At 58.3% G+C, this 57671-nt stretch carries 45 protein-coding genes and 1 tRNA gene (2 of these 46 running past the window's edge); 25 read left to right on the forward strand and 21 right to left on the reverse strand.

All coding sequences use genetic code 11. The features are described 5' to 3' along the window. On the reverse strand, nt 1-1258 hold the 5' portion of the coding sequence (locus tag KF733_02835; GenBank protein ID QYK56419.1) for a heme o synthase. 671 nt of this gene lie to the left of the window's left edge; 1258 of the gene's 1929 nt are visible here — the first part of the coding sequence; the start codon lies at nt 1256-1258; the stop codon falls past the left edge of the window. A gap of 319 nt (nt 1259-1577) precedes the next feature. Here KF733_02835 and KF733_02840 point away from each other — a divergent pair, with 319 nt between their 5' ends. Both KF733_02840 and KF733_02845 read left to right on the forward strand, forming a co-directional pair. After that, complete coding sequence (locus KF733_02840; GenBank protein QYK56420.1) at nt 1578-2315, forward strand: glycosyltransferase family 2 protein; 738 nt, start codon at nt 1578-1580, stop codon at nt 2313-2315. Further along, the gene (locus KF733_02845) at nt 2305-3039 is read left to right on the forward strand and encodes a methyltransferase domain-containing protein (GenBank protein QYK56421.1); all 735 of its coding nucleotides are present in this window, start codon (nt 2305-2307) and stop codon (nt 3037-3039) included. The genes KF733_02840 and KF733_02845 overlap by 11 nt, the downstream gene beginning before the upstream one ends. Nucleotides 3040-3260: 221 nt before the next feature. Here the strand turns inward: KF733_02845 and KF733_02850 are convergent, their stop codons facing one another. After that, the gene (locus tag KF733_02850) at nt 3261-3878 is read right to left on the reverse strand and encodes a GNAT family N-acetyltransferase (GenBank protein QYK56422.1); all 618 of its coding nucleotides are present in this window, start codon (nt 3876-3878) and stop codon (nt 3261-3263) included. Between the two features lie 44 nt (nt 3879-3922). Between KF733_02850 and KF733_02855 the strand changes: the two genes are divergently transcribed. From KF733_02855 to KF733_02910, 12 genes are all read left to right on the forward strand, one after another. Then, a complete protein-coding gene (locus KF733_02855) occupies nt 3923-6658 on the forward strand; it encodes a hypothetical protein (GenBank protein QYK56423.1) in 2736 nt (911 codons plus the stop codon). 185 nt (nt 6659-6843) lie between these two features. Further along, entirely contained in the window at nt 6844-7635 is a 792-nt protein-coding gene (locus tag KF733_02860) for a menaquinone biosynthesis protein (GenBank protein QYK56424.1), read from the forward strand. Nucleotides 7636-7692: 57 nt separating this feature from the next. Then, on the forward strand, nt 7693-8931 hold the full coding sequence (locus KF733_02865) for an MFS transporter (GenBank protein ID QYK56425.1): 1239 nt from the start codon (nt 7693-7695) through the stop codon (nt 8929-8931). Between the two features lie 29 nt (nt 8932-8960). After that, nucleotides 8961-9036: transfer RNA gene (locus tag KF733_02870), tRNA-Ala, on the forward strand. Nucleotides 9037-9704: 668 nt separating this feature from the next. Next, the gene (locus KF733_02875; protein QYK56426.1) at nt 9705-11390 is read left to right on the forward strand and encodes a hypothetical protein; all 1686 of its coding nucleotides are present in this window, start codon (nt 9705-9707) and stop codon (nt 11388-11390) included. Between the two features lie 152 nt (nt 11391-11542). Next, complete coding sequence (locus KF733_02880) at nt 11543-12355, forward strand: DUF2231 domain-containing protein (protein QYK56427.1); 813 nt, start codon at nt 11543-11545, stop codon at nt 12353-12355. A gap of 14 nt (nt 12356-12369) precedes the next feature. Then, nucleotides 12370-12879, forward strand: coding sequence for a hypothetical protein (locus tag KF733_02885; GenBank protein QYK56428.1), 510 nt, complete (start codon nt 12370-12372; stop codon nt 12877-12879). 184 nt (nt 12880-13063) lie between these two features. After that, nucleotides 13064-13348: a cupredoxin domain-containing protein gene (locus KF733_02890; GenBank protein QYK56429.1), complete on the forward strand. Its 285-nt coding sequence runs from the start codon at nt 13064-13066 to the stop codon at nt 13346-13348. A 20-nt stretch (nt 13349-13368) separates the two neighbouring features. Next, on the forward strand, nt 13369-13854 hold the full coding sequence (locus KF733_02895; protein QYK56430.1) for a hypothetical protein: 486 nt from the start codon (nt 13369-13371) through the stop codon (nt 13852-13854). 74 nt (nt 13855-13928) lie between these two features. Next, the gene (locus KF733_02900; protein QYK56431.1) at nt 13929-15497 is read left to right on the forward strand and encodes a hypothetical protein; all 1569 of its coding nucleotides are present in this window, start codon (nt 13929-13931) and stop codon (nt 15495-15497) included. A gap of 32 nt (nt 15498-15529) precedes the next feature. Continuing rightward, nucleotides 15530-16267 (forward strand): hypothetical protein, encoded by a 738-nt coding sequence (locus tag KF733_02905; GenBank protein ID QYK56432.1) that lies wholly within the window; start codon nt 15530-15532, stop codon nt 16265-16267. A gap of 8 nt (nt 16268-16275) precedes the next feature. Then, nucleotides 16276-18681: a heavy metal translocating P-type ATPase gene (locus KF733_02910; protein ID QYK56433.1), complete on the forward strand. Its 2406-nt coding sequence runs from the start codon at nt 16276-16278 to the stop codon at nt 18679-18681. 188 nt (nt 18682-18869) lie between these two features. Here KF733_02910 and cadA read toward each other — a convergent pair whose 3' ends face one another. The 5 genes from cadA to KF733_02935 form a co-directional block, all read right to left on the reverse strand. Continuing rightward, the gene (cadA, locus tag KF733_02915; GenBank protein ID QYK56434.1) at nt 18870-20993 is read right to left on the reverse strand and encodes a cadmium-translocating P-type ATPase; all 2124 of its coding nucleotides are present in this window, start codon (nt 20991-20993) and stop codon (nt 18870-18872) included. Beyond that, nucleotides 20990-24088, reverse strand: coding sequence for an efflux RND transporter permease subunit (locus KF733_02920; GenBank protein QYK56435.1), 3099 nt, complete (start codon nt 24086-24088; stop codon nt 20990-20992). Before KF733_02920 ends, cadA begins: the two co-directional genes overlap by 4 nt. A gap of 120 nt (nt 24089-24208) precedes the next feature. Beyond that, nucleotides 24209-24523: an antibiotic biosynthesis monooxygenase gene (locus KF733_02925; protein ID QYK56436.1), complete on the reverse strand. Its 315-nt coding sequence runs from the start codon at nt 24521-24523 to the stop codon at nt 24209-24211. A gap of 59 nt (nt 24524-24582) precedes the next feature. Continuing rightward, on the reverse strand, nt 24583-26175 hold the full coding sequence (locus KF733_02930) for an efflux RND transporter periplasmic adaptor subunit (protein ID QYK56437.1): 1593 nt from the start codon (nt 26173-26175) through the stop codon (nt 24583-24585). After that, nucleotides 26172-27269: a TolC family protein gene (locus KF733_02935; GenBank protein QYK56438.1), complete on the reverse strand. Its 1098-nt coding sequence runs from the start codon at nt 27267-27269 to the stop codon at nt 26172-26174. Before KF733_02935 ends, KF733_02930 begins: the two co-directional genes overlap by 4 nt. 831 nt (nt 27270-28100) lie before the next feature. Between KF733_02935 and KF733_02940 the strand changes: the two genes are divergently transcribed. Next, nucleotides 28101-29318: a tyrosine-type recombinase/integrase gene (locus KF733_02940; protein QYK56439.1), complete on the forward strand. Its 1218-nt coding sequence runs from the start codon at nt 28101-28103 to the stop codon at nt 29316-29318. On the opposite strand, the gene KF733_02945 is transcribed toward KF733_02940, so the two are convergent. Genes KF733_02945 through KF733_02960 form a run of 4 tightly spaced genes read right to left on the reverse strand, consistent with a single transcriptional unit; the run spans nt 29315 to nt 31900 of the window. After that, nucleotides 29315-29536 carry a helix-turn-helix domain-containing protein gene (locus KF733_02945; GenBank protein QYK56440.1) on the reverse strand — a complete coding sequence of 74 codons (222 nt, stop codon included), beginning with the start codon at nt 29534-29536 and terminating at the stop codon, nt 29315-29317. The genes KF733_02940 and KF733_02945 overlap by 4 nt on opposite strands. A gap of 44 nt (nt 29537-29580) precedes the next feature. Further along, the gene (locus KF733_02950; protein ID QYK56441.1) at nt 29581-29949 is read right to left on the reverse strand and encodes a hypothetical protein; all 369 of its coding nucleotides are present in this window, start codon (nt 29947-29949) and stop codon (nt 29581-29583) included. A gap of 5 nt (nt 29950-29954) precedes the next feature. Then, a complete protein-coding gene (locus KF733_02955) occupies nt 29955-30632 on the reverse strand; it encodes a replication-relaxation family protein (GenBank protein QYK56442.1) in 678 nt (225 codons plus the stop codon). Next, nucleotides 30629-31900 carry a DUF853 family protein gene (locus KF733_02960; GenBank protein ID QYK56443.1) on the reverse strand — a complete coding sequence of 424 codons (1272 nt, stop codon included), beginning with the start codon at nt 31898-31900 and terminating at the stop codon, nt 30629-30631. Before KF733_02960 ends, KF733_02955 begins: the two co-directional genes overlap by 4 nt. A gap of 485 nt (nt 31901-32385) precedes the next feature. Here KF733_02960 and KF733_02965 point away from each other — a divergent pair, with 485 nt between their 5' ends. After that, nucleotides 32386-33843 (forward strand): helix-turn-helix domain-containing protein, encoded by a 1458-nt coding sequence (locus KF733_02965; protein QYK56444.1) that lies wholly within the window; start codon nt 32386-32388, stop codon nt 33841-33843. A gap of 135 nt (nt 33844-33978) precedes the next feature. Here KF733_02965 and KF733_02970 read toward each other — a convergent pair whose 3' ends face one another. After that, nucleotides 33979-34434, reverse strand: a complete 456-nt coding sequence (locus KF733_02970) for a hypothetical protein (protein ID QYK56445.1) — start codon at nt 34432-34434, stop codon at nt 33979-33981. 161 nt (nt 34435-34595) lie between these two features. Between KF733_02970 and KF733_02975 the strand changes: the two genes are divergently transcribed. The 3 genes from KF733_02975 (at nt 34596) to KF733_02985 (ending at nt 38049) form a co-directional block, all read left to right on the forward strand. Continuing rightward, nucleotides 34596-34859: a hypothetical protein gene (locus KF733_02975; GenBank protein QYK56446.1), complete on the forward strand. Its 264-nt coding sequence runs from the start codon at nt 34596-34598 to the stop codon at nt 34857-34859. A gap of 1131 nt (nt 34860-35990) precedes the next feature. Beyond that, nucleotides 35991-37022, forward strand: coding sequence for a trypsin-like peptidase domain-containing protein (locus KF733_02980; GenBank protein ID QYK56447.1), 1032 nt, complete (start codon nt 35991-35993; stop codon nt 37020-37022). Nucleotides 37023-37122: 100 nt separating this feature from the next. After that, nucleotides 37123-38049 carry a DUF1738 domain-containing protein gene (locus KF733_02985; GenBank protein QYK56448.1) on the forward strand — a complete coding sequence of 309 codons (927 nt, stop codon included), beginning with the start codon at nt 37123-37125 and terminating at the stop codon, nt 38047-38049. Nucleotides 38050-38089: 40 nt separating this feature from the next. On the opposite strand, the gene KF733_02990 is transcribed toward KF733_02985, so the two are convergent. From KF733_02990 to KF733_03015, 6 genes are all read right to left on the reverse strand, one after another. Further along, complete coding sequence (locus tag KF733_02990; GenBank protein ID QYK56449.1) at nt 38090-39691, reverse strand: recombinase family protein; 1602 nt, start codon at nt 39689-39691, stop codon at nt 38090-38092. A gap of 141 nt (nt 39692-39832) precedes the next feature. Next, the gene (locus tag KF733_02995; protein ID QYK56450.1) at nt 39833-40270 is read right to left on the reverse strand and encodes a replication protein; all 438 of its coding nucleotides are present in this window, start codon (nt 40268-40270) and stop codon (nt 39833-39835) included. Then, complete coding sequence (locus tag KF733_03000) at nt 40263-40553, reverse strand: hypothetical protein (GenBank protein ID QYK56451.1); 291 nt, start codon at nt 40551-40553, stop codon at nt 40263-40265. The genes KF733_02995 and KF733_03000 overlap by 8 nt, the downstream gene beginning before the upstream one ends. After that, entirely contained in the window at nt 40550-41179 is a 630-nt protein-coding gene (locus tag KF733_03005; GenBank protein ID QYK56452.1) for a restriction endonuclease, read from the reverse strand. Before KF733_03005 ends, KF733_03000 begins: the two co-directional genes overlap by 4 nt. Beyond that, on the reverse strand, nt 41176-41643 hold the full coding sequence (locus KF733_03010) for a hypothetical protein (GenBank protein ID QYK56453.1): 468 nt from the start codon (nt 41641-41643) through the stop codon (nt 41176-41178). The genes KF733_03005 and KF733_03010 overlap by 4 nt, the downstream gene beginning before the upstream one ends. Before the next feature lie 685 nt (nt 41644-42328). Next, complete coding sequence (locus tag KF733_03015) at nt 42329-42856, reverse strand: hypothetical protein (GenBank protein QYK56454.1); 528 nt, start codon at nt 42854-42856, stop codon at nt 42329-42331. Nucleotides 42857-42987: 131 nt separating this feature from the next. Between KF733_03015 and KF733_03020 the strand changes: the two genes are divergently transcribed. Continuing rightward, the gene (locus KF733_03020; GenBank protein QYK56455.1) at nt 42988-45870 is read left to right on the forward strand and encodes a DEAD/DEAH box helicase; all 2883 of its coding nucleotides are present in this window, start codon (nt 42988-42990) and stop codon (nt 45868-45870) included. A 5-nt stretch (nt 45871-45875) separates the two neighbouring features. Here KF733_03020 and KF733_03025 read toward each other — a convergent pair whose 3' ends face one another. Together KF733_03025 and KF733_03030 are read right to left on the reverse strand one after the other, a co-directional pair. Beyond that, a complete protein-coding gene (locus KF733_03025; protein QYK56456.1) occupies nt 45876-46961 on the reverse strand; it encodes a helix-turn-helix domain-containing protein in 1086 nt (361 codons plus the stop codon). A 29-nt stretch (nt 46962-46990) separates the two neighbouring features. Beyond that, a complete protein-coding gene (locus tag KF733_03030; protein ID QYK56457.1) occupies nt 46991-47317 on the reverse strand; it encodes a type II toxin-antitoxin system RelE/ParE family toxin in 327 nt (108 codons plus the stop codon). Between the two features lie 179 nt (nt 47318-47496). On the opposite strand from KF733_03030, the gene KF733_03035 reads away from it, so the two are divergent. The 5 genes from KF733_03035 to KF733_03055 all read left to right on the forward strand — a co-directional run bounded on the left by KF733_03035 (nt 47497) and on the right by KF733_03055 (nt 57050). Continuing rightward, the gene (locus tag KF733_03035) at nt 47497-49467 is read left to right on the forward strand and encodes a site-specific DNA-methyltransferase (GenBank protein ID QYK56458.1); all 1971 of its coding nucleotides are present in this window, start codon (nt 47497-47499) and stop codon (nt 49465-49467) included. Next, entirely contained in the window at nt 49467-50333 is an 867-nt protein-coding gene (locus KF733_03040) for a KilA-N domain-containing protein (protein QYK56459.1), read from the forward strand. The genes KF733_03035 and KF733_03040 overlap by 1 nt, the downstream gene beginning before the upstream one ends. Then, nucleotides 50330-53329, forward strand: a complete 3000-nt coding sequence (locus KF733_03045) for a DEAD/DEAH box helicase family protein (GenBank protein QYK56460.1) — start codon at nt 50330-50332, stop codon at nt 53327-53329. Before KF733_03040 ends, KF733_03045 begins: the two co-directional genes overlap by 4 nt. Nucleotides 53330-53582: 253 nt before the next feature. Continuing rightward, entirely contained in the window at nt 53583-53726 is a 144-nt protein-coding gene (locus KF733_03050) for a hypothetical protein (GenBank protein ID QYK56461.1), read from the forward strand. 84 nt (nt 53727-53810) lie between these two features. Further along, nucleotides 53811-57050 (forward strand): DEAD/DEAH box helicase family protein, encoded by a 3240-nt coding sequence (locus KF733_03055; GenBank protein ID QYK56462.1) that lies wholly within the window; start codon nt 53811-53813, stop codon nt 57048-57050. Between the two features lie 137 nt (nt 57051-57187). On the opposite strand, the gene KF733_03060 is transcribed toward KF733_03055, so the two are convergent. Further along, nucleotides 57188-57671 carry the 3' portion of a recombinase family protein gene (locus KF733_03060; GenBank protein ID QYK56463.1) on the reverse strand. 1070 nt of this gene lie beyond the right edge of the window, so 484 of the gene's 1554 nt are visible here — the last part of the coding sequence; its start codon lies beyond the right edge, outside the window; the stop codon is at nt 57188-57190.

Genomic DNA, 57671 nt, shown 5'->3' on the forward strand with positions numbered 1-57671 from the left:
GGTCGAGGTCTTCCTCGACGGACATGTTGAAGGCGTTCGCGGCCCCTGCCATCAGGTAGCCGCCGATCGAGACCGCCAGGATGAGCCAGCCGCCGGGCCAGCCACGCGCGGCGACGATCATCGCGGCGACGGTCGTAAAGAGCAGAAGGCTCACGACGCGCGGCTTCGTCAACGCGACATAGTCTTTCGCCAGGGCCATGTAGCCCCCTCCGCCCGCCGCGACGGCAGGGGCCTCGGCGCGAAGGCTGCTGGCCTCGCCCACCTGCGCCGCAGGCACGAGCGCGTGGGCGGCGAGCATCGTCAAAGTGAGCCAGTTCCCGATCGCCAGGGCCAAGTGGGCCAGCTGCATCCCGACCGGAGCGCTCATCAAGAGGTTGGCCAGCCCGAAGACGAACTGGAAGAGGAAAAGGCCGACCGTCGCCCTCGCCCAGAACCGCACCTCGGGCCGCGGGCGCTGCTCCACGACAAGGCCGCACGCCCAAACAATGAGCAGGCCCACCGAGGTGGCGATCAGCGGGTGGACGACGCCGCCCCGCAGCAGCGGGTGGGCGCCTTCGCCAACGTGCAGCATCAGGCGCTGCACGAGCGTGCTCGCCCCTTTCAATTCGTGCTCGAAGGCGGTTCGGCCCATGGCGGAGATCGCCCCCGTCATGCCCAGCGCGACCATCCCGCCCGCGGCCCAGCGCAAGGCGCCTGCGACCTGGCCCTGCCCCTTCCAAGCCCACTTCTGCCCGCCCGCGCTCCAATAGGCGCAGAGCGCGAGGGCAGCGAACAGCACGAGGTTGTTCACGAGGTGCAGCGGCATCGTCACCGCGCGCCCCGCCGAGGCGTCGTTCGTCACCCAGCGGAAGAGCACGAGCAGTGCGCCGATCAGCGCCGAGACGAACGAGGTGCCCAAAGCGACGCCCGCCGCCTTCCAAACGTGGCCATCGGAGCGGAACGCCCGGTAAGCCCAGACCGTCAGTCCGGCCAGGCCGAGGATAAGCAGGCCGCTCGAGACGCGGTGGGTGAACTCGACCGCCATCTTCGCTGTCGGCGCCAACGGCAAAACCTGCCCGTCGCAAAGCGGCCAGCTCGCGCCGCACCCGTCGCCGGAAAGCGAGGCCCGCACGAACGCGCCGAAGACGGCCACGGCGGCCGAATAGGCGAGAAGGATCCAAGCGGCGAGCGTGAACGGACGGCTAGACGCGCGTGAAGAAGGCGCAGTATCGGACGGGGGAGTCACCGCCACCCCTCTGTGGCCGCCGTCGCTAGTCATCGGACGCATCAGAATAGCCGGATGGTCCGCGCCAATGTCAACTCTACAAGGCCCCGGCAGCGACAAACAGTAGGAAAGTCCTCATTCCTTATACGCTTTGTTATGCCACAGAAGAGAAACGAAAATGAGTAAAGATCGGCGCCACGTCGTGCCCAGAACAGCCTGGTTTTCGTGCTGATTGTCCTTTCAGTAATGAATGAAACTTCCCTCTTTCGCGCACGGCCGACCAAGGCCAGGGCCCGGAAAGATCGAGTTTGAAACTTAGTGGTTTCCGAGTTCCGGGCATAGGTCGGACGGCAGTGTTGGTAGACTTTACCGCTTGGCCCCCGTCGAACTGAGCGTGGTGATACCGGCCTATAACGAGGAAGCCCGGATCAGCCCGACCCTTGCGCGCACGTACGAGTACCTGCAGGGTCTGGACGTGCCGTTCGAGGTCATCGTCGTGAGCGACGGGAGCACCGACGGCACCGCGGCCGCAGTGGAGGAGTTCGCGCGCGACCATGCGGAAGTCCGCCTCCATGCCTACCTGCCCAACCGGGGGAAGGGGTTCGCCGTGCGCTCGGGGATCCTGCTTTCGGAGGGGGCCCTGATCCTCTTCACCGACGCCGACCTCGCCACCCCGATCGAGGAGTACGAGAAGCTGCACGCGGAGATCGGCGGCGCGGACATCGCCATCGGTAGCCGCCCCCTGCGCGAGAGCAACCTGGAGATCCGCCAACCTTGGTACAGGGAAATGCTCGGACGCGCGTTCAACGTCGCCGTCCAGCTCTTGGCCGTGAAGGGGATCAAGGACACCCAGTGCGGGTTCAAGCTCTTCCGCCGGGACGTGGCCCGGGACGTCTTCTCCCGTTGCGAGATCGATGGGTTCGGGTTCGACTTCGAAGCCCTCGTGATCGCCCACGACCTCGGGTACCGGATCGCCGAGGTGCCGATCCGCTGGCGGCACCAAGAAGGGTCGAAGGTCGTCCTCATGCGGGACGGCCCCAAGATGCTGGGCGAGCTCGTCCGGCTCCGCATGGCCGGGAAAAAAAGACGGTTGGCGCTGCGTGCAGAGTGAGGAGTACGACAAGCTCTTCCGGTTAGAGGAAGGCTATTGGTGGTTCGTCGGGCGCCGCCGCCTTGCCCGCCGCCTCTTGCACGCCGCGAACCCACGGCCCGACCGGGTGCTCGACCTCGGTTGCGGGACGGGGGCTGGCTTGGCCGAGCTTTCCGAAAGCGTCGTCTCGGTCGGGCTGGACCCCTGGCCACCGGCCCTGGGCTACTGCCGACGGCGCGGGCTCTCCCGCCTCGTGCGCGGCGACGGTTCCGCCCTGCCCTTCGCCTCCGGCTCCTTCGACGGGGTCGTCGCCCTGGACGTCTACGAGCACATTCGCGACGACCGGGCCGCCCTTGCCGAGACGTGGCGTGTCTTGCGCCCCGGCGGGGTCGTCGTCCTGTCCGTGCCGGCCTTCCGGTTCCTGTGGGGGCCGCACGACGTCGCCCTGCACCACTTTCGCCGGTACCGCGCGTCCGAGGTGCGGGCGCGGCTGGAGGGCGCGGGCTTCCAGGTGGAACGCCTCTCCTATGCCGTCTTCTTCCTCTTTCCGTTGGTGCTGGCGTCCCGCGTCCTCGAACGGTTCCGCCCCGGCCCTCCGCGGGCCTCGCTCCCGCCCGTCCCGAAGGCGCTGAACCGCGTGCTCGCCCGACACTTAGAGTACGAGGCCAGGCTGACGGTGGAGAAGGGATTGCGCCTGCCCTGGGGCAGCAGCGTCGTCGCGGTGGGACGAAAACCCTCGGCCTGAACCCCCGCCGGGCGTTCTAGACCAATAAGGATGCAAGACCCCAACAACCCCAGTCCCGCCCGCCCGGAACCCAATCCGGACCCCACCGCTCCCGGCGCCCCGACCCCGCAGCCCCATCCGGGGCCGCCCCATGAGCCGCCGCCGAGCGTCCCGGAGATTCCGGCGGAACCAAACCCCCAGCCTAAACCGGATCCGAACCCGGACCCCACGAGGCCGGGCGGCTAGCGGCGCTTCCGGTAAAGGAGCGTCTCGACCCCGTAGTACTTCTGCGTGGTGCCGAGGCACTCCATGCCGAGCCGTTCCATCACGCGGACGGAGCGCTCGTTGTCCAGTTTCGTCACGGCATAGACCTCGGCCAGGGCGGGCTGGGTCGCGAAGGCGTGCTCCAGCAGGGCTTGGGAGGCCTCCGTTGCGAACCCCTGGCCCCAGAACTCCTGGGCGAAGTGCCAACCGATCTCGTAGTCGCCCGTGCCGTTATCCTCCCCGTCCGGCAGTTCGCGGAAGATGACCGCGCCGATCACTCTGCCGTCCGAGAGCCGTTCGACGGCCAGGTAGCAGCTCCCGTCCCGGAGCCCCGCGTTCACAGCCGATCGCGCCTCCAGCACCTCCCGTTGTTCCTCGCGCGAGCCGATCACCCGGCGCCCGTCGCCGAGCCATCGCATCACCTCGGGGTCTGAATAGATCGCGAAGGCTGCTTCCACGTCCTCTCTCTCGCGGGGACGCCACTCTCGCAGTCGCAGACGGCTCGTCTCGGGCCAGGCCACCGCCGCAATGTACCGCGTGCTCGGAGCCTTGCGGAATTGCCGGGTTTCCAGCCTTGAACTGCGATAGGGCGGCATTCTTGCGTCAGACTGGGACTGAGCGCCTGCGCTCGAGCTTGGTTATGCGCTTACTCCCCCTCCTCGCTTTGGTCTTCTCGACGACCTTCGCCTTTGGTGACTGGCACCACGCGGTCGCCCACACCCTCGCCACCGACCGGCAGCCGACCCTCAGCAAGGAGCGGAGCGCCGTCTTGGCCGTCGCCCAGAGGAGCATCGCCCGCCTGAGCGAAGGGGGGACGGTGCCGGAGAACGCCCTCGCCAGGGCCCTGGAACAGAAGCAGGCCCTCATGGAGGCGCAAGGGAACACCATCGCGCTCAGCCCCGCAACCTGGGCCTACTTCGGCCCCGGCAACATCGGCGGCCGCATCCGTGCGATCATCGTCCACCCGACGAACACCAACGTCATGTGGCTGGGTTCGGTCGGAGGCGGCATCTGGAAGACCACGAACTCGGGCGGCACCTGGCGGGCCATCGACGACTTCCTTCCCGCGCTCGGCATCGGGTGCATGGCGATCGACCCGCTGAACCCGGACGTCCTCTACGCGGGCACCGGCGAAGGGTTCTTTGAAACGGAAGACGGCTCCTCGAACACGGCCGCGCTCCGCGGCGCCGGGATCTATAAGAGCGTGGACGCAGGCGAGACTTGGCAACAGCTCACCTCCACCATCGGCCCGGACTTTTACAACGTCACCCGCCTCGCCGTCGACCCCGCGCAGACGAGCGTCATCGTCGCCGCCACAACGAGCGGCATCTATCGGTCCACCGATGCGGGCTCGACCTGGTCGAAGAGGCTCGACGGACACGTCTACGACGTCAAGGCGAACCCGAACAACCGGGACGAAATGGTCGCGGGCGTGCACGACAGCCCGGGGGTGTTCTGGTCGAACGACGGCGGCGCCACCTGGACGGCGGCCACCGGCATCAGCGGCTTCCACCGGTGCGAAGTCGCCTGGTCGAAGAGCTCTCCCGGCACGGTCTATGCCGGTGCCAGCACGACCGGGGAGCGGATCCTGGTCTATCGCTCCACCAATTCCGGCCGGACCTGGACGCGCCAAACCTCGGGCAACGGCATCAGCACCTATGAAGCCTACAACTCCGTGATCTGGGTCGACCCCACCAACGCCAACAACCTCGTGGTCGGGGGCGTCTATGTCTACCGCAGCACGAACGCGGGCGTCACCCTCACCCAGGCGTTCAACAACATGCACCCGGACTTCCACGTCCTCACCCAAGACCCGAACTTCGACGGGGTCAACAACCGCCGCCTCTACTTCGGCCACGACGGCGGCATCTCCGTCGCCACCAACTACGCGGGCACGGCTTACACCGACCTCAACAACAACCTCGGCATCACCCAGTTCTATGGCGTGGCCGTCAACGACGCCTCCGGCGTCATCGTCGCCGGCGCCCAGGACAACGGCACCCAACGCTACACCGGCAACATCAATGGTTGGAGCGACAGGATCGGCGGAGACGGCATCTTTTGCGCCAGCGACCCGACCGACCCGAACACGTTCTACGGCGGCTACTACTACAACCGCATCTTCCGCTCCAGCAACGCTGGTTCCAGCTTCAGCGACATCAGTTCCGGCATTACCGACCGTGACGCGGCGACGAACTCGAACTTCATCGCCTATTTCACGCTCGACCCGAACAACCCGAACCGGATGCTGGCCTGCGGCCGCAGCCTCTGGCGTTCGAACAGCGTCAAAGGCACCCCGAACTGGGCCGCCATCAAGGCGCCGATCGCGGCAGGCCCCGAACCCGTCTTCAGGGACAGGGCCAACGCCCACATGAACCCGAACCCGCCTTATCTCATCTCCACCTGCACCATCGCCAAGGGCAATTCGGACGTGGTCTGGGTCGGGCACAACAACGGCCAGCTCTACAAGACCACCAACGGCACCCAGACTAGCCCGACTTGGACGCGGATGGACACGAACGGCACTCTGCCCGGCCGCTGGGTCGGCCGCATCGTCATCGACCCCAACGACGTGAACCGCGTCTATGTCGCCTACATGGGCTGGGAGGCCGACAACGTGTGGAAGACCCTCGACGGGGGCCAGACCTGGACTCCCGCGGTGGGGACCGGCGCCCGCCGCCTGCCGTCCGCGCCGGTCTCGGCCTTCGCGGTCGACCCGTTGCGGGCTGGACGCCTCTTCGCCGGCACCGACATCGGCGTCTTCACGAGCTGGGACGACGGCCAGACCTGGTCGGTCTCGACCCAAGGGCCGGGCACCGTCGCGATCGACGAACTTGTCTGGCGAAACAGCACCACCCTGATGGCCGCCACCCACGGGCGCGGCATCTGGCAGGCCGTCGTGACCCCCTCGGTCACCCAGGCGACGCCGGCAAGCTTCAACTTGGTCCGCGGCTTCCTGCTCGGCGGGGGCCTGGCCGAGCTCGGCGCGAGCGACGACACCTATCTGACCGTCCGCAGAGGGATCGTGGTCAACCAGAACGAGTCGCCGATCAACGTCGAGTTCGCCGCGACCGCGCCGCAGACCGTGGCCCAGTCGATCGAAGTGACGGTGGAGGCAGCGGTCTCGACCAACGGCCTCCGCCAGACCATCCAGGCGTTCGACTTCGACGCCAGCGCGTGGGTGGACGTCGATTCGCGCAACGCCTCGACCACCGACCTCGTGACCACGGTTCAGCTGCCGGGTTCGGTCTCCCGCTTCATCGGGCCGAACGACCGCGCGGTCAGGCTCAGGGTGGCCTTCAAGCAGAACGGCCCCGTCGCGCAGGCGAACTGGCAGGCCCGGTTCGACCTCGTGCGCTGGGCCGTCAGCGAATAGCTCACTGCCCTGGTGACGAGGGCGTTGGCACGGCTGTGGCACGGCTGTGGCACGGCTACGGCACGGGTGGAGCCCTGCCAAGCCCGGCCCTTGGCAGGGGCCGGGCGGGCGAAGGGTGCCCACCAGCCGTGCCCTCGCATAGGGCTGGCGGTGCCTTGCCCGTCCCTCTCTCGTATGTAACGGACGTGGCCTACCGCGTCGGCTCCGTGCCGTTCCTCAATGCCCGACCGCTTGTTTGGGGGCTGGAAGGGGTGGAGGTCGTCTATCGGGTGCCTTCCGCCCTGCCTCCGCTGCTGGATTCGGGCGAGGCGCAGGCGATCTTGGTGTCTTCGGTCGACGCCCTGGTCAAGCCGGACCGCCAGTTTGTGGAAGGCGCGTCGATCTCGACCCACGGCGAGGTGCGCAGCGTGGTCCTCTTCAGCAACGTCCCGTTCGACCGGATCGGGCGCCTGGCCCTCGACGCAAGTTCCATGACGAGCAACCTGCTGGCGAGGCTCGTCCTCCTGGAGCAGTTCGGGTGCGAGCCAGGGATCGAGCCGATGGAGCCCGACGGCGACGCCATGCTCGCGGCGGCGGACGCCTGCGTCCTCATAGGCGACAAGGGCCTGACCTATCCCCGCGACGGGCGCTACTCGCTTGACCTTGGCCGGGCTTGGTCGGACGCCACCGGCCTGCCCTTTGTGTGGGCGTTCTGGGTCGGGGGCGGCGCCTTGGAGAGCGGCCTTGCGGAGCGGCTGGTCGCGGCGGCGCGCGCCGGTGCGGCGGATCCTGCGGCGGTGGTCTCCGCTGCGCCCTTGCCCCCCGGGGTGGACGACCGCCTCGCCCATCGTTACCTCGGCGAGACCTTCGACTATGGATGGAGCCCGGCCCACGACCGGGCTTTGGCCGAGTTCGGCGCACGGCTCGCCAAGCACGGGCTCGTCGAGCACGTCCACGCCCCCGCCGCGGTCCGCCCGGAACTCACCCTCGCCACCTGAAAACCCGTGGCTTGACCGTAGCCGGTCCAGCTACGATCTGGGTACCGTACAGAGTTCATGCGCAGAGCGGGAAGCGGGCAAGGAAGCCCGGCGCTGGCCCTGGTCGCCGCTGCCCTCGGCTACTTCGTCGACGTCTACGACATTTGGCTTTACAGCGTCCTGCGCGTGCCGAGCCTCAAAGGGCTGGGGTTCACCGACCCCGACCAGATCAAATCGATCGGCGAAATGCTGCTCAACTGGCAGATGGCGGGGTTCATCCTTGGGGCGGTCGGCTTCGGGATCCTGAGCGACAAGCGGGGCCGGCTCACGGTGCTCTTCGGCTCGATCCTCGTCTATTCGCTCGCCAACATCGCCAATGGCTTCGTCCACGACGTGCCCCTCTATGCGGTCTGCCGCTTCTTCGCCGGCTTCGGTCTGGCGGGGGAACTGGGTGCGGGCATCGCCTTGGTGAGCGAGCTCGTCCACAAGACCGCGCGGGGATGGGCGACGACCATGGTCGCGACGATGGGCGTGGCCGGCTCTGTCGCGGCGGCTCTGTTCGCTTCGGCGTTCGACTGGCGGGTCGGCTACTTCGTCGGCGGCGGGATGGGGCTGGGGCTGCTCCTCCTGCGCCTCAGCGTGTTCGAATCGGGCATGTTCGAGAAGGTCGCCGCCGACCCCACCGTGCGGCGCGGGGACTTCGGGGCGCTCTTCCGGAGCCGCGAGGCGTTCTCGCGCTACCTGGCCACGATCCTGAGCGGGGCGCCCGTGTGGTTCTTCGCGGGGCTCTTCATGACCTTCAGCCCCGAGCTCCAGAAGGGCCTCGGCATCGCCGATCCGCACACCGCGGCGGAAGTGATCATGATCAGCGCCATCGGCCTGACCCTGGGCGACGTGTTCTTCGGCAGCCTCAGCCAGATCTGGCGTAGCCGTAAGAAGGCGTTCTATGCCGCCTTTGTCGTCATGACCCTGGCCATCGCCGCGATCTTCCTGGTCGCCCGCGACCGCCAGACATTCTTCTGGCTCATGTTCGTCGCGGGGCTCGGGGCGGGCTATTGGGCCGTCTTCGTCACCACGTCCGGCGAGACGTTCGGCACAAACCTGCGGGGGACGGTGGCGGTCACCGCGCCCAGCTTCGTCCGGGGCTTGGTCATCCCGCTGACTCTGGGGCGCAACGCGCTCGTCGGCTCGCTCGGCCTGCTGGGGGCGACGGCGGCCACGGGGCTGCTCGTGCTCGGGCTCGCGGTCTGGGCGGTGGCCCGGCTCCCGGAGACCTATGCCCGAGAGCTCGACTTTGTCGAGCAACCCAGCGCATAACCCCCGCTTGGGTACCATAAACGCTCTTTGGGGATGTAGCTCAGCTGGGAGAGCGCTGCAATCGCACTGCAGAGGTCGTGGGTTCGAATCCCATCATCTCCACCAAGTTCAATCGAATCTAAGTTGGTTCCTACGATTGGTTCCTAAAACAAACTCGGCCAGTTTCCAGTTCTATCTCGGGCGAGGGATTCCAGCCCGGAACGGGAAGGCATCTACGGACGTTATAATTAGCGTGATGCGAACGCATAGGACCTGGATAAATATGGTCTCAATGCTCGCGCTGCTGATGGGCTTAGTTCCCACGAGCGCGATAGCTTCGCTGTTCGCTTCAAGTTGCAGCATGACCTGTTGCGTCGGGAAGCAGACGCATATAATGGCCGATCCGGTCTGCCTCAAGGTGTGCGAGGCGGAGATGGGACACAAGTCAAAACCGGCGGCTTCGATTCAAGACAAGCAGTCCGACGACTGCAAGTGCAGCTTGAGTTCGGCCCCGACCACGCCACGACCTGACGAGGCAGCTCCAGCAGCTTCTGGCCTTCAGATTCATCAGATGGTTGCGGATATTCCTGCTGAAAAGAAAGTCGTAGTGGTTGCATCCGAGCCAGAATCACCAGGAATCTTCGGCACGGATTCAGGTCCGCCAGCTTCCAGGCCCAACTACGTCTCCCTTGGCCGCGCTCCTCCTGTGCTCCTTGCTTAACAGCCTGCCTGCCCGATCGGTATGCAGGGTTCGTCGTTGACGCAAGTCCCCAATTCACAGCACAGGAAATTCAATGTTAAACACGATCATCGCCCTCGCGGCGGTGGCACTCGGTCAAGGCTCGGCACTCAAATGCCCGGTCATGGGCAGTGCCGTCGCGGCCAACTCGCCCGTTGTCGAATACAACGGCTCACGCTATCAGTTCTGCTGCGCAGGCTGTGACGCGAACTTCGCCAAGTCCCCGGAAGCGTTTCTGAAGACTCAGCGTTCCGCCAAGAACACGGTTGGAGTCTTTCTCTTTGACCCAGTCAGCCGTCTGCGACTCGATATGGACAAAGCCAAGGCAACGGCAGACTTTGATTCGGTCCGCTATCCCTTCCAATCGGAAGAGAACAAAACGGCATTCTTGGCAAACCCCAAGAAGTTCGCAACCGTACCGGCCAAGGAAGCGCTGTATTGCCCGGTTGGTAAGGAGGCCGTACCTTCCTATTCCAAGTCAAGCGACTACGTTGACCACAACGGCGTGCGTTGGTACATGTGTTGCGCCGGATGCGGCGGGCCTTTCGAGAAGGATCCGAAGAAGTATCTCTTCGCGGGAATCGAAAAGAACGTTCAAGTCGCCAAAGCGATCAAGCAAGACGCTTCGCATCATCCTGCGACCTCCGACGTCAAGGTTGTGACCAAGGTGAAGTTCGGCAAATACGAGGCTGTGCTTCGTGTTCCCGAGGAAGGGCTATTCGCCCAAGAGGAAGTCGATGTGGAGTTCCGCGTGGTCGATACAACCGCCAAGGACCCAGTGGAAGAAGGGTTCAAGGGAGTGGGGGCGATCGAAGCGACCGCCGTCATGACCATGCCGAGCATGGCGGGGATGCCAGAAGCCAAGCCCGAAGTGCACCGCGAAGGCGTGCCCGGCGACTACGGGGTCGTCCTTTTCTTTCCGCATGGTGGCGACTACAAGATCGCCCTGACGCTCAACATTCCGGGCCAGGGAAAGCACGATATCGCGTTCTTAGTGGACGTGAAAGACGAGCGCCCGGCCAGCTTGTCAAAGCCGCAGCCATACCAACTCAAAGTTGTCGATGGGCCCGTTCATGCAATGGCCGGCCAACCGAGCAACCTGAAGTTGCAGGTCGTCGACACGAAGACCGGAAAGGTTCAGAGCGCCTTCGACGTCGCTCATGAGAAGCAGTTCCACCTGCTGCTTGCCAGCAAGGACCTTAACTGGTTCCTTCACGAGCACCCAGAGATGGCAAAGGACGGCACGTGGTCGATTCCGATTACGTTTCCCGCCGGAGGGGATTACTGGGTGTATGGCGATGTGGCTCCGAGCGGCAAGGGATCGCGAGTGCTTATCGCGAAGGTCAGCGTCCACGGCGACAAGCCGACGTGGGATACCAAATTGAACCTCACGACCACGGCCGTGGACGGAGGTCTTAAGGGCGAGCTTGTGACTCGCAATATACAGGTCGGTCGCAAGACCACCTTGATGGTCAAGCTCACCGACGAGAAGACCGGCCAAGCAGCCGGAGATACCGTCAAGTGGCTTGGAGCGGCAGGTCACATGATGATCTTCCATCAAGACGGTCAGACGGTCGTCCATAGCCACCCGGCCGAGGACGAAGAAAATGAAGCGCAGGTGAACCAGGGCATGATCCACTTTACGGGCCGGTTCCCCAAGCCTGGACTCTACAAGGTCTATGCCCAGTTCGATTGGCGCGGCGCGGTTCGAACGCTCGGCTTCGCCATCGAGGTGAAGTAAGTGGCCGTCGCCGGAACCGTGTTGCTCGTCGCGGCAGCCGTTGGCCTCTACGCGTGGTTGATCTTGCGCCGTCTGGGCGTAGGCCAGCCTGGCGGCAAGCCCGATTGCGGATGCGGTTCTGGCAAAGCCTGCAAGACCAAGAAGGTGCACCCGTGAGAGCGATTTCTGTCCTGGTTGCTGGGTTGTTTGCCGCAGCCGCGATCGCTACTCCCGAACAAATGGAAGCCTTCCACACGGCTTTGCGGTTGAAAGAATCCTTCAGGCTTTACAAGGCTGAGTGCATGTCATGCCATACCAAACCGCCCGAGCACAACGCCTTTGGAAAGGATGTTAAGTCAGCCCTCAAAGCTGGTGGAAAGGATCTCGTCACGCTTGAATTGATCCGGTCGTTGGATGCCAAGGATTCGGATGGAGATGGATGGCCCAACGGAGAGGAAATCAAGCAAGACTTCCTTCCGGGCGATCCCAAGAGCCACCCCGCCGGAATGCCTCCGAAGGCCACCAATCACGAGGGGATGATGGGCGCGAACATGGACAATCCATCAGGCAAGGAGCAGAGCCTGCTCGACCGATACGTCCCCAAACACTCCTTCCATCCGCTGATCATCCACTTCCCAATTGCCCTCTTCCTCTTTGGGGCAGGGCTGGAGGTCTTTGGGTGGCGGCGCAAAGATCCAACGATGCGAAAGGCGGGTTGGTGGGCGCTTCTCTTCGGCGCGCTTAGTACCGCCATTGCCATACCCACCGGCCTGATGGTGTTTCTCCGTAGCGGGTTCCAGTGGCAAGGAACCGCGCTCATTCACTCCATTCTCGCCGTCACTGCGACTCTTCTCATGGCTGCAACCGTGATTTGGAGACGCAAGGGGGCGCACGAATCCCTGTCCTACTTCACGCTTCTGGGCTTGGCCGCAATTGCCGTCGGGGCGGCCGGTCACTTTGGAGCACTGCTCGTCTACGGACCATAACCAAGGAAACAACTATGACCATCAAACTGCTCGAAACCCTGGCCTTCGCGACCATTGTTGGCTTCGCCCTAATCGGGTGCTCATCCAAAACAGACGCGGCAGCTAGCCAGGACACTTCCAAAACTACCGTCGCTACGACTATGCCCGAATATAAGGAGGCCGCAGAAGTCTGGGGCAGAGTCCTTGCCTGCAAAGCCAACTTCGACCACATTGTCGAGGAGAAGAACTGGAAGTCGGTCCATGAAGCTGCGTTCGCCATTCGCGACGAGGTGTTACTTCTGCCCGATGCCTCCAAGCCTCTGGGAGATCACCTCGTTAAGGTGAAGGAGCAGGTCAAGCAAGTCGGATCGCTCGCCGAGCAGCTTGACGCGGCGGGCGACGCGGGCAATGGCCCTAAGGTCGAATCGCTTGCCAAAGAAATGACTGAAACGCTTAACGGCATCGCCGCGCACTTCCCCGAAGGCGCACTCCCCAAAGAGGCCAGTCGAAAAGCAAACCTGCCCGCTGGCGATCACGACCACTAGGAATCGCAAACATGAAAACACAAATATCGATCCTGATCACGCTTCGGACTCTTTGCATTCCAATCAAGGTGAAGGAATGAGCATGAGACTATGCGTTTTCGTCGTAATCGCCACCATCCTCGGAATCGCCGCCAATGGTTGCTCAACCAAGGCCGAAACATCCCAGACGGAGAACCCAAAACCAATGACAAACACAACTGAAGAAATTCAAAAAGCCACCGTCACCATCGATGGAGGCAAATACACGCCGAACGTCATCACCGTCGACCGTGGCAAGCCCGTGGAGTTGACCTTCAAAGGCGGCCAGGAACTCGGCTGCGGAGGCACGGTCGTCTTCAAGTCCCTCAACCAATCCAAGGAGGTCGAATCCGGCAAGTCCGTGACGTTCGCCTTCACCCCGGACCAAGCCGGAGAGATCCCTTTCACCTGCGGCATGGAGATGTACGACGGCAAGGTTGTCGTCAAGTGAATACTCAAGGAAACAGAACTATGAACATCATCAACAGAATCTCGAAATCCCTCGCCCTGTTCGCCGTTATCGGCGCACTCGGCCTCTCTACGATCGCTTCGGCGCACGAAGGCGATTGCCCTTACTGCAAGATGAAGCTGGTCCAAAACACCAAAGAACAGGACAACGAAGTCGTCTTGAAAACGGGCAACAAGCGCATCGAATATCGGTGCATGTATTGCGTCATCAAGGATCAGGGCCGATACCAAAGCGACCTCATCGTTTACGCTCCCAGCGAGAAGGTCGGCGAGCCGGTCGTCCTCAAGCGCACGGGAGGAAAGTGGACCGCACCCGAAGGCACGGTCTTCCTCAACACCTTCAAGAAGCACGCCGATTGCGCCGCGTTGTCACGAGCGTTTAGCTCTAAGGCTGCCTTTGATGCCTATGTTGCGAAGCATAAAGTCGAAGGCGCAAAGGCGCTTACGCTCGCCGAGTTCATTGCAGCTGTCGCAAAACCTGCGAACTAGCTCTCCGTAACGTCCCGAGCATTGATTGCTCGGGACCCTACTCTAAACGTAACAAAACTATAGGAACGAAAACCATGAAAGCGAAGACAATACTTGGCTTAGCGCTTCTATTCGCCGTCTCGCTCGCGCAGGAAATGCCGGGCCACGATATGGCGGGGATGAAGAAGCAGACCGAGCTCCCGACAATGCCCGAGGACATGCCCGGATGGATAGGTTCTCCCGGAGCAGACCACCTCTTTTACAAAGCAGCCCCCTACAACTGGTCAATCAACCGTATCCCGAAGTTCGCGAAGGACATGTATGCGACCGGAGTGGGTCACGCTATGGCCTACGAAGCCCTGGTGCGGGGCGAAGCTCCAACGCTCGAAACCAAGACCTTCGACACGATCAACTGGGTGCTAAACAACCCGCCGCGAATTCCCGTGGACGAAGGCGCGATCTCACCAACATTCATGCGCCGCTACGGCTATTTGGAGAAGGTCTTCGACTGGGCACACATTCTCCACTTCCAGACGATCGACACGTTCACCTACCCAGGAATGACCGATGAACAGAAAGAAGCAGAGATCGAGCGGCTGTGGGCGTTCTACAGCGCCCAGCCCTATGCGATCACGGGGTTGCCCATGAATATGGATTACCTTGACAGCTTTCCGTATTCGATGAAGTTCCGCACCGACTACCCGAAGGTGAACGGCCTCTTCTGGGGCTACCACTGGCTACAGACCGTGAACTACGACATGCTGTACCGGGTTCCGGTGAGGGATCAAGCGCCTCAATACGAGGTGATGGGCGCGCGCTACCACGACGTCGAGCTTTACAAGACCGACCGAGACTTCATGCCGATGACGGCGGAGATGAGTCCGCGCTTCGCCAAACGATTTCCCCAAATTGCGAATGCGTTCGATAACCTCCACATGCTTCACGACAACGTGAACGACATTCTTGCTCAGCCGAACTTCACGGAAGCCCAAAAGCAAGAGCAGGTGAAGATTGCCATCTATCGCGTTCTCGCCACGACACACAAGGGCGAAACTGCGGGAGAAGGTGAGGGCAAAGAGAACACTCTCCACGATCACCGCCACCCGCCGAGCATGCCTGGAATGGGTTGGATGAAAGGAAGCGAAGACGACATCATGTGGATGTCCGGCATGGGCTGGATGGACATGAGCGTTTGTTCTCACTGCTCGATCCCAATGCCCGAAGGACCCTTTTGGGGAGCGACGGTTTCCGCCGAAGGGTGGACGATGATGGTTCGCTGCCTGATGTGCGCTCGCGACATGGCGGGAGAAACGCCGGGCCGCGCAATCATCCGAGCCGCCACCGAAGACCCAAATCGCTTGCTCGTCATGATTTCAGATGACGAGGGAAATCTTACGAGCAACATCAAGGAAGTGGTGTTCCTTGAGAAGATGGGCGAACATCCTGAATGCTCTGGTTGGTCGCGGGCGTTCACATCGCGAGCCGCATTCGACAAGTATGTTGCCGAGAACGCTGAGTTTAAGGACACGAAGCCGCTCAACCTCGAGGAGTGGAGCAAACTCAACAACGGAACGCCGGATACGTACCGCAAGATCGACAAACCAAACCCCTACAAACCTGATGGCAGGACGCCGCCGCCTACCTCCAGTGGGGGTCGATCATGAAAAGGTGCGCTTCCCTAATCGCCTTGGGTACTGTGCTCGTCAGCAGCGTGTTTGCCCAGAGCGACCACAACAACATCGACTCGGGCAGACCATTGCGCTTCGACGATGCCTTCTCGATCGCATTCCGAGAACGCGCACTCGAGTTTGGCTTGTCACTCGACACTTTCCGTCGCAGGACGGCAAACTACGGGTTCAAGGCCGAATACAAAGTTGGCTTCGCGAAAAATCAGGACATCGGGATCACGTTCGATCCTATCTACGATGGCACCGACCGAAGGTTCGATGCGGGCAACGTCGAAATCGCATATTTCAACGGCTTTCGGCGAGAAATCAACGATGCTCCGGCGCTTGCATACCGAATCGAGCTCGGGCTGCCAACCGGTAGAGGAGCAAGCGGGTTAGATGCCAAGTTTCGGGCTATTGCAACGCGGGCTCTGCGACAGTACGACAAGGTGCATCTCAACTTCGACGCGAACGTAGCAACAAATCCTGGACCGGGAGAACGCAACGTGGCGTTTGGCGTGATCCTGGGCTACACGAACCCTCTTGGCTATCCGAGGAAGTTCGATCAGACTATGATTGCAGAGTTCGCTGTACAGCAAAGCGGGAGCAAGGATGAGGGCTTCGTCGGATCTTTTGGAATCGGTTTGCGTCGTCAGCTCACTCCACAATCCGTATTCGACGTCGGCATTACGTCCGATATCTTCTCCACGAAGGGGGCAGAGCGAAGCTCGCTCAGGCTTGCCATCGGCTACTCGGTCGGCTTCTAATGGAAAGCGTGAACAAACAGCATATCGATCCAGTTTGCGGCATGTGGGTAAACCCCGATGATGCGGCTGGGTCGTTTGAGCACGCGGGGACGACGTACTATTTCTGCGGCAAGAGTTGCCTGGAGCGATTCAAGTCGAGCCCCGAGAAGTATCTGGCTCCGCAGCCCATCGAGGCAGCGCAGCCGCCGGATATGCAGGCCGACTACACCTGCCCCATGCATCCCGAGATCGTGCAGAAGGGTCCGGGCAGTTGCCCGAAGTGCGGTATGGCGCTGGAGCCGCTTCATCCCGTCGCGAAGGTCAGGAAGACGCAGTGGACCTGTCCGATGCATCCGCAAATCGTGCAGGACAAACCGGGCAGTTGCCCCATCTGCGGGATGGCGCTCGAACCGATGGAGGTAAGCCTCGACGACGAGAATCCTGAGCTTTCAGACATGTCGCGACGGTTCTGGATTTCGACCGTCCTCTCGATTCCGCTTCTATTGGCAGTGATGCCCCATCTGTTCGGATTCGACATCGCGCAGTGGATACCGCATGGGGTGCTTGGCTGGACGCAGTTTGCGGTTGCCACGCCGGTCGTGCTTTGGGGAGGGTGGCCGTTCTTCCAGCGCGGTTGGGCTTCGGTTGTCCATCGCAGCCCGAACATGTTTACGCTTATAGCGTTGGGAACGGGAGTGGCTTGGCTGTACAGCGTGGTCGGGGTAATCGCTCCCCAAGTGTTTCCGCCTTCGTTCCGCAACCAGATGGGCGGCGTGGACCTGTATTTTGAGGCGGCAGCGGTCATCACGACCCTCGTCTTGCTGGGGCAGGTTTTAGAACTTCGCGCCAGGAGCGCGACGAGCAGCGCCATTCGGGCTCTACTCGATCTTGCACCCAAGCAGGCACGGGTGGTGCGAGATGGAAAGGAAGAGGACATCCCTCTAGAACATGTCCATATCGGTGACGCGTTGCGAGTGCGCCCAGGGGAGAAAATTCCAGTAGATGGGGTCGTAATCGAGGGGCGCAGTTCGGTGGACGAATCCATGATCACGGGCGAACCGATGCCGGTGCAGAAGACGGAAGGCGATAGAGTGACGGGTGCTACAGTGAACGGAACCGGGAGCTTTGTTCTGCGGGCCGAGCGGGTTGGAAGCGAAACCCTGCTTGCCCAGATTGTGAAGATGGTGAGCGAGGCGCAACGATCGCGGGCTCCGATCCAAAAACTGGCCGACACAGTGTCAGGCATTTTCGTGCCGATAGTGGTGCTGGTCGCGATCATTTCCTTTGTCGTCTGGGCGATGTTCGGACCCGCGCCTGCAATGGCGTATGCGGTCATCAATGCGGTAGCGGTGCTGATTATCGCCTGCCCTTGCGCACTGGGTTTAGCGACTCCGATGTCGATCATGGTCGGAACCGGACGCGGTGCACAGGCAGGTGTTCTCATAAAGAATGCGGAGTCTTTGGAAGCGTTCGAGAAAGTGGATACGCTAGTGGTCGACAAGACGGGCACACTCACGGAGGGCAAACCCAAACTCATCGCTGTCCAAGCTTTCGGCGATACGTCCGAGGAACAACTTCTCCAGATCGCGGGCGGACTAGAGCAAGGCAGCGAACATCCTCTGGCAGCCGCGATCCTTGCTGGGCTCAAGGAGCGCAACATCGAGCCAAGCGCCGTGACAGACTTCACGTCCGTCACGGGCAAAGGTGTGCGAGGCAAATCGGGCTTACACGATGTCGCCTTTGGGAATCTCGCACTGATGGAGGCTGTCGAGGCAAAAGTTGGAGATGTGGCCGCAAAAGCGGAGGCCATGCGATCCGAGGGCCAGACCGTCATGTTCGTTGCTGCTGGGACGACGATCATCGGTCTGATCGGCGTCGCAGACCCTATCAAGACAACAGCATCTGAAGCCTTAATAGCCTTGCACGACGAGAAGATTCGCGTCGTCATGGTCACGGGCGACAGCAAGACCACGGCGCAGGCCGTAGCCACAAAACTCGGCATCGACGAAGTCCATGCAGACGTTTTGCCCGAAGGCAAGATTGAGATCATCAAGCGACTCCAATCGGAGGGGCGGTTCGTTGCGATGGCAGGTGACGGGATCAACGACGCCCCTGCTCTTGCTCAAGCTCAGGTTGGAATCGCAATGGGAACTGGCACCGACGTGGCAATGGAAAGCGCTGGAATCACCCTCCTCAAAGGCGATCTGACGGGACTGGTTCGGGCGAGAAGACTCAGCCGTGCGACAATGAGCAACATCCGCCAGAACCTCTTCTTTGCGTTTATCTACAACGTGGCAGGGGTGCCAATCGCCGCTGGAGTGCTGTACCCCTTCACCGGACTTCTCCTGAGTCCCATGATCGCGGCTCTAGCCATGAGCTTGAGTTCCGTTTCGGTGATCGCCAATGCGCTGAGGCTGCGGAGCGCACGACTCTAGAGTCGAATCGTTGGAGATTCACGAGGTATCTCGTGTGAGACCACTGCAACGTGCAACTGCAGTGGTCGATTAGGTTCAAAAATGACTGCTTTTTGCGAGCTTTGGAGTTGATCGGGCCATCGCACTGCAGAGGTCGTGGGTTCGAATCCCATCATCTCCACCAAGTTCAAATGAACTTGAAATGGTTCCTACAATTGGTTCCTAAACTGCGAGGGGAGGGCTGGACGCAGAAGCCTTAACCCGTTCCCAACGACAAGCAAGCTCGCCCCCATATCGGCGAAAACGGCCATCCACAAGGTAGCGATGCCAAAGAAGGCGAGCACGAAGAAGGCCACCTTTACGCCAATCGCGAATGCGATGTTTTGCTTCAGGACAGTGGACGCCTTTCGACTCAGACGGATGAACTCCGGGATTTTGCGCAAGTCATCCTGCATGAGCGCGACGTCGGCAGTCTCTATCGCTGTGTCCGTTCCGGCTGCGCCCATCGCGAAGCCGACGTCTGCCTGGGCTAGTGCGGGGGCGTCGTTGATGCCGTCACCCACCATGCCGACGTGTCCTTTGTCAGCGGTTAGCTCGGTGATGATCTCTAGCTTGTCTTCGGGAAGTAGGTCTCCGCGAGCGTCGTCAATGCCAACTTGGGCAGCAATGGCCCTTGCGGTGCGAGCATTGTCACCCGTGAGCATGAGCGTTCTCACTCCAAGGTCGTGCAGCTCCTTAACTGCTTGGATGCTCGTTTCGCGGACGGTGTCAGCTACGGCAATGACTCCGAGCGCCCGATCAGTGTTGCCGAGAATGACGACCGTCTTGCCCTGCTCTTCAAGCCGTTCGAGAACCGCCTCGACCTCTGCCCGGCAGTAGTCCTCCTCGTGGGCAAGCCGGTGGTTTCCGAGGAAATATTGCTGCCCATCAACGACTCCCTTCACCCCCCGCCCCGTTATGGACTCGAACTCTTCGACCGAAGCTCTCTGGCTTCCGTACGCAGCGACAATGGCGGTAGCCACGGGATGTTCAGAGGGGGCATCCAAGCTAGCCGCTAAGCGAAGCAGTTCAGCCTCTTCTATGGAATCAAACGAAACGACATCCGTCACCTTCGGCAAGCCGTGCGTCAAGGTGCCGGTTTTGTCAAGAGCAATCTGCGAGAGCCTCCGACCCTCCTCGATGTAAACGCCACCCTTAACCAAAATTCCTCGTCTTGCAGCTGAGGCCAAAGCGCTGACGACAGTGACCGGAGTCGAGATGACCAGCGCACATGGGCACGCGATCACCAAGAGCACCAATGCTTTGTATAGCCAATCCGAGTAAGGTTGGGCCAAAAGCAAGGGTGGCACGACCGTAATGAGGATTGCCAATACGACGACGAGCGGCGTGTAGTATCTGGCGAACTTGTCGACAAAGCGCTGCGTCGGCGCCTTCTGACTTTGCGCCTGCTGCACGACCCGAATGATTCGCGCCAACGTCGTTTGCTCAGTGTTCGCCGTTACTTCAAAATCAAAGCTGCCCTTCTCGTTGATCGTTCCGGCGAAGACCTGATCTCCCGCCGCTTTGGCCACCGGAATACTTTCTCCGGTAATAGGGGCTTGGTTTACACTGGAGGAACCTTTCTTTACGAGGCCATCTAGCGCGATGCGTTCTCCTGGCCGAACTCTCACGAGTTGCCCGAGAGCGACGCTGGAAGCTTCGATTTCGACCCATTCGTTTCCGACCAATGCAAGTGCACGCTCGGGGGATAATTCCATGAGTGAGCGAATCGCGTGACGCGCTCGATCGAGCGAGAATGCTTCAATCATTTCAGCGACCCCAAAGAGGAAGGTGACCATAGCGGCTTCGGGCCACTGCCCGATGAAGGCCGCCCCGATGATCGCAATCGTCATCAAGAAATTTATGTTGAGCGTGAGGGTCCGCAGGGAGACGATCCCCTTTCGAATCGTCTCCTTGCCGCCCAGCGCAATCGAACCAAGTGCTAGAGCAATCACCGGCCATGACCGTTCTGTGCCCATAGTCCACGCGATGACTTCGGCGGCCACCGCGAGGACTCCAGAAGCTCCCATGAGCCATCGATCGAGAATCGGAACAGCCGGTCCGTGCCCCGCCGATTCGGGCTCGTCTTCACTTACGAGCTTTGGATCCATTCCTACCGATTCAAGGGCTTGCTGGATGGTGCTTTCGTCGGGATGTCCGTGGATCACCGTCAGCTTGCGGCTCATCAAGTCGAATTCCAGCCGCTCGATCCCGTTCATCCCTTTCAAACGGTTCCGAATGATGCCTTCCTCCGTAGGGCAATCCATCTTTCCGATCCGGAAGACCGTCTTCATAGCTCCTCCGGAAGCTCGTTGTCACGCTCGAACCATGTGTAAAGAACCGGAAGGACGAGAAGGGTTAGCAACGTGGCAGAAGCGATTCCGCCAATGACTACCGTTGCCAAGGGCCTTTGGACTTCTGCTCCTATGCCTGTGTTCAGTGCCATGGGAATGAACCCCAGGGCGGCAACGAGAGCGGTCATCAGCACCGGACGAAGACGCTGCTGGGCACCTTCGCTAACGGCGTCCTTAACCAAGAGCTTGCCTTCTTGTCGCAATCGGTTGATCGCAGAGACCATCACAACACCATTCAGGACCGCAACTCCGGACAAGGCTATGAAGCCTACGCCGGCCGAGATGCTGAAGGGCAACCCTCTGATCCATAGGGCAAGAACACCGCCCGTCACCGCCAGTGGAACGCCGGTGAAGATCAGCAACGCCTGCTTGATCGAGCCGAAAGTCATGAAGAGTAGGGTGAAGATCAAGGCAAGCGCCAGAGGCACCACAATCATCAATCGTGCGCTTGCTTGCTGCAGGTTCTCGAACTGACCGCCCCACGTAATGTAATAGCCTTCGTCGAGCTTTACCTTCTCGTCAATGGCCTTCTGGGCATTCGCGACGAAGCCAGCAAGGTCGGTTCCACGGACGTTGAGCTGAACGACGACGCGCCGCTTGCCCGATTCCCGGCTGATTTGGGCGGGTGCAGGTTGATTGTCGATATGCGCCAGACTCGATAGAGGGACCGATTCGCCGTTGGCTAGCTTCACGGGCAAACTCGCGATGGCATCAGCGTCGTTTCGTACTTCGGCAGGCAAACGAACGATCAGCTCATACCGCTTGTCCCCTTCACGAATCTGCCCAATCTCTTCGCCTCCTAAGGCTGAGCTGATTAACTCTTGGACTTCGCTAATCGAAACTCCGAACCGCCCTATGGCTTCGCGGTCGATGTCGATTTGGAGAACGGGGATGGGCTCAACCTGCTCGACTTCGACGTCCGCTGCGCCCGGGATTTCTGCAACAACCGCCCGAATCTCTTCAGCCTTCTGACGGAGCACCTCCAGGTCTTCTCCAAACACCTTGATTCCGATGTCGGCCTTGACCCCGGAAACCAATTCGGAGAAGCGCATTTCGATGGGCTGCGAGAAGTTGTAGCCTTGGCCTGGGACTTCGTTGAGCTTTTCTTCGATTTCCTCGCGGATCTTTTCCTTAGTCATTCCCGCACGCCACTGATCCCTCTCTTTGAGCATGATGAAGCTGTCGGTAAGGCTAAGCGGCATTGGATCGGTAGCGACTTCAGGCGTGCCGCTCCGCGAGAACATCGTGATCACCTCCGGAACTTCCAGCACCTTCTTCTCGGCTGCGGTTACCAGCCGGATGGTTTCCTCTGCGTTGACGGTCCGGATACGAATCGGCTGCACAACGAGGTCGCCTTCATCCAAGGTTGGAATGAACTCAGCGCCCAGCGTAGTGAAGACCCAGCCCGCTAGCCCCAGCAGAACGAGAGCCCCCGCGACAACGATTGCCTTTGCGCGCAGCGCGAAGGTCAATGCGGGTTTGTACATACGGCTGAAGAATCCCATGATCGGGTTCTTGCCCTCGCGCGTGTCGCCTGACAAGAACAGGCTGGCCAAAGCCGGAACCAATGTAAGGGTTAAGATCAACGCGCCAAGTAGCGCGAACACGACCGTAAAGGCCATCGGCTTGAACATCTTGCCTTCGGTTCCTTCCAGCGCCAAGATCGGCAAATAAACGACCGTGATAATGGAAACCGCGAAGGCCGTTGGCTTGGCCACTTCCTTCGAGGACTCCCAGACCACGTGCCGCACATCATGACGGTTTAGCGTCTTACCGGCATGCTCGCGGGCTTCCGCAACCCTGCGGACGGCATTCTCGATCATGACGACCGCGCCGTCGACGATCAAACCAAAGTCGATCGCACCGAGGCTCATGAGGTTCCCAGAGATGCCCCACTGGTTCATCATGCCGATGGCAAAGAGCATCGACAATGGGATTGCCAAAGCGACGATTACTGCGCCGCGCCAGTTTCCGAGCAGGAGAAGGAGGATGACGACGACAAGGATGCCGCCTTCCAACAGGCTCTTCTCAACCGTGCCTACGGTCTTGTCAACCAATTGGGAGCGGTTGTAAACCGTCGTCAGCTTGACATCCTCGGGAAGCTGCGCCTTGATCTCCTCGATTTTGGCGTCCACTGCCTGGGCGACCGTTCGCCCATTGGCCCCCTTGAGCATCATCGCGATGGCAAGGAGGGCTTCGTGGCCGTCCTTCGTGCTCAGGCCGGTCAGGACCGGTGTCCCTGTCGTGACTTCGGCCACGTCGCGCACGAGCACCGGAGTGCCGTCTTCGCTCGAAACGGGAATGGTTTCGATTTCCTCTGGTGTGGAAGCCATGCCCACCGAGCGGATGAGCGTTCTCTCCCCTCCAGAGTCGAGAACTCCTCCTCCCGCGTTCTGGTTGTTGTTCTGCAGGGCTTCGATCAGGTCGTGGATGCCGAGTCCGCGCGCTTGCAGCCGAGCCATGTCGGCGACCACTTGATATTGCTTGACGTTGCCGTCAGCAACGTTGACTTCGGCGACTCCGGCGACCGAGCGAAGCTGGGGCGCGATCTGCCAATCCATGATCGTCCTCAGGTCGGTGATCGAGCGCTTGTCGCTTTCGACCGAGAACATGTAGATGTCGCCGAGCCCGGTGGAAACCGGCCCCATTTGTGGCGCATCAATATTCGCCGGTAACTCAGCGCCAACTCTGCTCAACCGTTCGTTCACAAGCTGACGCGCGAAGAAGATGTCCACGTTGTCGTGGAATGTCACCGTGACTTGGGACAGACCGTATTGGCTGAGCGACCTGGTGTTCATCACGCCGGGAAGGCCGGCCATCGCCGTTTCGATGGGAAACGTCACCAGCCGCTCCACTTCCTCGGGTCCCATGCCCCCGGTTTGCGTGTTGATCTGCACCTGATTCGTGGTGATGTCAGGGACCGCGTCGAGATTGAGCTTGGTCCATGAGAGAATTCCCCAAAGGACAAGTCCGATGGTTCCGGCAAAAACCAGGAGTCGCTGAGTCAGGCTGAAATGGAGGAGTCTATCCAACATGGCTTGAAACCTCCGGCAAGTCACGAGTCGCTTCCCCTTCGGGCGAGGTCGGTTTGCATCCGCACTCAGCGCTCAATAGAGGAGCCAGCATGAGCCAGCGAAGTACACGTATGACTCGTCTCATCTTGCCACAATCCTGTATGTCTGGAAGCTGGACGTCATGGGCGGTTCTTGCCCGGCAGCTTTAGCCGCCTTTATATCGTCGAAACCTCGCTGATGGCCTTCCGCAAACTCAGAAGAACCGACCCACGCTCGGAAGCCACTCTCGTCCTCCCATTGGCTGATGATAAGATAGGCTTCGCCCTCTCGATCCGGGCGGAGAACAAACATCTCCACAAACCCTGGAACTCGGTCGATCGCATGGGCGCGCGTCGCGAAAAGCTCTTCAAATCGAAGTGCGTAGTCGTTCCGAACACTAATGTAGTTGATGGCCACGAATTGTGCGGGGCCGCACGGGGACGCGCAGCCACATTGAGTTTTTGCTTTGTGATCCATTAGTCTTCATGCCCCTTGAGTTCACCCTTCACCTTCTCGCTTTTGAGCACGAAGGCGCCCTTGCTGACTACTCGATCGCCGATGGCGACGCCTTCCAGAACTTCCACAAACTCTCCTTGAACACGCCCCAGCGTGACAGTCCGCTCCTCGAACTTCCCACCATCTTCGGCGATGTACAGCTTTCGCTTGTCGCCATCTTCGATGATCGCGGAGCGTGGAACGACGACGGCCTGTGTGCTTGCGCCGACTCCCAACCGGACCGTTGCAGACATTCCGCTGCGTAACTGCGAGCCGGAGTTGTCAACGAGTATCTGGACGGGCATGGATCTCGTCTTCGGGTCGAGGCGGCTGCCTACCGACTGGACAACCCCACTGAAGATCCTGCCAGGATAAGCGCTGACGCTGACTTGGGCGACTGTGCCGGCTCTGGCCGCTCCGATCTGCTTGTCGGAGACTTGCGCCACCACCCAAACAGTTGCCAGGTTCTCAATCTCTCCTAGCTCTGTCGACCTTTCAACGGCTTGCCCCATCGTGGCTTCAAGGTCGACGACTACGCCACTTATGGGAGCCTTAACGACCACGGAACCGCCCGATGCGCTCCCCGATCCCGCGAGGGCTGAGTACCCGGCGCGGGCTGCTTCAACGCCTTTCATGGCCGCGACAACGGCCGAGTTGGCGGACACCAAGCGAATGTGCGCTTGCTGGACTTCGAGGTTTGCGGAACGCACCTCTGCTTCTGCGGCTTGGATTTCCCGCGAATTCGATAGACCTTGCTCGGCGATCTTTCGCTCTCGCTCATACGTCGCTTTAGCGAGTTCGGTCCGTCTCTCCGCGTTTCGCTGCCGTATCTTGTCTGTGGCTACCTCCAGCCTTGCTTGCTCCAGCTCGGTACGGGAGATGAGCTCTTGCTTATAAAGCCGCTCCGCACGTTCCAACTGCGCTTCGTGGACGGTCTGGTCCTGCTTACCTCGCTCCAACTCCGCTTCCGCGTCGGCCAGGTCCTTTTGGGCGGCCTGGAGAGCGGGCTGGCTAAATGCACCGGTTTTGGCGAAGGCTTGTTGCCGAGCCAATTGCTGCTTGGCAGTGCGCAGTTTTGCGTTTGCCAAATTGATCTCGGCGGCTGCTTCCTTTACCGCGGCCTGGGCAGTAACGACTCCTCGCTGGGCTTCGATGATCAGCGCTGAAGCTTGCGCCAGTTCTCCTGATCGCAATGTCGCGATGGGTTGCCCAGCTCGAACTCGGTCACCCGCTTTGACATGGAGTCGAACAACTTGCCCGCCAACAGGCGGAGTAACGATCGCACGTCCCTGTGAGGAAGTGGTCACCGTTCCCGGAACCTTGAGTTCTTGCTGAAGCAGCCTCTGTTCGACCGGCTGGGTCTCAATTCCCGCGATCTTGATAGCCTCAGCAGTTAACTGGATGTCTTCGGAGTGACCTGCTTCCTCCTTCGTTGCCCCTGATTCGCCCTCGATGTGTCCAGTTTCTTCGTGGCCATGCTCATCCTTCGCAGCCGTCGCTCCTCCGTCCTTCGCACACCCGCCCAATGCAACAGCGAGACCGGCAAGTATCCAAATCAAGTGGATTCGTTTCATGGGTTCACCTCCAGAATTTGGCCGGAAGCTCGGACAAGTCTTGCCTGTGCTTCGGCAAGGCGAGTTCGTGCTTCGACGTAGGCTTGCTCAAGATCTCGGAGCACTCGGGTCGCGTCCAGGACTTCGATCAGGGTTGTCGCTTGTTCCGTGAGACCGGGGCGAAGGCGATTCACCAGTTCCTTGGCGCGTGCCACTAGTGCCTCGTATTTGCCTACTTGGTCTCTCGCGGACGCAACTTCAATCTGCGCCGCCTTTACTTCGCCCTCGGCCAACTTGGATGCGTCAGTAAACGCCTTGCGGGCGGCTTCGGCCTTGATTCCAGCAGCTCTCGTTTCAGCAGCGACTCGGCCGTGATCGAAGAGCGGGATTGACAGCTGAAGTCGGAGTCCATACCGATCGTCTCGCTCTTGCCAGGGCGTTCTCCTGCCTTGAAGCTCCAGTTCGGGCCTGCCGCTCGCTCGTGAGATGGCAATTTCGGCCTCAGCTAACTGGGTTTGGGCCTCAAGTAGCAACAATTCAGGGCGCTGCCGCTTCAGGGCTTCTGCGTCGGTTGCAACGGGCACTAGCTCTGGAAAGGCACCTTGAAACTCGCGCAATTCAGACAGTCCGGTAACAGACTCAAGCTTGCGAAGCGCTGCATTCTGTTCGGACTGACGCTGCTCGGCGCGAAGCTTTGCTTGCTCAAGGTCGAGGCCGACTTGCGTGAGGTGGAATCCAGGCGCAATTCCACCTTCGACTCGAAGCCGCGTCGCTTCGTATAGCTGCTCGTAAACGGCCTGAACGGCCTTTGCGCTCTTTGCCAACTCTGCAGCGGCGACGGCGGACAGATACGCCTCTAGCACCTCCGTCTGAACGTCGAGCGACACTTGACGAAAGCTGGCTTCAGCTTCCGCGACTAGAGCGCGGCCCGATCGACGGTAGGCGTTTGTTCGGCCAAACAAATCGATCGGTTGAGACAAGACGAGGTCATCATCAGACCCCCCTGTTTCGGGATCAGTCGTGTATCCGACGAGGAGACGCGTGACAGGAAAGGCTCCTAGGGCGCGGCTGGTCAACTTGGCTTGACTCAGTCGCAGACTGGCCGCTTGAAGCACGGGACGATTAGCTCGGGCTGAACGAAGAACGTCGTCAAGCCCGATCTGCTGGGCATGCGCTGAAATGGCGAGGCCAGCGAGACAGAATATGGGTAGGGTTCTCAAGAAATCTCCAACTGAGGTTACGGTCATGGCTCCGCGCAACGCGGAGCGAACAACTAGCTCAGTTGGAAAGGCGGAGCGCGTGAAGAAGTGGATGAGGGCGGCGCATTGGGAAAGCCCAGCTCAATGTGCGCAAAAACGACCTTGCAGACGATGTACCGAACGACCGACAAGCAAATCGCTTCCGGAAGGATTGCGAAAACGAGTTGGAACTGCTGAGACGGGACTGCCGCTTGTTTCTCTTTCGAATCCGTGCAAGAAGTCAGAGAGCAACATTCATGGCAATCTAGTGATCCACTGACCGAGATCGTTCGCTCTGACTGATTCTCCGATTTGCCGTCTAAGCATGGTCCGCGCGGACACGTGGGGCACTCCCTACCGTCGGGCAGCACCCAAGCGCCCGAGCAAGCATGAGCTTGACCTAGCAGGAGCAACCATATGAGGATTAAAGCGCGGCCCAAAGGCACAACAACATATTATGGCGAAATTGCAGTGGGACATTGAGTCCCTCTAACGGAGCCCTCAGCGGCTGAAGAACGCGACCTCTGCAAACCGCAACTGCAGAGGTCATTTAGGTTCAAAAATGGCGTGTTTTGTCCAAACTTGCGCTATTTGCGAGCATCGCACTGCAGAGGTCGTGGGTTCGAATCCCATCATCTCCACCAGATTCAAATGAACCTAAATGGTTCCTAAGATTGGTTCCTAAACCAGAGGTAGACTGTAGGAACCATGGCCAAAGCTATTTCGGGCGAAGGCTCCATCCGCAAGCGACTCAGCGGCAAACTCGCTGGCAAGTGGCGGGTCCAGTGGTCATACGACGATCCGATGTCCAACGACCTGACGACGGTGGATCGTACTTTCCCGACCCAGGCCGAAGCAGCCAGGTTCCTAAAGGAACTTAAGGCTCGTGTTCACACCGGCCAGAAGATTGAGGAGTCGAACACCAAGAAGGCGCTGACGCTCAATGCGTGGTTCGACGATCTCGCCGGGACTTCAGAGAGGGGCTATGCGGGTCGCTGGAGCGAAGACGGAATGAAGCTCCAGACAATCGCGGCCAAAGTCAGCCGCTACAACTCGAACGTGCGCCGCTCTGAACTTGGCTCACTTCCCGTGCAGCTCATTGATGTAGATCGCGCCCGTGCGTTCTTCCGAGCGATGAAGGAAGCTGGCAAGAGCAAGGCGACAATGAAGGACGTTCAGGCGGTGCTGGTCAAGGTGATGAACGACGCGATCGACACCTACGAGAAGTTCCCCAACCTCCGGAACGCCTTCTCAAAGGTGAAGCTTGAGACTCCTGAAGCCCGCGAAGCAATTGTGGTGACACCTGAAAACGCGATGAAGGCCATCCGGAAGTTGGAGGCTCCCGCCGATCGCGCCTTTCTTGGTTTGTACTTCCTTGCGGGTCTTAGGCTAAGCGAGCAAATGGCGCTCACTGCCGAGCAGGTCGACTTTGCTCAAGGAGTGATTGTCATTGATCGTGCGGTCAAACTTGGACCGACCGGTCGCCAGGAAGTCGGGCTCCCGAAGGGCGACAAGACGAGGCTGGTTGCCCTGTGCCCCACACTGGCTGATCTATTGAAGCCAGTGGTCGGTGACAGTGACGGCTACCTCTTTCATGCCGACTCCGCTGACAAGCCGAAGATGAAGAAAGTTGTCTATTCGACATGGAAGCGCATCCTCAAAGAGTCCGGGTTGCCAGACGAGCTTGAACTTCGCGACTGTCGCCTCTCGCACAATTCCTGGATCGAGAAATTCTGCCCAAAAGTCAGCCTCTCGACGAGGCTCGAACACATGGGGCACAGCGTCAACCGGAACAACTCGGAACACAAAGGGTTGACCGTGAATGTCCGCAACTACACTCGCTTTCTGAGCGGTGGCTTGGACATCCTGAGGAAGGAACTTGAGCGGGTTGTGAAGGCAGCCGAGCGTAAAGCATCGCGGCATTAACTTCCAGTCCAACCTTGCTCAAGCTCTCTTTCCCGCAAGTACGCTTCGATTTGACGCCGCGTGATCATTGTCGTGCCCTCGTCCTTGATGTGCCCGAGCCGCTTCGAACGAAGTAGGCGCTTCAATTTCGACTCACTGATGCTCAGAACTGCTGCCGCTTCGGGAATCCGAAACGCCAGCTTCTCACCATGCCAATCATCTGGGCGATTGAGTCTCATCGACTGCCCACCTCGCCGCTATCAGGTCTTTGCGGCTCCTTGCATCAGAGCAACCTCGCGCGGATGTAGCGTCGTGTGATCGTCGGGACGTTGACAACTTCCTGGCCCATCGGAAAGCCAAGGAAGGTCTTCTGAACGAGCTGATGGCGATCAACACTCTCCATCGTCTCAACTTCGAATCCACGGTAGCCCATGTCGCCAAGGATGATGAGCGCCCCTATCTCGGGGGATTGCTGAGCGATCCTCTGGACGACCTGCATCGCTTCTCTTGCCTTGACGACAGCGAGCGAGCGGTCGCCGTCGGACTCGGCTTCCTCGCTCTGATTCAGGAGACTCTGGGCTCGCTCCAGCTGTTGTCGGAGCGAGTTCGGGACAGTGACGAGAGGTTGTTGGTCGGTTCTTTGGGGAAGCATGTTGTTTAACTCCAAGGTGTGATCGGGGTCGCACCAACCTCGTCGAAGGTTTGAACAAGAAGCTCAAACCCTGCGTCGGAGGGCTGAAGGCGACGAAGATGACGAGAGCGCAAGGGGCCGGTTGTGACCACCAGGACGCGAAACTGACTGAATCCGTACAGCGACTGGCACTGGCCAGAACGGGCAAGGGCCTGATAGGCTGTCAGCTTTTCTTTGAAGCGGGTCGCCGAAGCGTGGCCCATGTCGACCTCGACAAAGATGGGCAAGCTTGCCATTAGGAGTCCGTCTGGTCGGAGTTCGTGTTCCTTGGAGCCCTGGATCTTTCGCCAGAGCTGTTGCTCGAATCTCCAAGCTGCGCTCGACTTGCGCTGCAAAGCGATCCGAACGTTTGTGACCGACAGAGCATGCTGCACAAAGCGAGGCGAGGAAGTACGGCCCTCTATGAGCGACGAGATTCGCGCATCTACGACCTCAGCCGCTCGCTTGGTTGCCATGTATAGGCTCTGACCGAAAAACGGACTCTCCAACCGACGGACGAGGTCAAGCCGCCTCAACTCCCTCAAGCGAGTGTTCACACGAGTAATCGAGTTGAAGTAGCCGAGCTCGCGGAACTGGTCCCTGAACATCACTTGGCTTAGCGCCAAGTCGCGAAGGACTCTGAGGTCGCGATTTGTCACTCTCATGACAGCCAATCCTCCAAGTGCCCTGGCTGTGTTTCCAGGTCCTTTTGCCGCTTCCGTGAAGTCGGCTGCTCTTCGACCTGAGCTTGGTCCGGAGCCTCAACGGACTGGGTTTCTTCGACAATCTCGAAGAACGCAGGAGTCAGTTCAGCGAGTCGTGCCAAGAACTCGCGAGCGGATTGGCTGACGCTTCCAACATCGTCAATGAGTGGAGCATTGATTTCAATCTGGAAGGGAAACTCGCCACGACGCCAGAGCACCGCTTCGCCTACGGGAAGAGAGGCAAGATCAAATGCGCCTTTGATGCCGGCGAGATCACGATTCAAAACCTCAGCGTCCTGGTAGCCCGTGCGGAACACGACCTTCACACCCACGTTCCCCAAGATCACCGAACGGAGCTTTGGCGTAAGCTGGGCCAAGGTCTGATGCGCCAACACGATCGAGAAACCGAATCTCCGACCCTCGGCAAGGATCGATTCGAAGTCTCGCATTGCGAAGTTCTCGAACTCGTCAACGTACAGCCGAATCGGGTTTCGCTGGCTCTCCGCGACAGTTGCCTGAGAAAAGACTTCGCGGCAAATTGAACTGAGCATGATCGAGCCCGTCATCCATCCCGCTGAGTGAAGTTCGTCGACAGCGAGCGAGACCAGGGTCACGCTTCCTGCCGTTCCCAGGTGCTCGGCAAGATCAACGGGCGCAGGATGGCCGTACATCCGCCGAAGTCCAACCGTTGACAGAAGGGCGCTCACTTTGTTGAGCACCGGTGAGGCCAGTACAGACTGCTTGTCGGCAGAAAGCGAGTCGTATCGACTCCAGAAAGCGCGGAGAGGCTCAGAAGTCGCTCGTGCGATCAACTCTCGCCGAGCGGCACGATTGTGAAACAGCCCGTCAAGCTTTGTGATGGGGGATCCAGTTTCAGCGAGCAGGAGGGCGGCGTTTCGGAATGTCTCGGCGAGTTGTACACCCCAGGACTCGGACTCTGCAGCGACTGCGTCGATCAGCCCGAGCGCCCGGTAGTAAGGTTCGCCGTTGCCTGCGAGAGGATTGAATCCCAGCGGTTGATCCTTTTCACGAAGGTTAAAGAACCTCAAATCTTTAGGATCAACGCCAGCCCGCGCCGCCAACTCGACCGTCGCCAGGGCTAGGTCACCACGAGCGTCGAGCACTACAATTGATTGCCCCCGCATCAGGTCCCCAGCAATAAGGTGATGAAGCAGATTGGTCTTGCCGCTGCCGGTTGCACCGATGATAAGCCCATGCGTGGCGAGCACGTGAGGAGGGAGGGTAACGAAGGCTTCACCCAGTGATCGGCAAAGATCCGGCCAACCTTTGACGATGCCAATCCAGTGCGGAGGTATCGTGGGAGACGGAGCTCGACTAAGCATCGTTCCGCCTTCCACCCGTCACACTGATGTGGCGAGACTCGAAGAACCTAGCAACTGACTCTGGATCTGCTAGCCCGATGTAGTCGGAGGCGTCCACTAGGTCCAGGGCGTCATCGCACCATCGGCACTTGTTCTTATTGACAATTAGTAGACTTTCGTCTACCCTTCGGCAGCGGGGGCATTGCTCATTCATGCTCATGCTCTCGTCCCGCCGGGTCAACCCAGATCGCCAAATATGGGGGCCCGGCTCTTCTTGTATTGATGGGCTCCGAGGAGCCACGCATCAGTATGACGCATAAGTTGCGGAAAATGTTTCCGCAACTTGCAGAAACAGATGCGTAAACTTCGCCTCTGACTGGGTAGAATTGGCCATGGAGTCCAAACTTGAGTTCGGAAAGCTGGTCCGAGACGCTAGGAGGGCGCGTCGATGGACCCTCGCCAAGTTGGCGGAAGCGACCGGGTTCTCACGGGGGACATTTTCGAAACTTGAGAACGGCGTCTATGACCGTCCGCCAAGCGATCGGCTGATTGATGCGGTTTCCGCAGCGCTTGGAATAGACCGTGCCCTGCTGGCTGAAGCTCGAAATGCCTACACCCCACCCGCCATAGGTAACCGTGAATCCGTTTCGTCAGCCACGGCGGAACGCGACAGGGCGGTGGAAGCTTTCTATGTCGCTGGAAGTTCGTCGGCACTCTCTCTTCTCTCTGATCCACCGCTCGACCGCGCACTAGAAGAAGCGGTCCGAGAGTTGGTACGAGCGGCACGGCGAGGTCTTGACGCCCACCAGCCTTCGGCTGCAAATACGCTTCTCGAACTTGCAAGAGGAATGGCCCATTCAAAGATGGGGGACGGGCTAGACGTCACAAACCTCGAGATCGCGATTCTAACTTCGCTGGCGAGGTCACGGCTCCGGGCGCGTCAAGGCCGGCTTGAACGCCGAGGGAACCGAGCAGACGCTGAACTCTTTGAAGATGTCACCGAAATCGGACAATTTATTGCGAATACGCCAGAAAATGGGCACGAGACGAGATACGTTTGGTTCTTGACCCTAAAGGAACTGGCATCATTTGCGGCACGCTTGGTCCGCAAAACAACCTCTAGGCCGTCGCTAGAACTTATACTCTCGTGGCCACAGGTTAACGAAGACCTGCTCGCTAAGGCTACTTCTCAGCGCTTCGTCGTGAAACCAACTTCAAAGACGGCTCATGCAAATGCTGCTCAACAGGATGTCAGTTTGGATGAGTCGCTGATGGAGCGCCGTATTATTGCGGAGTCAGAAGTGGCTCTTTCGCTCTTTCACGCTGCGATAGAACTTGAACCAATAGCCGTAGATACGAGCGACACAGTGCGGAGTATTCTTAAACAGGCTCACTGGAGAATCGAACGAGCGATCGTGATGCGTGACATGGTTCGACTCCAGACGCTCCTCGTAACGGAGGGATACTCAATACATCCGGACACGAAGGTGTCAAGCAGCTGGTGCGAAGACGCGATGCGTCAGGAAATCCTGGAAGTTCGGCAACGAGCTCGCAGACTTACTTCCGAGGAACACATTGGAGAGGCAAGGAGTTTTCTTGCGTACGCACATCTCGAGCTTGGATTTCTGCTCCGCACTCGCGGATCGGAGGTTCAAGACCTCTTAGCAGCATTCTGGAACTTTACGTTGGCATCGGCTCTGGACCGACTCTTCGAGGAATACGCGCACGTCCAGCTAAAAGAGATTTGGTCAGCTCTCAATGGCAACAATACCGAATATGTTCGGTTGGAGAGACAGGTTGAGCGCAAGTTGAGTGCAAGTAACATCGCTGCGTTTGACTACGATTTCTGATTCGAAACGATCTTGCAGTGCCTCGCAATCACAAGACACGGATACACACGCCGAGGCACCGCGAGGATCGCGCTGAGCGCGAAGAGAAGTTTGCCTTACTCCGGTCGGTCCGGTGCTACACTCCCAGAGGTGCCTTTACGACCCCCAAACGATTCCCTTAGCGAACAAGAGCGCGGGAATCATCGCAAGGACTCCAGCTGCCCTGACCAGTATAACGATGGACTCTCCGCCGTCATCGGCGTTCGTAACCAGAGCAGATGTGCCGAACCAGCAGATCGCGGCAGCCCAAACAAAGAGCGGAATACCAATGCCGCAACCAAGCTTGAAGCCCACCGAGTGTGTTTCAGAGAAGATCCGGTGCAAAGCAACCAAGCAAAGGGAAAGGTACGTGACCGAAGCAGAGAGATTCACGCAGAAGAGGAGTCTCTCTCTCATCACTTGACGCGACTGGGAACGTAGCATGGCGGCCACATCAGGCTCTGCTTCGTTCTCGGAGCGTGTTTCGATAACGACTCGCTGACCCGACGGCAGATCAAACTGGCCGACCTCATCCCAGTCGTTTTCGCCACTATGGCCAGGGTGTTCAGCCATCACGATTAACCTTACCTAAGGGCAGCCGGAGCCCTCGCTGATCGTTCGACGCCAGGTGCCGCAATTTGACCCTCGGGCGTAAATTGCGATGATTCCCTCAAGTTCGTTTCGCCCTGTCCGGGGGCTGGGGCAAGTCTCGAGCCCCCGTACGAGGTGAAAACTTGCACATTGAACTAGGAGCGCTCTTGATCACGCCGAGGGCGCAAGCGATGATCGACCCGGCAGATGTGTTCGAGGCGATCCAGAGGCACTCGATGGGCGACTGGGGCGACCTTTGTGAGGAGGATCGTCAGGAGAACGAGGTTTCGATTCAGAACGGCTTCCGGGTTCTGTCCGCATACAGCGACCGACGAGGAGCGAAGTTCTGGATCATCACCGAAGCCGACCGATCCTCGACGACCGTTCTCTTGCCCGACGACTACTGAGCAGGCCCCGCCTGCTCCTTTTTTTGATGCGAGATACTCCAAGGTGCGGCCAATCCCTCGGTCAACGACCCGGCCAACGGGGCGGCCAGGGCTGACCGGGTTTTTTGAACCTGGTTGAACTGCCTCAAAACTCAACTCTCATTCTCCGAGTTCTGTTACTCACTCCTCCTTCCTCATTCCCATTGCGTCAGTCGTCTTTCGTTCCATTCCCTCGGATCATTCGCCCTGGGGCGGGGCCAACTTTGACCATGAGAGACATATTAGAACGAGATTGGAAGACTAGATCGATCTGAAGGCAGCATTATCTCGGAGGGAGAGGTTGTCTCCCAAGATCAATGATGAAGCCTTGAAGGAATGCAGTCGCTAACATGCTTAGAATGAAGCCAGCCATGTTCAACCGGTAGATTCGTTGATCCTCAGCCGAGTCTGAGTCGCACTTTTGGATCACGTTGTATATTCGGATAAGCCAGAGAGCGCACGCCGACCACAGAACGAAGTAACTCAGCGCGTTTGCGAGCGGATGGCGGAAGGCAGGCGCGATCCACCAACCGAAGATGAAGAACAGAATCTGACCAACAGCGTAAACCTTGAACGAGGTCAGCCCTGATCCAAACGTGATCCGCCGCCAGACAACAACGAACCCGGTCGAAGCAACCACTCGCGACTCGCTCTTGAGCTCTTCGGTGACCGTCTCGATTTCGACTACCCAATTGCCTCGGGAAGCACTGCGTCGGGTGCCGTGAGCTTGACCAGGCTCGTTCGAACCGTGGCTTGTCTTGCTGTCGTCTGGGCCACCCATCTCGTGATGACGATACCCGTGGACTTGCCTTAGCGTTAGATTCCGCCCAGCGCGAAGAGCCATGACTTGCTCTTCGCGGGAGTTTCGCTACGCTCGAAGAGATGAGAATTGTGCCGACTGGCTCCGAGTTTCGACGAACTGCTTGGCGAGCAATTGGCGGGCTTGTCGCCTTAGTCGCTGTCTTCGTGATAGGGCTGACCAGCACGGTTTTGTCCTGGGTGATCTTCGCGGCTTGTTTGCTGGCACTTGCATGGCACTTCAGAAGCAACGCAGTTCTAGTACGCGTTGTCCGCTTCGGCTATCTTCGCTCGTACCAGTGGGTTCGCTCCCACATGGTCATTCTCTGTGCGGTTTCGCTCGTCCTCTCGTCCGCAGCTCTGCTTCTCGAAGTCGAATCGCGTTGGAGGGCTGCGACTCGCCAACCTGAGCGCACGTGTGGCATGGAGGATATTGAATCAGCATCTGCATCAGTTGTCCTGATTCAGGGCAAGGAAGTCGACGGGACCGGCTTCTGGGTGACTCCGACAACCGTCATGACCAACAACCACGTTGTGGACCACAATCCGGAGCTTGTCGTGAACAAGCGGTTCCCGGCGACGGTGCTGGCAACCGATTCGCTCCGCGACATCGCCCTTCTCTCGGTGACCTTTGTGGATCCCGAGCCAATCCCCGTTCGGGTCTCCGATCAACCGCCACGCCTGGCCGACGACGTCTATGTGATCGGCCATCCGATCGGCAGGAACCTCACGGTCTCCAAGGGGATCGTTTCTGCTTTGACCAGCGACGACTACGATGACCGGCAATACATTCAGACCGATGCGGCCATCTCGCCTGGTAGCTCGGGCGGCCCGGTCGTGGACAAGTGCGGGCGAGTGGTCGGCATGGCCACTCAGACTCTGAGAGGGGCTGAGAACGTCGGCTATGCGATCACATGGTCGCAACTCTCACTGCGCATGGATCAGATGCTCAAGGCCATCGAATCTTCAACCCGAGAGGAACGCGAGCTGACCTATCCGTCCGAGCAGACGGAGGTGGTCGCGAAGTACTACTCGACGCTCGGCGCCGGAGACCTGCAAGCCGCGTATGACTTTTATTCCACGGCACGAAAAGCCAGACTCCCATATGACAGCTGGGCCAAGGGGCTTGGCAAGACGGTCTTCATCCGGCTTGTGGACGTTCGACCCGGCGAACGGACGAACTTGGTGAAGGTTCACTTCTACTCGACGGAAGAGGTCGAGGCGGGCACCTGGGAATGGCGGACTGGTGAGTTTGAAGGCACGTGGACGCTGACCCGAGAAGGCGGCCTCTGGAAGATGAATGAGTCGAACATCAAAGACATCACCAAGCCAGCAGACTCACAGTAAGGACGAACCGTTCGGTCGGACGAACGAGAGTTGCTTGATGGCATCGCTTGGATGAACGTGGAGGCAGCGGACTCAACCCGCAATTCCACGGAGATTCCAGATGTCACAGCACTTTTCTAAATCACGGTCGCGCGTAACTTCCAACCGGGAACTCGCGCAACCAACTACTTCGGCCTATCAGACGATCACGGCACAGATCGTCGAAGCCCTGAAACGAGGCGTCGTGCCTTGGCGAAAGCCTTGGCGGGGACGCGATCAGCTGCCGTGCAACGCCGTCAGCAAACGGCCGTACCACGGCGTCAACCTGCTTCTACTCTCCCTTGCGCCGTTCAGGGATCATCGCTGGATGACCTTGCGCCAGGCGAACGAGCTTGGCGGTCGAATCCGGCGCGGTGAAAGGTCTTCCATCGCCGTCTTCTGGAAGCACTTGGACGTAACCGACGAGGAAGACGCCCAAGACGGTCGTCGGCGCTGCATCCCGCTCTTGCGTTACTACCACGTGTTCAACGCAGAGCAATGCGAAGGGCTTAACCTCCCCGTTCTCATGGACGACTGGAACGAGGAGTTAACGGCCAGGATCGAGAAGGCGGAAGAGGTCGTCATGTCAATGCCAAATCCTCCAAAGATTGTGGAGGGCGGCAATGTCGCATGCTACCAGCCGCCCGAGGACTTGGTCCGCATTCCCAAGATTCGAGACTTCGAGTCGGCGGAAGCCTACTACGCGACCCTCTTTCACGAACTCGGGCACTCCACCGGGCATCTGAACCGGCTCAACCGGCCCGGAGTGACCGGTGCGATCCACTTCGGATCGTGCGACTATAGTCGGGAGGAGTTGGTAGCCGAGCTGACCTCGGCTTTCTGTTGCGCCGAAGTGGGGATCGACAACTCGATCCTCGACAACGCGGCCAGCTACATCCACGGATGGTTAGAAGCTTTGCAAGGTGATCCAAAGGCCGTCGTCGCAGCAGCCGGGCAAGCCCAACGCGCGACCGACTACATCCTCAACGTTCCTCCGAGATCGGAGTGAACATCCAAACAAGCTCCATCGCTTAGATGGAGCCGTCTGTTCATATTGAGTCTTTCATGTAGCCAAACTCGCGATGCAGCCTTTTCATCAGTTCGATCTGCGCCGAGAGTGAACGTGACTCGTGCGCAGAGTCTGTAACGTCGCGGTGTGCACTCTCTTCGCTCAGGTCCACCAAACGGAAACTGCCTGCAAAAGAAACGTCCCTCAGACCTGTTAATGCAGGTCCTTTTGCGGTTCGCGCATTGCCTTTGAAGCTCAGTGTCGCGCCAGCCGGGAAAAGCACTCGCTGTATATGTTGTTTGACTTCGAACGATGCACAAAGCCAAATCTCATCAACCTTGTTGAGGAACATACGAGAGAACTCCACGACCTTTTCGATAGCCGGTTCGGCACTCGACGCATTAGGTTCTGCGAGTTTGGCGCGAAGCTCACGCATGGCTGATTCGAACTCCCTGAGTTGCTGTGCTGCCATCTCATCCGGTATCACTCCCTCAACCGTTTTGAGGATGAGGGCCTTCTGCAATCTGCCCAGGCGGTCCAACTCTTGCTCAAATCGTTTTCGTTGCTCAACCAGCAGTGCGCGATCCGCGTCTGCTTGCCTATAGAGAGATGCAACAGCCGCTTCGTCGAGAGGCAACTCGGCGCGGATCGCTGAAAGGAAGCGGGCAAACGCGATCTCGACCGCTTCCCGTCGCAAGTTTGTCTGAGAACAGCGCCGACACCTGTAGTAGGCGTATTTTGCGGATCGTCCGTGGGACCAGCCGGCGGTGAGCGCCTTGCCACATAGGCATCGAACCGTTCCCCGGAGAGGAAAGTGTGGGTTCTCTCGGCGTATCGTCTCCGGCATTTGGACGCGCCGCAGGCCGTTTTGAGCCGCATAGAACAGGGACTCCGAAATGATGGGAATCATCGGCGGCTCTCCTCGAACTTCCATGCCGAATGCCTCGATGATGCCTATATATGCCTTGTTGCGTATCATCCGGTAAAGGGATGTCGTCCCTATGGACACGCCTTGGGTACGGGTCCACTCACCGATCTCGGCTACAGTCCAAGTTCCCCTCGCAAAGCGCTCAAAGATTGCCGTAACAAGTGGGACATTCTCCGGGTCGGGCTCCATCGTTGCCTTGCCCTGCGACCGTATGTTGCGAAATCCGAACGGGGCTTTAAAGACCCATCTGCCTTGTGTTACCGCCTCCTTCATTCCGTTGTAGGTTCGCTCTGAACGGACATCGTTGTCGAACTGGGCCGTAGCCGCCAACATGCTTTCAAGGAACCGACCAGCAGGCGAATCGTCGAACCTCTCATCAATGGACTCAATGCGAACGCCGCACTCCCTCAAGGTGCGTTTGAGGTGGTGATAGTCCTCCGTGTACCGTGCAAACCGGTCGATTTTCGGAAAGATGAGAGCATCGATCCTGCCTTTCTCGCGCTGGCAAAACGCCAACATCTCCTGAAGTACAGGACGATGCTCGGTCTTGGCCGATTCCCCTTCTTCGACAAAGAGCCTGGCGAGGTCGTATCCCTTGGCCGTGACATACTCAATCACACGCCTTCTTTGTGTGATCAGCGAAGTTCCGTCAATTGCTTGTCGGTCTGTTGAGACCCGGATGTAGGCTATAACCCGTACCATCTCTTGAAACATGAATAAAGCAACTCGGCAAGCGCTTCCGATTGCTCAATTGTCAGCTTCGCAGGTTTCTGGGATTTGTCACTAGGCAAAGAAACGATGCACCCGTGAAACTCCAATTGCAGTTCTTGCGAGTCTTCGCGACCTGTCAGATTATTAGCCGTCATTTGTTTCTTTCTTTGAGTGATAGTTGCTTTTGTTGTTTTCGCTTTGTGAACTTCGCAATGTGAAGTCTCCAAGACCGATCCGACGCCGGTACAGTGCCGATTCAAGGAAAAGGGGGTGAATCGCAAAGACAAGACCCGACCGAGATCGCCTGCGTTCGGCGGTCGAATACAGTCGCCGGTTGAATCGGTCTCGGACGACGATCAACCCGCGTTTGACGAGCGTATCCACGGCGCGGCTGACGGCGGCGCTCTCCCGGCCCGTGTGGCTTTTGAGTTGGCTGTGACTGAGCCAGTCTTCAGGCTTCTGCCAGCCATAGGTCTGCCGGACGATGACGCAGAGCACCCTCCACTCCGTGTCGCTCAAGAGCTTCATCACCCGGTCCAAGAGCAGGTTCGGGAATGGCGTCGTGTTGGCGAGCCTACTCATTGGCGTACACCGGAGGATCGTAGTCGTTCTCGATGGCGGAGATAAGCAGCGATGCCGGTCTTCGAGCGGCGCGAAGCGGAAGCCAGTTCAGCTGACGCTCAATCCGCTCGGCGGGATACTGATCGACCAGGCTTCGGGCTTTTCTGAGTCCGACCCCGACATGGACGAGCTCCAGGACGAGCTCTTCATCAGGAGAAAGGACCGCATCATCCGGCGTTGGGCGGCGACGCCTCTTCCCGTCTGCCTGGGGCAGGATCTCGCCGATCGGCTCGAAACCGCTCATTCCAGGAATCCTTTCGCAAACCAGAGAACCAGCAGAATCAGTAATGCTCCGGCCAGCACCCAGCTCGCCCGGTCTGGTCGTGGTCCGTCAGGGTTAGAAGCGAGTTCGGCCGGTAGGCTGAGAGGGCGTGGCTTTGACGGCGCCCCCGCAAGTCCGAGCGACACTGAGCCAACGGCACGGAAGAAAGCGGGAGTTCCAAGATCGAGGGCGATCATCGAGTCGGCCAGACTCTCAAGTCCGACAACTCTGATGGGGCGACCTGAGAAGTCGGCAGCTGCCAAACGAGCCGCCCGAGATACTTGAGACGAGCTAATGATCATGCCGGCCGGAATCTGATCGCGAAGCAGAATGCCTCGCAGCTCATCGACCGCCCGTTTTGAAAGTGGTGATCGCCAGTGCCGGATCTGCACAGCGACCTCGATGCCGTCTTCTCCAATCTGAGCAAGGAAGTCCGGACCCACGGAGCCTCGGCCGCGTCGGCGAGGGCGGTTGAGCGTTCGAATGCAGTGATAGCCACTTGCTCCGAGCCAGAGCCAAACGATCCTCTGAAAAGTCTTGAAATCGAGGCCAGAGAGCATGGAGCGGACATATAAACTGCGGCTGCTGTTGCTGTCGCGGCGGCTCATCCTTGGCCCTCCATAAACTCGGCCACATCACCAGACCACTTGCCCGGCTGAACGTGGGACCACTGAGGCTTGATGCTGCCGTCCACGTTGTGGAGTCGATCGGGCAAACACCCTTTGCAGCCTGCCAGCTTGCAGACGTGCTTCGTCGGAAAGGACCCATCCTCGGAGAACACATCGCGCACATTTAGCTTGCGCGCCAATTGATACTCGAGGTTCCTGATGATCGGCGCCACGGTCTTATAGAGCGGATTGGTCCGTCCATGGATGATGTGGCAGATTGTTGACTTCGCCACCCCACAGTCTTTTGCCAAGCGGGAGGTTCCACGAAATCCGTATCGACTTGAGTGCAACATCAACGCGGCGACGCGATTGTGGCAAATGGCTGGTGCGATGCGAAGTTGTTTTTTCATTGCGATTTTCAGCGTGCCCGCCGAGGGGAATAGCCGCAATTGAAGTTTCTCCAACCGAACGTTTTCCGAACTATTTCGGACCCCGCGTGATGCGACGCGCAACCTGAAACTCGCTCATTTCCTGCTCCCTCAACATCGAACGAATCGATGCGGATGCATTGACGAGCTTGAGCCGATTCGCCCGAACAAAAGCCGAAACATATGTTCTAGAGCGAATGTCGAACGAGTGCCAGCTTCCCGAGGAGCCAAGGTACCGGACGCTCCGATTCAGTGCCACACAGCCACCGAACTGGCTTCGCTTAAGCCGAGCGAAGAGCCAGACGACGCCAATCGCAGCGAGGGCGGAACCGAGCAAGAAGGCCGCCAGGCTGAGATACCAAGCCGCCCCAAGTCCCAGAGCGACGAATGACCCGACTCCCAAGAGGGCAACCAGGGACAAGGCTGCAATGAGGAGTCGGTCTGCAACCCGAACGTGGGCGCGGCACTGATGGCAATATGGGATGTCCCATGCCCAGCCCCGAGTCTTGGAGTTTCGGTTTCTCTCAGTCCCGCTGATCGTCAGCCAGGTTCCAGGAAAGCGCCCGCAGCAGGCGCATTGCCGAGGGAAGGCGAACTGCTTGCCTGAAACATCGACTCTCATCCTTCGACCATCCAGGACGCAGAATCCGCGTCAAATTTCAATCACCAAACCGAACAAAGACCGAACGAAGGTATGCCCCTCACAGCGAGGGGCAAGTGGTTAGAACTCCGGATTGCCGAACAGACAGCCGAGAAAGTCGCGGTTCACAATGCGCTCGATGAGGCGATCCACAGTCGGGTTGAATCGTGCGAATGTCGGTGGCCGATCCGGGGCTCTCCGCGAGATCACCAGGTCAACTTGGGGATCGAACTGGTATCGCCACAGCCGAGCCGCTCGGAATGGCTCATCCTTCAGATCCTTGCCAAGATGATGATGGAAGCCACCTGAGAACACGAGGACCCTGGGCGATCCCCAGCGAAGCGGCACGATGGCCACCCGCTGATGGGCCGGGTTGTGAATCCCGGTGACGATGACGCCACTACTAAGAACAAGTGATTCCGTCGTTCGCTCTATCTCGTCGAGCTCACCCGGCGAGTGACGCGGTTGGCCGTGAGCCGCCTCGACTTTCACGAGCTTCGCTCCCAGGAGTCGGGCATTGCCGTAGAGCCAAAGACCAGCTGGCTCATAGAAGCCGGGCTCCGAATCGAAGGGAGCCGTTCGGGTTGGGGGTGCAAGGTGCGTTTTCACCCACCGACCGTCTCAATGAGCTCGGACCTTTGCGAATCACGTTGCTTGCGGCAAACGACTTCAGTTCCCCAGTTGGCTCACTCCACCCCCATGGAAAAAGCCGCATAATCCAGGCAAGATCGAACTGAAAGATGCAACTCACCGACTACCAGGCCGCGTTCTTCGCACACGAGCTCACCAAACGCAGCGCTTCAGACAGCGTTGAAAAGCTCGCGCACGTTCTGGCGGACGCTCAGGTAGACCTCAATCCACACCAGGTTGAGGCGGCGCTCTTCGCCTTTCGGAATCCGTTCTCAAAGGGAGCCATTCTCGCGGACGAAGTCGGACTTGGAAAGACCATCGAGGCCGGTCTCTTACTTGCTCAAAACTGGGCCGAACGCAAACGAAGGTTGCTTGTCATCGTCCCGGCCAATCTGCGAAAACAATGGAGCCAAGAGCTGGCCGACAAGTTCTACCTACCTTCCGTGATCCTGGAAGCGAGGAGCTTTAATGAAGCCATCGCGAAAGGCAATCTCAACCCGTTCAAGCAGGACGCCATCATCCTTTGCTCGTACCAGTTCGCCAAGGCAAAAGAGCCCTACGTCAAGCAAACCGATTGGAATCTCGTTGTGATCGATGAGGCCCACAGGCTCCGGAACGTGTACAAGGGCACGAGCAAGATTGCCCTTTCGATCAAGAACTCTGTTGCGCCGTTTCCGAAGGTTCTGCTGACCGCTACACCGCTCCAGAACAGCCTGTTGGAACTGTACGGTCTGGTTAGCATCATCGATGACTACGCTTTTGGCGATCAGAAGAGCTATCGCCAACGGTTCACGAGGCTCGGTGAGAACGAGGACTTCGCCGAACTCAAAGAGCGCCTTGCTCCCATCTGCAAGCGAACTCTCAGAAGGCAAGTGCTGGAGTACGTCAGATACACGAACCGCCATGCATTGGTGCAGGAGTTCGTGCCAACTGAGGAAGAACAGCGACTCTACGATCTTGTGTCGGAATATCTGCAAGCAGACAAGCTCTACGCCCTTCCGGCCAGTCAGCGAGCATTAGTGACTCTCATTCTCCGGAAGCTGCTCGCCTCATCGACCTACGCGATTTCAGGAACCCTTCAAAGCCTGATCGATCGCCTTTCCGAAGCGGAAGCCGACGCTGAGAGAGTTGAAGCCGCTCCAGAGGACCTGCCGAGCGAATGGGAGGACTATGACGAGTTGGCCGATGAATGGAGCGAAGAGGAAGAAGAAGGGCCCAAAAAGGGTGAACCATTGACGCCCGAGCAACTGGCCGAACTGAAGGAAGAGAAAGCCAAGCTCCAAGAGTTTTGTGCCTTGGCTAAATCCATCGTCAAGAACTCTAAAGGGGAAGTTCTGCTTACGGCCCTACGTCGTGGATTCGACGCCGCAGCAAAGGCTCAGCAAGAGCGAGGAGGCGCGACGCTTCAGCAGAAGGCCGTCATCTTCACCGAATCCAGACGAACCCAGGAGTATCTGTTCAAGATCCTCAACGAGACCGAGTTTGCCGGTCAGGTGATGCTCTTCAACGGCACCAATACCGATCAACTCTCAAGGGACATCTATCAAGAGTGGCTCAAGAAACATGCCGGGACGGACAAGGTCAGCGGATCGAAGTCGGCCGATATGCGGCAAGCCCTTGTTGAGAATTTCCGAGATAACGCCTCGATCCTTATCGCTACGGAAGCAGCTGCCGAGGGGATAAACCTCCAGTTCTGCAATCTCGTGGTCAACTACGACCTGCCGTGGAATCCGCAACGAATCGAGCAGAGAATCGGGCGATGTCACCGATACGGTCAAAAGTTCGACGTCGTTGTCGTCAACTTCCTGAATAAGAACAACGCGGCGGACGTTCGGGTCTACGAGTTGCTGGACGAGAAGTTCAAGCTCTTCAACGGCGTGTTTGGAGCCAGCGACGACGTGCTTGGAGCCGTTGAGTCAGGCGTCGATTTCGAGAAGCGGATCGCCTCGATCTATCAAAAGTGCCGGACGCCTCAGCAGATCGCGTTCGAGTTTGATGAACTGCAAAGAGACCTTGAAGGCGACATCGCGGCGACCCAGCGTGACGCCCGTGAGAAGCTGCTGGACAACTTCGATCAAGAGGTCGTTGAAAAGGTCAGGATTGAAAGCAAAGATGCCCTTGATCGTTTTCAGCACCAACTGTGGCTGCTGACCCGACACGTCCTGAAAGATCACGCGTCCTTCGAGGACGCGACTTTCTCATTCCAGTTGGTCCAGAACCCATTTCCACCCGAAACCATCCACGCTGGGCCATATCGCGTTGGCAAAAACGTGGAGAATGCCAACACCTATCGCGTCGGACATCCGCTCGCACAAAAAGTGATCAAATCGGCGGCATCGAAGGAGCTTCCCGAAGCCGAGGTCAAGTTTGACTACACCGGCTCAAGGAAGAACATCGCGATTCTCAATGACTTCACGGGGAAGTCTGGGTATCTTGCCTGCGTCAAGCTGACGATGACTGCCCTGGAAACTGAGGATCGACTCGTGATGGTCGGAGTCAGCGACGATGGAGAGGTTCTCGATGAACACCAGGCGCGTCGCCTGTTTGACCTCCCGGCCTCAGTTGGCGTACGCACAGCGGTGCCGGAGGCGATAAAGGAGCATCTTGCCGGTTCAATTCAGACCAAGAAGAAGATCATCTTAGATGAGGCTTCTGTTCGCAATGGATCCTGGTTCGACACGGAAATGGAGAAGCTCGACCATTGGGCCGAGGACCGCCGCGCCAGCCTAAAGTCGGAACTTGCCGACCTTGACGCGAACATCAAGGAGTCCAAGAAAGCCGCTCGATTGGCCGGAAGCTTGCCGGAAAAACTCGAGAAGCAGCGCCAAGTTCGGAGCCTCGAAACAAAGCGAGAAGAAGCTTGGAGAGCCTACGACCAAGCGAGTCGCGAAGTCGATCAGCAGAAGGATTCGTTGTTAGACGAGATCAGCAAACGGCTTGAGCAACACATCCAAGAGGATCGTCTCTTCACGATCCGGTGGCATGTTCTCTAGCGGTCTCACGCCCTATTGGTCCACTCAAACTTCACCTTGAGGCTGTTTAACGTATCCCAGCCGATGATCTCTTCCTTCTGAAGCCGTCCCACGACGATTCCCGGCGAAATCCCGAGCGACTCGGCAAACGCCCGAACGGCAGAGCCGCTGAAGTCGTCAGCTTGGACAAATCGCCTAAAGGCTGACGGCGGAATCATGTGGTTCGCCGCGAATGCATCGGCTTCGAGTTCGTCTTCACTCTTTTCACCTTTGATCACTTCCAAGTACACGGCCCGCTTTTGATGCCTGAGAATGTGACAGGACTCATGAAAGATCGTGAACCACAAGTGATCGTTGGTTTTGTATCTCAATGTGATCTGGATGAGCGCTTTGGAGGGAGTCAGCCACCTTGTCGCGCCAGACACGCCCATGCTTGGGAGTTCCGGCACAAAGAGAAGCACGACGCCGCATCGAGCGAAGGAGTCCTTCAGTGCGGGCACGAATTCGCGAGGGCCTTGACATGTCAGCTTCAGAGCCTCATCAACGGCTTTGGCAAAGCTCTTTTCGTCGTAGTCCGAAGCGTCCACATCTTCTGCTTCAAGCTCACCTTGTCGGAGCCAGGCCGCGATCAAGTGATCCTTATCAGCCTTAGTCTCAGAGCGTCTATATTGAGGGCTCAGGTTTGCGACCCAGGCATTAAAGGCCGAACGATCGACGACGCCGAAGAAGCGAAGCAGATTGTGAAACTTCTCACGCGCATTGGAAGTTGGAGGAACCCACTCGTATTCCGCCATTTCCTTGTACGTGAAACTCCGCGCCCATTCGAGGTCTTCATCGGTAGGCTCGGGAACGCTCGATCGAGAGAGCCACTCCTGGTAGCGGGCCTCACGTGCGAGCCAAAAGCGAGCGGGTGTGCCGAGCACCCGTTCCAAATCGACGGCCAACTCCGGTGTAATCGGAGCCTTCCCGTTCACAATCTGGCTGAGGTTCTTATCCGAACGCCCCAGGCGAAGGCTCAGCAGCTTCTGGCTGATCCCCTTCTCTTCAAGTAAGTCATTCAGCGTCTCTCCCGGTGGAGAAACGCTCGTCGGTCTGTATTCCAGGTTCGGCATGGTCGTGGTTTCCTCGTTTCTTGAATCTGCTAGTGGTAGTCGACGACTTCGATGACCTCAACGGCGGTCACCTGGGTCCAATCCAGGCCGCCATCTTCCTTCTCCGGTCTCGGATCGTGGTTGGGTCGGAAGATAAGTCGGTCGTTCGCGGAAACGCGAACGGAAAGTTGTCCTGCGCGGTCCCCGGTCAGCTCTTCGCATCGACCGGGCAAAGCGCGCATGTCGTCGAGAGTCGTGGCGGCATCCAAGTCGTCCAAGCGCTTCCGAATCTGCTTGGCCATGTCCGCGCCGTAGGTCTGGCTCAGCTTGGAGTCGCTGTTCATGACCTTGGCCAACTTCTCGGTTGCGAACGCCACGTCCAATGTGCATGTTCTCCATTCTCTTTACGTGATCGGTAAACAGAACGGTGCATTGTAGCCCAAAATCGGATAGAATAGCTACCAAACCTGGTAAAGCGGTCCAAGACGCTCAGGGCCCCTGCTTGCATGTCCTCGTCGAATCCGGTTCAATCAGGCTGGAAGGAACCCAAACTCGAATGAACGAATCCAACGCCAACCCCGAAGTTGAGAAGCTCGACCTGAGTTCGCTTGATGTTGCTGAGCTGAAGCGTCAGGAACTGGCCGAGCTCTTCCCCGAGGTCAGAACCGAGGGCGGGAAGATCGACTTTGAGCGACTGAAGGCAGTGTTGGGCGAGATGGTGGACGCCGGTCGGGAGCGATACGGCATGAACTGGCCCGGCAAGGCCGAGTGCATGCGGACGATCCAAGCGCCGAGCATGGGCACGCTGCTTCCGATGCCCGACGAGAGCGTGGACTGGGACACGACGGAGAACGTGATCATCGAGGGCGACAATCTTGAGGTGCTCAAGCTGCTCCAGAAGAGCTACCTCGGCAAGGTCAAGATGATCTACATCGATCCGCCCTACAACACAGGTAAGGACTTCATCTACCCGGACAATTACACCGAATCATTGCAGACCTATCTCGAATACACGGGCCAGGTCGATTCGGAAGGCAGGAAGTTTGGCCCGAATGCCGATTCGGACGGTCGGTATCACTCGCGATGGCTGAACATGATGCATCCGAGACTGTTCTTAGCGAAAAACCTTCTTCGAGATGACGGCGTGATCTTCATCAGCATCGATGATTACGAGGCGCAAAACCTGGTACGGCTTTGCACTGACATCTTCGGCGAAGAAAACTTTTTAGGCTTCTTGCCAACAGTGATGAATCTGAAAGGCAATAACGATGAGTTCGGGTTTGCGGGAACACATGAATACACCGTTGTCTTTGCCAAACACAAGGATCGGGTTAAGCTATTTGAGTTTCCGATCGATGAGGAGGATGAGGATGACTGGGAAGAGGATGAGCTAGGGTTTTACAAGCGAGGAGCAAATCTCAAAGCAACGGGGAAGAATGCCCCTCGCGAGAAGCGTCCAAACCTCTTTTTTCCCATATACGTCCATGAGGGCAAAGTCCACTTGGAGCGACAAACGCCCACTGATGTAGAGCTACTTCCGATGACCGATGGCCAAGAAATGTCTTGGCGTTGGAGCAAGACAAAGTTTCAGAAACAGCCTGACGATGTGATTATTGTTGGAGAAGGCGACGGGATCGCCATCTACAAAAAGCAACGTCCAAGCTTGGGCGACTTACCTTCAAAGAAGCCGAAGAGCCTTCTGTACAAGCCCGAGTATAGTAGCGGCAACGGAACCGCTGCGATCAAGAAGCTTTGCGGAGCACAGCTGTTCTCATCGCCACCAAAACCGCCGGCACTCATTGAAGACTTCGTGAGGATCGGGTCTCAGCCGGGAGACATTGTGCTTGATTTCTTTGCAGGGTCTGGAACTACGGCTCAATCGACTCTCGAACTCAATGCTGAGTCGGAGGGCGACAGAAAGTTTATTCTTGTTCAGTTACCCGAGGGACTTGATCCCGATAAGCCAGAGCAACGCGCGGGTGCCCAGTTTTGTGACGCAATCGCTAGGCCCAGAAACATTGCCGAGATCACAAAGGAGCGAGTTCGCAGAGTCATAACTGGCCTGAACAAGCAAGAGAATCTCTTTAATGACAACATCGTGAGAGACCGCGGATTCCGTTCATTTAAGCTTGTGCCCTCAAACTTCATTCCATGGGACGGAACCGCCTCCAACGACGCCGACCAACTGGCCAAGCAGCTGAAGCTCGGCATTGACCACACGCGAGGCGACCGCACCCCACAAGACCTGCTTTTTGAAGTCCTCCTCAAGTCTTGGGGCGAACCCGCGCTCAGCCTCAAGGTGGCTGAAGAAACCATCGAGGGCGTGCGCGTCTTCTCCATCGCTGAAGGCGATTTCCTCATCTGCCTAGAGGAGAAGGTCTCTCTGGAGTTCATTCGTGCTCTTGCCGCACGCAAGCCCAGCCGAGTTGTCATGCGCGAGTCGGCGTTCGCCGGCAACGACCAGCTGAAGACCAACGCCGTCCAGACCTTCAAGTCCCAAGGCGTGACGAGCTTCAAGGTGGTGTGATGAGGAAGTCAAAGCAAGCCAAAATCAGCGTGGCCGGGACCGAAATCTCGGTGGTCAGCGACGCCCGGGGCGACTACATCTCGCTGACCGACATGACCCGCGGTTTCGACGGCGGCCCCGCCCTGATCGAGCAGTGGATGCGGGCCAAGGACACGATTCTGTTCCTGGGAGCCTGGGAGAGCTTGCACAACCCCATTTTTAAACCCCACGAATTCGGGGGGTTTAGGAATGAGGCTGGCCGAAACAGCTTCTATATGTCACCCAAGAAGTGGGTCGAGGCAACCGGAGCCATCGGGATCTACTCCCAATCGGGTCGCTATGGAGGCGGGACTTTCGCACACCGCGACATCGCCTTTGAGTTCGGAACTTGGCTGAGCCCAGAATTCAAGCTTTACCTGATCAAGGAGTTTCAGCGGCTCAAAGAGGCGGAAGCCGAACGGCAGAGCCTGGAATGGAACCTCAACCGCTCGCTTTCAAAGCTGAACTACCGAATCCATACCGACGCAATCAAGGAGCACCTGATTCCGCCGAACTTGACCAAGCGGCAGGAAAGCTTCGTCTATGCGGACGAGGCTGATCTGCTGAACGTGGCTCTCTTTGGCAAAACGGCCAAGCAGTGGCGCGACGCAAACCCGGAGCTCGAAGGAAACATGCGGGATTACGCGACGGCGGCTCAGCTTCTCGTCATGGTGAACCTGGAGTCGCTGAATGCTCAGTGGGTGCGAGACGGCTTGAAGCAACCCGAGCGATTGCGACGACTGCGCGAAGCAGCAGTTTCACAACTCAAATCTCTCGGCTCCATCAGCCTGCGGTCGATTGACCTACCGCCAAGCCTCCCGATGAGGGACGAGGAGGAGGAAGAGTGAGGCTTCAATTCGACCCCAACCAACAATTCCAGCTTGACGCCGTGGCCGCCGTGGCGGACCTATTCGACGGCCAAGAGCGCGGAGCGCCGGAGTTCTCGGTCATCAAGACCAACTATGCCGGCGAGCTTCTGAGCGGCATGGTGATGACGGAGACCGGAGTCGGCAATCAACTCTTGCTTTCGGACGACCGGCTCTTAACCAACCTGCGATCTGTCCAAGAGCGGTTCGACATCGAGGTAGATCCAAACTCGGCTTTGGCAGCTTGGGAGTTGTTCGACGCCCCGGCCGATATCAAACGCCCATGCCCACATTTCTCAGTCGAGATGGAAACAGGGACCGGAAAGACCTACGTTTACTTGCGCACAATCTTTGAGCTCTCCCACCGCTACGGCTTCCAGAAGTTTGTGATCGTGGTTCCCAGCGTCGCGATTCGAGAAGGTGTTCTGAAGAACCTGGAGATCACGGCGGACCATTTCCGGGCGCTCTACAACAACCTACCCTTCGAGTGGTTTGTCTACGACGCGAAGAAGGTGAACCGCCTTCGACACTTCGCTACGAGCAACACGCTCCAGATTCAGGTCATCAACATCGACGCGTTCCGCAAAAACTTCTCCGACACGGATGATGACAAAAAGTCGAACGTGATGTACAAGCGGCAAGACCGACTTGGCGATCACATGCCGATCGAGTTTGTCCAAGCCGCGCGGCCCATCGTGATCATCGACGAGCCCCAGAGTGTGGACAACACGGACAAGGCTCAGGAGGCGATCAAGGCGCTCAACCCGCTGATGACGCTTCGCTACTCAGCGACTCACCGCAATCCGTACAACCTGGTCTACCAGCTCGATCCTGTTCGGGCGTTCGAGTTGCGCCTGGTCAAGCAGATCGTGGTTGCGAACGTGGAGTCTGAGGATGCCGCCAACGAGCCATTCGTCCGAGTCGAGTCCATCGAATACAAGAAGGAATACAAAGCCAAGCTCCGGATGCTGATCAAGACCGCTGACGGGCCGAAGGAGAAGTCCATTTCCGTCAAGCCAGGCGACGACTTGTTCTACAAGTCAGGCGAGTTGCACCACTACCAAGACGGTTTCCGCATTGCCGATCTTTCCGCCGAGCCAGGTGACGAGCACATTCGATTCAGCAATGGCCGCCGACTCGGGCAGGGCGAAGAAATGGGTGGAGCCCGGTCTGACATATGGCGAGCGCAGATCAAGAAGACTGTCGAAGAGCACCTGAAGAAGGAGGTCAAGGTCCGCGAGCGTGGCCTCAAAGTGCTTTCGCTATTCTTCATCGACAAGGTCGCCAACTACCGCGACTATGACGACGACGGGAATCCGATTCAGGGCAAGTTCGCCCAGGTTATCGAGGAAGAGTTGGCAGCCTTCGCAAACGACCCGCGATTCGCATCGCTGGAGTGGCTGAAGTTGCCAGTCGGCCAGCTCCACAACGGATATTTCTCAGGCGACCGCAAGAAGCGCAAGGACGGAACCGAGGAGACGATTTGGAAGGACACGAAGGGCTCAACGGCACTCGATGACGACACTTACAACCTCATCATGAAGGAGAAGGAGCGATTGCTCGACATGAGCGAGCCACTCCGATTCATCTTCAGCCACTCTGCTCTGAGAGAAGGCTGGGACAACCCGAACGTGTTCCAAATTTGCACCCTCAATGAGACCCAGAGCACGATGAAGAAGCGCCAAGAAATCGGGCGCGGCCTTCGATTGCCCGTTGACCAGACCGGTGCGAGAGTCTTTGATGACTCAATCAACAAGCTGTACGTGATGGCCAACGAGAGCTACGAAGCGTTCGCCAAGGCACTGCAAAACGAATACGAGGAGGACTGCGGCGTCACGTTTGGCAAGGTGCCGATCACGGCTCTTGCCAAGCTCACTCGCGTCATCGACGACGAAGAGAAACCCATCGGTCGCGCCGAGGCCGAAGCACTCCGAGACCTCTTGGTCGAGCAAAAGATGATCGACGTTCAGGGCCGAATCCAGAAGGCATTCGATCCTCGAAGCCCAGACTTCAAGTTGGAATTGCCCGAAGACAAGGCGGAGCTGACTTCGGCGGTTGTGGACCTGCTGTCGAGCTACCAGATCGAGCATCACATCCAGCGCGAAAAGGACGAACGGGTCAACAAGCTGAAGAAACAAGTGTTGCTCACGCCAGAGTTCGAGGAGCTTTGGACGAGGATCAAGCCCAAGACGATGTATCGCGTCGAGTTCGAGACCGCCGACTTGGTTGCACGAGCCGTTGCCGAGATTAAGCGCATGCCCAAGATCGAGAAGCCGATTCTAAGGGTTACGGCCGGAGTGCTTGGCGTGGAGAAATCGGGCGTCACCGCGAAAGGAATGAGCGTGGCCGAAGAGACGCGCGAATACGGCGCACGACCTTTGCCGGACATCCTTGGCTACCTCCAGAACGAAACCGAACTGACGCGATCGACACTGGTGGAGATCCTCACGAAGTCCGACCGCTTGGCCGAGTTCTTCAACAACCCCCAGCGATTCATGGACCAAGTTGCCCGCATTTTGAAGTTCGAGCTGCACCGGATTCTGGTGGACGGCATCAAATACGAGCGCATCGATGGCACCGGGTCAGACGCCGCTTGGGATCAGATGCTCTTCAAGAACGAGGAGTTGGTCAACTATCTGAAGGCTCTGGAAGTGAAGAAGTCGGTTTACGACTACGTCGTTTATGATTCAGAGATTGAGCGAGAGTTTGCCGAGCAGCTTGATCAGCGCGACGACATCAAGCTTTTCGTCAAGCTTCCGGGCTGGTTCAAGGTGGACACGCCTGTTGGCGAATACAACCCGGACTGGGCCATCGTGAAGCACGACACTTCAACGATCTACTTGGTGCGAGAGACCAAAGGAACGCGAGACTTCCTGAAGCTGAGATCAACCGAGGCGGACAAGGTGCGGTGCGGGAAGCGCCACTTCGAGGCGCTTGGGCAGGACTTCAAAGTCGTCGTGACGGCAGGTGAGGTGTAAGAATGGCGCTCGATTGGCACTCGAATTCGTTGACTGCCAAAAAAGAAACGAAACCCGCATCGAAATCACAGGCAAGGCCGTCAGTATTCTTGGCGGCATTGGCCGAAGCCCGAACTAGCCTGATCACCCTTCGCGAGCTCCGTTACATACCAGTGAAAAGGACGGAGGCGAACCCAAAAAGGGTTCAAGTCCAAGTTTGCGACCGATCGACGATGGGACGAGGCCGTGCCGACTACCTACACAGGAGGCACCTATGGCAGCAGAAAAACGCGTTCATCGAGATGCGGGAACGGGACGCTACGTCACCGAGAAATACGCCGACAAGCACCCCAAGACCACGGTCAGTGAGCCGGCCAGTAAGCCAGCTCCGAAGCCTGCACCGAAGAAGGGCAAGTAGAGGATTCGTTCTCCCCTTTGAACAGGGGAGAACGTCTCTTTCCTTGGCGCGCTCTTCTATTAGCAGCTGTAAGTAACGGAAGCGATGTCTCGACAAGAAGGATTATTCACGGAACACCTGCCCAAAATTAAAATCCCCGTCGCCACGCGTGTAGAGGCACATTTTGGGAAGAACAGACTTTTCCAGCTCCTGTTCGAAGGCTACGAGGGGAGTGCAGAGTCCATCACCGCCGCAAGTGGTACAGAGTCGTGGACGGAGCTAAAGCTACCAACCGGGGATCTATTCCGGGTCTACGAGAGCGGCGCACGATCGACGTTCACGCATCCCCACCTTCGCGTGGCGGGCTCAAAGCTGAAATGGGAAAATGCCAAGCTTCCCGCCCTCTCGCCGTCATGTCGACAGAATGCGTTGGACTCATGGAAGGACGCTTTTAGGTTTTTCCGAGAAGACCCAGGAACCGGCCAACCAGGTTTGCGGCCACCTCAGATAGGAGCTCTTCACGCGATCCACGCTCACTGGACTGTCGAAGACAAGCCAGCGACAATCGTCATGCCAACCGGAACTGGCAAGACAGAGACCATGTTGGCCACGCTAGTTTCGGAGCGGTGTGATCGTGTCTTAGTGATCGTTCCCAGTGTCGTTCTGCGTGACCAACTCTTTGGGAAATTTGCAACCCTCGGATTACTGAAAAAGCTAACAAACCTGGCCCAGAGCGCTCAGTTCCCGGTCGTGGGGCTCATGCGATCGAGTCTCCAAACTGCTACTGCGGTTGACGAACTGTTCGGTTCGGCGAACGTGATCGTGGCTGTCATCAATTCAGTTGTGGCGAGCAGCCCTGAGGCATTAGCCCGAATTGTTGAAATCTGCAGCCACTTGTTCATTGACGAGGCTCACCATGTCCCGGCCCGAACGTGGTCACAGCTCAAGGCTCAGTTTCAGCACAAGCACGTGCTTCAATTTACTGCCACTCCATACCGAAATGACGGAAAGCGAGTGGATGGCAAGGTTATCTACTCTTTCCCGCTGCGGAAAGCGCAGGAGCAGGGCTACTTCAAGCCGATCCAATACAAGCCGATCTACCAATTTCGCCCGGAACTGTCCGATGAGGCAATCGCCGAAGCTGCGATCAAGCAGCTCAGGGAAGACCTCAATGTTGGACTCGACCACGTGCTTATGGCCCGTGCTCATCCCATCGAACGGTTGAAGCAAATTCTTCCGATCTACTCCGCAAAGGCCGCGGACCTCAATCCAGTGATCATCCATTCTCAGATGTCGCAGACCGACCGTAAGCTCGCGTTGGACTCTATGAAGACAGGCCAGTCTCGTGTGATTCTCTGCGACAACATGCTCGGGGAAGGGTTCGATTACGCACAGTTGAAAGTTGCAGCCCTTCACGATCTACACAAGAGCCTCGCAATCACACTCCAGTTCACTGGCCGCTTTACCCGGACGAGTTTAGACGCAAAGCTGGGCCCTGCTACCATGATTGCCAATGCCGCCCTATCTGGAATAGGCAACGAGCTAAGGGACTTGTACGCCCAGGACGCCGACTGGAACCGCCTGATTCAGGAAATGGCCGACCAGACGATAGGGTCCAAGGTGAAGAAGACTGAGTTTTCAGCCACCTTCAAGCCATACGGCGTCGACTTTCCGCCTGAGAACATCCAGCCAAAGATGAGCACCGTCGTTTATCAGACGAAGTGCGAGGAGTGGGCTCCGAAGACCCTGGAAAAGTGGCTTGAGAGGGCCCAAGTGTTTGCAGGTCCATCGATCAGCGATGAACACCGAACCGCCTTCTACGTTGTCGTGGAAGCGTCGGAAGTTGAGTGGGGTCTGGCAAAGGATGCGCTTGATGTCCACTACGCACTCTTCTTGCTGCATTGGGATAAGGAGCGTCAATTGCTTTTCATTAATAGCACAGACAACAGGGGCTTTCAAAAGGACCTAGCGATGTTGGTCTGCGGCGAGGATGTCGAGAGGGTCCAGGGCGAGGAGATATATCGTGCAGTCTACGGAATCAACCGTCTCGTCCTCTTCAACCTCGGGCTAAAGCATGTAACCGGACGCAACGTCCGATTCACCATGCTGGCAGGCTCTGATGTTCTTGAGGGGATCACGATAGCCCAGGCCGGGACGCGCACGAAAACAAACCTGTTCGCACACGGCTACGAGGACGGGGAGCGAGCAACAATGGGCTGTTCGATTCGTGGGCGCCTCTGGTCGTACTTAGTGGCTGACGACATTTCTCACTGGGTCGCGTGGTGTAAGCATATCGGCAATAAACTCCTAGACGATACGATCACCATCGCAAAGATCAACGATTGGTTCGTAGTTCCCCAGGAACTTTCCGATCGTCCGCGTTTGACTGCTCTTTCTGCAGACTGGCACGATCAGTTCTTCATTGAACTTGAGAGAAGGACCTTTATTAAGATTGGGAACGTAGAGTGTCCCGTCTTTGATGCCGACATTGAGATCGTGCCGACTGAAGTGACTGGTCCTTTGAAGTTCGCGGTCAATGCAAACGGCAAGCGCGCCGTGTTCAAGATCAAGTTCCAGAACAAGGAGATCAAGTTCGATCAGTTGGAGGGCGACACGGCCATGCTGAGAATTGGCTCGGCCACTTCAAAGCTCAGCGATGAGTTTGAAAACTATCCGCCGATCATCTACTTCGAAGCCGAAGCCGTCCTGGAAGGCGGACTGCTCGTTCAGCCGAAGAAAGGTAGCCGCTCTTCGTTTGATCGAACCAAAATCGTCGCCTGGGATTGGAAGGGCACTGACCTAAAGAAGGAGTCCCAAGGAACTGCCCGAGCAGCAGATTCAATCCAGTATAGGGCGATTCAGGAATTCCTATCCGACAACTCCTGGGAAGTAATCTTTGATGACGACGGGCCACAAGAAGTTGCCGATATTGTTTGCCTCAAGCGGCAGGACGACGTCTTGAAAGTGAGCTTGATTCACTGCAAATACTCTCATGGCGATCAGCCGGGGAGTCGAATCGACGATCTGTACGAGGTGTGCGGCCAGGCACAAAAGGCGATCAAGTGGAGGGATGAGATGGAGAAAATGATCTCCCGGTTACTTGCACGTGAAGACAAGTCGCTGGCTGACGCCAGGGCCTCGCGCCTGATTAAAGGGGACCGCAACAGGCTAATCGAACTCAGGAATTCAGCGCGACTGCTACGACCAGATTTCAGTATGTGGCTTGTACAGCCAGGTTTGTCAAAGGCCGCCGCTTCATCGAGTCAGCTTGAGTTGCTTGGAGGCACGGAGACATTTCTCCATGAGGTACATCAAATCCCACTGCACGTGGTTGCCAGCGCGTGATAATCAGGTTCCTACTTGGGTTCCTAAATGAGATGCACTCATGTGACCCACAATGACCCGAGTCAGGAACCTAAAACGAGTCGGTCGAGCGCATGGAAGTTGCAATCGCACTGCAGAGGTCGTGAGTTCGAATCTCATCATCTCCACCAATCTACAGATTTCTCGTTTTCCGGGCCAGCCCCGGCCCCCTCTCTTGCCACGTTTAGCATCAAATCGAACGGCATATTGAGGTCTGCGACCACCTTTTCGCCGTCGAATTTGCAGTTCGAGAGCATTGCAGAGACGATTTGGCGTTTTTCGTCCGGACCGGCTGTTTTGAACCTAAGATGGGCGGTCTTGGCGAGTTCTAGAATCTCAACTGCCTCGTCGTAGGAACTCGATTCTTGACCGGACAGGGACGCCATCGTTACCTCGATTTCCCGTATCTCACTAACGAGGGCCTGCTTCTTTTCTTTGTGTTCTTCACGGCTAAGAACGCCGTCGGCGTAGTCGTCGTAAAGGCGCTCTCGCCTGGATTTCGCTCGTCTTAGCTGGCCCTCCAGTGCCGACATCCGGGCGGCATCGACGGTGCGCTCCTCCTCGTATTGGGCCCGCACGTCCTTACAGAGTTCTTCGAGAATG

The organism is Fimbriimonadaceae bacterium (assembly GCA_019454125.1).
Classification (GTDB): Bacteria; Armatimonadota; Fimbriimonadia; order Fimbriimonadales; family Fimbriimonadaceae; genus JALHNM01.

Coding starts and splice junctions, on each gene's coding strand:
- KF733_03000 (QYK56451.1), bottom strand. CDS start 40,553: ATGAGCGGTTTCGAGCCGATCGGCGAGATCCTGCCCCAGGCAGACGGG.
- KF733_02965 (QYK56444.1), top strand. CDS start 32,386: ATGGAGTCCAAACTTGAGTTCGGAAAGCTGGTCCGAGACGCTAGGAGG.
- cadA (QYK56434.1), bottom strand. CDS start 20,993: ATGAAGACGGTCTTCCGGATCGGAAAGATGGATTGCCCTACGGAGGAA.
- KF733_02955 (QYK56442.1), bottom strand. CDS start 30,632: ATGAGAGTGACAAATCGCGACCTCAGAGTCCTTCGCGACTTGGCGCTA.
- KF733_02920 (QYK56435.1), bottom strand. CDS start 24,088: ATGTTGGATAGACTCCTCCATTTCAGCCTGACTCAGCGACTCCTGGTT.
- KF733_03040 (QYK56459.1), top strand. CDS start 49,467: ATGAGGAAGTCAAAGCAAGCCAAAATCAGCGTGGCCGGGACCGAAATC.
- KF733_03025 (QYK56456.1), bottom strand. CDS start 46,961: ATGCCGAACCTGGAATACAGACCGACGAGCGTTTCTCCACCGGGAGAG.
- KF733_02900 (QYK56431.1), top strand. CDS start 13,929: ATGAAAGCGAAGACAATACTTGGCTTAGCGCTTCTATTCGCCGTCTCG.
- KF733_03005 (QYK56452.1), bottom strand. CDS start 41,179: ATGAGCCGCCGCGACAGCAACAGCAGCCGCAGTTTATATGTCCGCTCC.
- KF733_02940 (QYK56439.1), top strand. CDS start 28,101: ATGGCCAAAGCTATTTCGGGCGAAGGCTCCATCCGCAAGCGACTCAGC.
- KF733_03020 (QYK56455.1), top strand. CDS start 42,988: ATGCAACTCACCGACTACCAGGCCGCGTTCTTCGCACACGAGCTCACC.
- KF733_02950 (QYK56441.1), bottom strand. CDS start 29,949: ATGCTTCCCCAAAGAACCGACCAACAACCTCTCGTCACTGTCCCGAAC.
- KF733_03055 (QYK56462.1), top strand. CDS start 53,811: ATGTCTCGACAAGAAGGATTATTCACGGAACACCTGCCCAAAATTAAA.
- KF733_02895 (QYK56430.1), top strand. CDS start 13,369: ATGAACATCATCAACAGAATCTCGAAATCCCTCGCCCTGTTCGCCGTT.
- KF733_02890 (QYK56429.1), top strand. CDS start 13,064: ATGACAAACACAACTGAAGAAATTCAAAAAGCCACCGTCACCATCGAT.
- KF733_02990 (QYK56449.1), bottom strand. CDS start 39,691: ATGTTTCAAGAGATGGTACGGGTTATAGCCTACATCCGGGTCTCAACA.
- KF733_02985 (QYK56448.1), top strand. CDS start 37,123: ATGTCACAGCACTTTTCTAAATCACGGTCGCGCGTAACTTCCAACCGG.
- KF733_02970 (QYK56445.1), bottom strand. CDS start 34,434: ATGGCTGAACACCCTGGCCATAGTGGCGAAAACGACTGGGATGAGGTC.
- KF733_02850 (QYK56422.1), bottom strand. CDS start 3,878: ATGCCGCCCTATCGCAGTTCAAGGCTGGAAACCCGGCAATTCCGCAAG.
- KF733_02945 (QYK56440.1), bottom strand. CDS start 29,536: ATGAGACTCAATCGCCCAGATGATTGGCATGGTGAGAAGCTGGCGTTT.
- KF733_02995 (QYK56450.1), bottom strand. CDS start 40,270: ATGAGTAGGCTCGCCAACACGACGCCATTCCCGAACCTGCTCTTGGAC.
- KF733_03050 (QYK56461.1), top strand. CDS start 53,583: ATGGCAGCAGAAAAACGCGTTCATCGAGATGCGGGAACGGGACGCTAC.
- KF733_02885 (QYK56428.1), top strand. CDS start 12,370: ATGACCATCAAACTGCTCGAAACCCTGGCCTTCGCGACCATTGTTGGC.
- KF733_02930 (QYK56437.1), bottom strand. CDS start 26,175: ATGAAACGAATCCACTTGATTTGGATACTTGCCGGTCTCGCTGTTGCA.
- KF733_02875 (QYK56426.1), top strand. CDS start 9,705: ATGTTAAACACGATCATCGCCCTCGCGGCGGTGGCACTCGGTCAAGGC.
- KF733_03035 (QYK56458.1), top strand. CDS start 47,497: ATGAACGAATCCAACGCCAACCCCGAAGTTGAGAAGCTCGACCTGAGT.
- KF733_02980 (QYK56447.1), top strand. CDS start 35,991: ATGGTCATTCTCTGTGCGGTTTCGCTCGTCCTCTCGTCCGCAGCTCTG.
- KF733_02865 (QYK56425.1), top strand. CDS start 7,693: ATGCGCAGAGCGGGAAGCGGGCAAGGAAGCCCGGCGCTGGCCCTGGTC.
- KF733_02855 (QYK56423.1), top strand. CDS start 3,923: ATGCGCTTACTCCCCCTCCTCGCTTTGGTCTTCTCGACGACCTTCGCC.